The following is a 57,671-nucleotide window of genomic DNA, read 5'->3' as shown; positions in this document are numbered from 1 at the left end:
GTCGGCGTATCGGCGACGAGCCTCTTCCTCGGCAGGCAGAACGGCGGCTGGACGGCGCTCGCCGACACCCCCGTGCCCGGCGGTCTCACCACCGGCGCCTGGTACCACCTCGACGTACGGGTGGCCGGCTGCACCCTGGACGTGACCGGCTCGCCCGCCGACTCCGACGGGCAGACCGTCAGCCTCAGCTACCAGGACCCCGACTGCACCTTCACGCACGGCGCGATCGGCGTGCGTGACCAGTCCACCACGGCGAGCTGGCGGAACATCAGCGTCACCAGCGCGAACTGACGCCCCGTCAACTCTCTGTGCGCGTGCGGGGCCCGGTCCCCCCCCCCCCGCCGGGGCGCCGGGGGGGGGGGGGGGGGCGGCGGCCCCCCCCCCCCCCCGCGACCGGCCGGAATCCGCTTCCCGCTACATCGGGGCCATCTTGTCCACGATGCCGGGGTTCTTGGCCATCCACGCCTTGACGGCGTCCTCCTCGTGCCCCGTGCCGGCCTTCTTGATCTGGCTCTCCAGACCGCCCAGCTCCGCGTCCGACATGTGGAAGTTCTTCAGCCACTTGGTCAGCTGCGGGTACTGCTGGGGGAACTTCTTGCTGGCCACGGTGGTCAGCTTGTCGCCGGTGCCGAAGGCCTTCTGCGGGTCGGCGAGCTTGGTCAGGTGGTACGTGCTGTAGGCCCAGTGCGGCGACCACAGCACGACCGCGACCGGCTTCTTCTGCGCGTAGTCGCGCTTCAGCTCGGACAGCATGCCCGGCGTGGAGCCGTCGACGACCTTGTACTCCTTGTCGACGCCGTACGTCGGCAGCACCTTGTTCTTGAGGAGGTTCATCTCCTCGGTGCCCGGCTCGATCCCGATGATCCGGTTGCCGAACTCCTTGCCCTTGCCCTTGAGGTCGCTGTACGTCTTGACGCCCTTGACGTAGCTGGGCACCGCGACCTCCAGGGAGGTCGGGCCGTACCAGTAGCCGATCTTGGTCAGATCGTTGTGGTACTTGTCCCAGTACGGTTTCTGCGTGTACGGCAGCCACCCGTCGAACTGCACGTCCAACTGGCCTCTGGACAGAGCGGCGTACATCGGGCCCACGTCGAACTGCTTGAGGTTCATCGTGTAGCCGCGCTTGGCGAGGACCTCTTTCCAGAGGTACGTGGCGGCGATGTCCTCGTCCCAGGGGAACCAGGCGACGTTGATCGGGCGCGCGGCCTCTTTGGCGACCGCTGCCTGGACCCCCTTGTTCTGCTTCGGCACGGGGACCCACTTGTCGACGAGGCCCGGATTGGCCTTGAGCCACGTCTTGACCGCCTCCGGCTCGTGGCCGGTGCCGGACTTCTGGATCTGCGCCTCAAGGCTGCTGAGCTGGGTCTCGCTCATCTTGAAGTTCTTCAGCCAGTTCCCGACCGCCGGGTTGTCCTGGGAGAAGCCCTTGCGGGTCAGCATGTGGATGCTGTCGCCCTTGCCCCAGGCGTTCTTGGGGTCGGCGAGCTTGGTGAGCTTGTACGTGCTGTAGGCCCAGTGCGGCGACCACAGCACGACCGCGACCGGCTTCTTCTGCGCGTAGTCGCGCTTCAGCTCGGACAGCATGCTCGGCGTGGAGCCGTCGGTGACCTGGTACTCCTTGTCGAGCCCGTACGCCTTGAGGACCTTGCTCTTGAGCAGGCCCATCTCGCCGGCGCTCGGCTCGATGCCGATGATCCGGCCGCCGAACTCGGAGGCCTTGCCCTTCAGGTCCGCCATGGTCTTGACGCCCTTGACGTAGCTGGGGACGGAGATCTCCAGCGACGTCTGGTCGTACCACTTGCCCATGTCGTCCAGCTGGCTGCCGTACTTTTTCCAGTAGGCGGCGTGCGTGGTGGGCAGCCAGGAGTCGGTCTGCAGGTCGATCTGGCCGTTGGCCTGGCCCTGGTAGAGGGCGCCCGCGTCGTACTGCTTGACGTTGACCTTGTATCCGCGCTCCTGGAGCATCTCCTGCCACAGGTACGTGGTGGCGATGCCCTCGTCCCACGGGATGTAGCCGATGCTCACCGACTTGCCGTGGCCCACGTTCGCGGAGGAGCCCGCCGTGGTCGACGTCGAGTCGGAGCCGGAGCCGCCGAACAGGCCGAGGCCGCCGGCGGCGAGCGCCAGGACCACCACGCCGACGAGTGCCACAACGGGCTGCGGCCGGTGGTTCCAGATCTTCAGGCCCGCCACCCCGCTGGCCATCTCGCGGGCCTTGGCGAGGCTGCGGCGGCCGAGCGGCGAGACCTGCTGGCCGAGCGCGCCGGTCATCCGGTCCAGGTAGATCGCGAGGATCACGATGGAGATGCCGGCCTCGAAGCCGAGGCCGATGTTCACGTTGCCGATGGCCTGGAAGACGTCGCCACCGAGGCCGCCGCCGCCGACCATGCCCGCGATGACCACCATGGACAGGCCGAGCATCACGTTCTGGGTGACACCGGCCATGATCGTCTGCATGGCGAGCGGGAGCTGGACGCGCAGCAGCGTCTGGCGCGGGGGCGTGCCGAACGCGTCGGCCGCCTCGACCAGTTCCTCGTCGACCTGCCGGATGCCCAGCTCGGTCATACGGACGCCGGGCGGCAGCGCGAACACGATCGTCGCGATGATGCCGGGCACGACGCCGACGCCGAAGAAGATGACGCCCGGGATCAGGTAGACCATGGCGGGCATGGTCTGCATGAAGTCGAGGACCGGCCGGAAGATCTGGCTGACGGTCTTGGACCGGGCCGCCCAGATGCCGAGCGGGACGCCGATCACCAGGGTGAGCACCGTGGCCACCAGGACCAGCGAGAGCGTCTGCATCGAGTGGTCCCACAACTCGATGGAGTCGATCAGCGCGAAGCCGATGAAGGCGAGCACACCGGCGGACAGGCTCCGCAGCCACCAGGCGATGACGGCGAAGATGCCCGCGAGCAGCAGCGGCTGGGGGGCCGACAGGACGTCGAATATCCAGCTGTAGAGGTGGTTGACGAGCCAGGAGACAGCGTCGAACAGCCACGAGAGGTTGTTCTGCAGCCAGTTGACCGCGCTGTCGACCCAGTCGCCGAGGTGGAGCCTAGGCACTGGCCACCGCCTTGCCCGAGGCGTCGTCCGCGCCGGTGGCGGTGGTGCCCTCGGCCGGGGACGCGGCGTCCGTCGGCGTCATCGGCTCGCCGAGCACGGCGAGCAGCCGCGCCCTCGGTACGACACCCACGAGCCCGCCGTCCTCGCCGGTGACGGCGACGGCGACGCCGCTGGTGGAGCAGGGGGTGAACAGCTCGATGATCGGCGTGTCCTCGGTGACCGTGGCGGGCGCCGCCGCGAGGACGTCCTCGGCGGTACGGAGCTCCTTGCCGGAGTCCGTACGGGTGCCGTACGCGGTCTCGGGGTCGGCCATGATGGCGCCGGCCGTGAGCACGCGTGAGCGGTCGACGTCCTGCGTGAAGGAGGCGACGTAGTCGTTGGCGGGCGTGACGAGGATGTCCTGTCCCGAACCCTGCTGGACGATCCTGCCGTCGCGCATCACGGCGATCCGGTCGCCGAGGCGCATGGCCTCGTTGAGGTCGTGCGTGATGAACACGATGGTCTTCTTCAGCCGCTTCTGGAGTGTCAGCAGCTGGTCCTGCATGTCGCGCCTGATCAGCGGGTCGAGCGCGCTGAAGGACTCGTCCATGAGGAGCACGTCCGCGTCGGTGGCGAGGGCGCGGGCGAGGCCCACGCGCTGCTGCATGCCGCCGGAGAGCTCGTCGGGCCAGGACTTCTCCCAGCCGCCGAGGCCGGTGAGTTCCAGGGCCTCGCGCGCGTGCTCTTCGCGCTGCTTGCGCGGCATGCCCTGGACTTCGAGGCCGTACGCGGCGTTCTCCAGCACGCTGCGGTGCGGGAAGAGCGCGAAGTGCTGGAACACCATGCTGATCTTGGTGGACCGGATCGCGCGCAGCCCGTCCTTGGACAGGGCTGTCACGTCCTCCCCGTCGAAGAGGACGCGGCCCGCGGTCGGTTCGAGCAGCCCGTTGAGCATGCGCAGCAACGTGGACTTGCCGGAGCCCGACAAGCCCATCACCACGAAGATCTGCCCCGGCTCGACCGTGAAGGATGCGTCGATGACGGCGGCCGTCGTTCCGTCGGCGCGAAGCTCCTCGCGGTCCGCACCGCTCTCGAGCTTCGTCACAGCTTCATCTGGTCGTCTGCCGAAGACTTTGTACAAGTGCTCGGCTTGCAGCCTGGACACATAAACCTCACGAGTTGAACCGAAAAACGGCTCGCCACCCCCGCCGGGCGAGCCGTGGAGCGGCACGGGGTCTGCCCGCTTGCCCGGCCTGATCCGGCAGGGAGAAGCCGGAGGGCTGGTCCGCTCCGGGTGCGCGCCTGCCCCCGCTTATCCAGACCAAACAATTATGTGATCTACATCACGTCAATTTGGCGTGTCGCTCCTGCACGAGGGACATCGGGGGCGTCAACGGATGTCAGTGGCCTACGGCATCATCAGCCACGTGACGCGACGCCTGATGCTCCTCGACACCGCCTCCCTGTACTTCCGCGCGTACTTCGGCGTGCCCGAGTCCGTGCGGGCCCCGGACGGCACCCCGGTCAACGCCGTGCGCGGGCTCCTCGACTTCATCGCCCGCCTGGTCCAGGACCACCGGCCGGACGCGCTGGTGGCCTGCATGGACGCCGACTGGCGTCCCCAGTGGCGCGTCGACCTGATCCCGTCGTACAAGGCCCACCGGGTCGCCGAGGAGCACGAGGAGGGGGCGGACGAGGAGGAGGTGCCCGACACCCTCTCCCCGCAGGTCCCGGTCATCGAGGCGGTCCTGGACGCGCTGGGCATCGCGCGCGTCGGCGTCGCGGGGTACGAGGCGGACGACGTGATCGGCACGTTCACGGCGCGCGCCACGGGCCCCGTCGACATCGTCACCGGCGACCGCGACCTCTACCAGCTGGTGGACGACGGGCGCGGGGTGCGCGTGCTGTACCCGCTCAAGGGGGTCGGCACGCTCCAGCTGACCGACGAGGCGGTGCTGCGCGAGAAGTACGGGGTGTCCGGCGCCGGGTACGTGGACCTGGCGCTGCTGCGCGGCGATCCGAGCGACGGGCTGCCGGGCGTGCCGGGCATCGGCGAGAAGACCGCGGCGAAACTGCTGGACGCGTTCGGCGACCTCGCGGGGATCATGGCGGCCGTGGACGATCCGCACGCCAGGCTCACCCCGTCCCAGCGCAAGCGCCTGACCGAGGCGCGGCCCTATGTGGCCGTCGCCCCCGCCGTCGTGCGCGTCGCCTCCGACGTACCGCTGCCCGAGGTGGACACCGCCCTGCCCGCCACGCCGCGCGACCCGGACGCGCTGGTCGCCCTGGCCGAGCGCTGGGGGCTCGGCGGATCGCTGACCCGGCTGGTCACCGCCCTGGCGGAGGGCGGCGAGGGCTGAGGCGGGCCGCACCCCGCCGGCCGGGCGAGGGCCGGAACCCGTCGGCCGGACGGGGGCCGAACCCGTCGGCCGCACCCCCGACCGCCCGACGAGATGTTAGGTTAGGTAAGCCTAAGCCGAAATCGACCAGGGAGTTCGCCGTGGCGGAGGAACAGCGCCGTAAGGCACCTACGGCCCGCGAGGCGCGCGTCGTGCGCACCGAGCGGATCACCCCGCACATGGTGCGGATCGTGATCGGCGGTGAGGGGCTGGCTCCTGTGGAGTGCGGCGAGTTCACCGACCACTACGTGAAGATGATCTTCCCGGCGCCGGGGGCCGAGTACCCCGAGCCGTTCGACATGGACCGCATCCGCGAGGAGTTCCCGCGCGAGCAGTGGCCCACGACGCGTACGTACACGGTGCGGGCCTGGGACCCGGAGGCGTTGGAGATGACGTTCGACTTCGTCGTCCACGGCGACGAGGGCCTCGCGGGGCCCTGGGCGGCGCGCGCGGTGCCCGGCGAGATCGTGCGGTTCCTCGGCCCCGGCGGGGGGTATGCGCCGGACCCGGAGGCCGACTGGCACCTGCTCGCGGGCGACGAGAGCGCGCTGCCCGCGATCGCGGCGGCCCTGGAGCGGGCCCCCTCCGATGTGCCGGTGCACGCGTTCGTGGAGGTCGGGGACGCGGCCGAGGAGCAGAAGATCATGTGCCCCGACGGCGTCGGGGTGACCTGGCTGCACCGCGGGGAGCGGCCCGTCGGCGAGGCCCTGGTCGCGGCGGTGCGGGAGCTGGACTTCCCGGCCGGCTCGGTGCACGCGTTCGTCCACGGCGAGGCGGGCTTCGTGAAGGAGCTGCGCAAGCACCTCCGCAACGAGCGGGGGGTTCCGCGCGAGCGGCTGTCCGTCTCCGGCTACTGGCGTCAGGGGCACGACGACGAGGCGTGGCGCGCGGTCAAGCGCGAGTGGAACGCCCAGGTGGAGCGGGAGCAGGAGGGCCAGGCCACGGCCTGACACCCCTGCCCCGCTCCCCCGTTCCGCCGCATCACCCCCAGCGCGGCCCGGGCGGGCTCACACCGACTTCTGGTACGAGCGGAAGGTCAGCGTGGACAGCGCCACGGCCACCGCGGTGAGCGCCAGCAGTGCGCCGCCCCTGCTGAGGACGGAGTCCCAGTCGGGGGCGGCCGACATGGCCGAACGCCCTGCGATCATCGCCCAGTTGACGGGGTTCCAGGCGGCGATGTGCGCCATCCACACGGGCATCTGGCCCGGCGCCATGAAGGCCGACGTCAGGAACGTCAGCGGCAGCAGCAGGAAGGTGTTGATGCCGATGATGGACTCGCGCTGGCGCACCAGCATGCCCACCGCGTTGGACAGCGCGCCGAAGACCGTGCCGAGCAGGACGGACGCGAGGACGAGTACCGCGATGCCGCCCGCGCCGCCCGGGTAGCGGGCCCCTCCCGCGAGGCCGAGCAGCACGATCAGTACGGATTGCGCGGCCGTGCTCAGGGCGTTGTGCGCGACGTTCCCGTGGAGCACGGCGCCCCGGCTGACCGGCGTGGACAGGAAGCGGTTGAGCGTGCCGCGCTCGATCTCCTCCAGCATGCCCATCCCCGCCCACATGCTGGAGGACAGGGCGCTCATGACCACGATGCCGGGGATCAGGTAGTCCAGGTACGAGGTGGTGCCGAACCCGCCGAGCTCGACGACCTTCTTGAAGAGGTTGCCGAAGAGGAACAGCCAGATCGCGGGCTGGACCAGCGAGATGGCGAGGAAGACCGGCTGCCGGGCCGTCGCCCTGAGCTGGCGCTGCGTCACGAACCAGGTGTCGGTGAGGGCGTGTGTGCTCATCGGTCGCCCTCCGCCCCGGCCGTACGGGTACCCGGACCCGCAGCGGGGGCCGCGGTCCCCGCTGCGCCCCCTTCCGCTCCCGCCTGCGCGTCCTCGAAGCGCCGCCCCGCGTAGCGCAGGTAGACGTCGTCGAGCGAGGGCCGCGCGACGGTCGCGGCGGCGACCCGCGCGCCGGCCCGCTCCAGCACACCGAGCAGTACCGGTACGGCGGCGGCGCCGTCGGCCGACCGCACGCTGATCCTGCGGCCGTCCGCGGCCACGTCGCGCAGATCCGGCAGGGCGGCCAGCGCGGGCAGCAGCACGGAGGCGTCGGCGGGCTCCCTGAGCTCCAGGTGGACGGCGTCCCCGCGCAGTTCGCCCTTCAGCTCGTCGGGCGTGCCTTCGACCACCACCCGTCCCCGGTCCACGATGGCGATCCGTCCGGCGAGCCGGTCTGCCTCCTCCAGATAGTGCGTGGTCAGCAGGATGGTCAGGCTCTCCTCGGCGGCGAGCCTCGCGATCTCGTCCCACATGGCGGTCCGCGACTCGGGGTCGAGCCCGGTCGTCGGCTCGTCGAGGAACAGCACCTCGGGCCGGTGGATCAGCCCCAGCGCGACGTCCAACCGCCGCTGCATACCGCCCGAGTACCCCTTCACCAGGCGCTTCGCCGCGTCGGCGAGACCGAGGCGGGCGAGCAGTCCGTCGGCCCTGCGGGCGAGTCCGGCGCCGCGCAGACCGTACAGGCGGCCCTGGAGCAGCAGGTTCTCCCGGCCCGTCGCGGCCGGGTCGGCGCCCGAGCGCTGGGCGACGACCCCGATGGCGCGGCGCACCCGGTCGGGGTGGCGCAGTACGTCGTGCCCGGCGACCACGGCCGAGCCGCGGTCGGGCCGGGCCAGCGTAGTGAGGATCTTGACAGTGGTGGACTTGCCCGCGCCATTGGGGCCGAGGAGTCCGAGGACGCCCCCGGCGGGGACGGTGAGGGCGAGTCCGTCCAGCGCGGTGACGGGTCCCGGGTAGGTCTTCACGAGGCCGTGTGCCTCGACGGCGGGCGGCCCCTGCGCCGCGGACGGCGGGGGCGGCGTGGCGCCGGTAAGGATGCCGGTGGTCATGGCAGAGCTCTCCTGTGTGAGCGGTTCGCGGTCGTGTTCCGTCCGTGGTCACGGACGGGTTCGGGCCGCGCCGAGAGCGCCGGGCTTATCCTGGGTGTGCCGCACCTCGATTCGCCCGGTGCGCCTGGCGGCGGACCGGTTCGGGGTTGGAGCCCGACGGGAGCTGCTGCAACAGCGCCCGCCGGGTCTTTCCCCCGGTGCCCCGTTCGGGGCTTGTGCAGTGGTGGTCTCTCCCCCGGTGTCCCTCCCGCTGTTCGTCAGATCTTCTTCCGGACCTCTGTCGGTCCGCTCTTCTTCCGGGCCCCTGTCGGTCCGCTTCCGGCCGGTCCTCTTGGAACCCGGTTTCGAGTCCGGCCGGTCTTCTCCGACCGGTCCTCCTCCGACTCCGGCCGGCTCTTACTCCCGCCCCGGCGCCGCGTCCTGACGCGGCGCCGGACGCCGCGTGAGGACATGGCGTCAGGACGCGGCGTCAGGGCGCGGCGTCACGGCCGCCGCGGTGACGGGGCCCGCTTTCTCCCCCGCCCTCCGGCGATCCGCCGGGTGCCGCCGGGGGCTCCCCGGACACCGCCTGCCACTCGGGGGGCGCCTGCCCGCTCTCGTGCAGGCTCCGCCAGCCCTCGACACCGCTCAGCGTCTCCTCGTCGATCTCGCGCACGAAGCCGCGGACCCACGCGGCCTGCGCCTCGGCCATGTGGAGCTTGTACTCGATCTCCACCAGGAAGAGCCGGGGCAGTGTCTCGTAGAGCTTGCCCAGTACTCCGTGCAACGAGGCGGCGAGCACGTCGAGTTCGGCGAGCCGGTCCCGGAGCCGGGAGACGGCCTCGTCCGGGGGCAGGTAGCCGATCAGCGAGAGCGCCGTCTCGAAGAGCGGGAACTCCTCCGCCGGAACGGCCACCAGGTCGGACAGCCACTCCGTCACCTCCTCGCGCCCGGCGTCCGTCAGCCCGTAGAGCGTGCGCTCGGGCCTGTTGCCCTCCCGCTGCACCTCGGTGACCTCCACGAACCCGTGCTTCTCCAGGTTCTGCACGACGGTGTAGAGCGAGCCGTAGTTGATCTTCACGCTCGCTTCCTTGCCGCGCTGCCGCAGCGTCCTTGCGATCTCGTAGGGATGCATGGGCCGCTCACCGAGCAGTCCCATCACCGCGAGGGCCAGCGGATTGCTCAGCTTGCGCCGCTTCCCGCCGCTCATCGCGCCCACCTCCCCCCGCACGTCGTCGAGGAACTCGCCCGGCCCCGGCACGCCGAGTGGCCGAACGCCATCCGCTTCCTCATATCCGGGGCCGAATATATCGCGAATTTCGAGAGACCGTCAACGCACGAGATATATCGCGTTCGTTCTCGCCGTGCGCTAGCCGTCCCGCGGCGGACCGAGCTGCGGCGAACCGAGCCGCGTCGGACGACCGCAACCCCCGCGCCCCCGCCCGCGTGTGCGGCGCTCGCCGCGACCCCGGCACGGGCAGGATGCGGAGCATGACCGTTGCCGTGGCTCTCTTCACCTCCGACCTGCGCGTCCACGACCAGCCCGTGCTGCGGGCCGCGCTCGGGGCGGCGGACCGGGTCGTCCCGCTGTTCGTGCACGACGAGGGCATCAGGCGGGCCGGGTTCGCGTCGCCCAACCGCGAGGCGTTCCTCGCCGACTGCCTCGCCTCGCTCGACGCCGCGCTGCGCGACCGCGGCGGCCGGCTGGTCCTGCGTACGGGCGAACCGGCCGAGCAGGTGTGCCGCGTCGTCCAGGAGACCGGTGCCCGTGAGGTGCATGTCGCCGCCGGGGTCAGCCGGTACGCGCTGAGGCGCGAGGAGCGGCTGCGCGACGCGCTGTCCGCCGCGCGGTGCGCCCTGCACGTGCACGACGCCGTGGTCACGGCGCTCCCGCCGGGGCGCGTCACCCCGTCGTCCGGCGACCACTTCGCCGTCTTCACCCCGTACTTCCGCCGCTGGCGCGAGGCCGGTGTACGCGAGGCCTCCGGCGCGCCCCGTACCGTCCGGGTACCGCGCGTGGAGAGCGAGGCGCTGCCCCGCCGGGCGGACGTCAGCGGCGTCTCGCCCGGAGTCGCCGAGGGCGGCGAGGCCGTGGCGCGCAAGCGGCTCACCGCCTGGCTGCGCGACGGCGTCGAGGCGTACGAGGACCGCCACGACGACCTCGCGGGGGACGGCACGTCACGGCTCTCCCCGTACCTGCACTTCGGGTGCCTGTCCCCGGCAGAGCTGGTGCACCGGGCGGAGCGCAAGGGCGGCGCGGGCGCCGACGCGTTCGTACGGCAGCTGGCCTGGCGGGACTTCCACCACCAGGTCCTCGCGGCCAGGCCCGCGGCCTCCTGGTCCGACTACCGCGACCGGGGCGACCGCTGGTCGACAGGCCGGGAGGCCGAGGCGGCGGTCGAGGCCTGGCGGCGGGGGCGTACGGGCTACCCCGTCGTGGACGCGGCGATGCGCCAGCTGCTCCACGAGGGCTGGATGCACAACAGGGGCCGGCTCCTGGTCGCCTCCTTCCTCACCAAGACGCTGTACGCCGACTGGCGGACCGGCGCACGGCACTTCCTCCACCTGCTGGTGGACGGCGACCTGGCGAACAACCAGCTCAACTGGCAGTGGGCGGCCGGCACCGGTACGGACACCCGCCCCAACCGGGTGCTCAACCCGCTCACCCAGGCGAAGCGCTTCGACCCGAAAGGCACCTACGTACGCCGCTGGGTGCCGGAGCTCGCGACCGTGGAGGGCGCCGCGGTCCACCAGCCGTGGCGGCTGCCCGAGCGGGAGCGCGCGGACCTGGACTACCCGCCTCCGGTGGTGGACCTGGCGCAGGGGCGCGACCGGTTCCTGCGGGCGCGCGGAGCCTGAAGCGGCGCGGTGGTAAGGCGCGCCCCAAGTCCCCTGGCCGGGGCTGCGGCAGGGCGCGCGCCGGGGCGCCGGGGCACGGCGTCTACGCTGGCCGGATGAGTCACGTGGAGCCGCATCCGGACGACCGCGGGGACCGGGCGGCGGGCGCCGTCGTCGGGTCCGCCGTCGGCGACGCGCTCGGCGCGCCGTTCGAATTCGGGCCTCCGGGCGCGTACACGGAGCGCTTCCACGGCGGCCCGGGACAGATGTGGGCGGGCGGCGGCTGGGAGAGCGGCGAGGCCACGGACGACACCCAGATGGCGGTGCTCGTGGGCGAGTCCCTGCTGGACCGCGGCGGGCTCGACCTGCCGGACATCTTCGAGCGCTTCAAGCGCTGGGCCGCAGGTGAGCCCAAGGACATGGGCATCCAGACGGAGGTGGTCCTCACCAGCGGCCGGCCCTGGGACACGGCGGCGTCCGTGCACTTCCAGCAGACACGGCGGGCGGCGGGCAACGGCTCGCTGATGCGGGCGGCCACCTCCGCGGTGTACTTCGCGCCCGCGGGCCGCGACGCCACCATGGAGGCCGCGCGGCGCATCGCCGCGCTGACCCACGGGGACCGCGCGGCGTGGGAGGGCACGGCGGTCTTCCACGAGCTGGTACGGGTCGCGCTCGGCGGCGGCGACCCGCTGGAGGCGCTGGAGGCGACGCTGGACGGCGTGCACGAGGCGCACCGCGAGCGGTGGGCGGCGGTGCTGTCCCCGGGCTGGGACCCGTCCATGGCCACGGAGTTCAACGGCGCCGTCTGGCCCTGCCTGGCGTCCGCGGTCTGGGCCCTGCGCACGACGGGGTCCTTCGAACGGGCCGTCGGCGCGGCCATCGACCTGGGCGGGGACACGGACACGGTCGCGGCGGTCACGGGCGGGCTCGCCGGAGCGGTCTACGGAGCCGCCGCGATCCCGGCCCGCTGGACGGCCCCGCTCCACGTCCCGCTGCCCGGCTTCGGCCGCACGCTCGACGCGCAGGCGCTGACGTCCCTGGCCGGCTCCCTGGCCCGGGCGAGCCGCTGAGCGCGGCGCGCTCCTCGCGGAACCCCGCCTGCCACGGCGGTATCGGCGCCGAACTGGCGGTGCTTCGCGCGGCGCGCGCCCCCGGCCTCCTCAGCCCACCGAGCTGTACGCCACCACCCCGCGGCGTATGCCCTCGATCGCCCGGCGCGCGTTCCGGGTGACCGTGCTGCCGTCGGACCCGGGGGCCGCCGCGATCTGGCCCAGGACGTCGATCACCTGCTTGCACCAGCGCACGAAGTCACCCGCCGGCATCTCCGCCTCGCGCAGCACGTCGTCGAGGCCCCTGCCGGAGGCCCACATGTAGGCCGCCCAGGCGAAGCCGAGGTCGGGTTCGCGCTGGCCGACGCCCTCGGCCTGGTTGATCCCGAGATCCTCCTCCAGGGCGTCGAGGCGGCCCCAGATCCGGACCATCTCGGCGAGCGCCGTCTTGGCCGGTCCTGACGGCGTCTTGGGCACCACCGCGTCCTCGCTCTGGCGGGACTCGAAGACGAGGGCGGAGACGCAGGCCGCGAGCTCCGCGGGACCGAGCCCCTCCCACACGCCGTCGCGCAGGCATTCGCTGGCGAGCAGGTCGAGCTCCCCGTAGAGCCGGGCGAGCCGCTTGCCGTGCTCGGTGACCTCGTCACCGCGCAGGTAGTCCAGTTCGCTCAGCAGGGCGACGATCCGGTCGAAGGTCCGCGCGATCGTGTTCGTGCGCCCTTCGATGCGGCGCTCGAGCTGGCGTGTGTCACGCGTCAGCCGGTGGTAGCGCTCGGCCCATCGGGCGTGGTCCTCGCGCTCGCTGCACCCGTGGCACGGGTGGGCGCGCAGCTCCGTGCGGAGCCGGGTGATCTCCCGGTCGTCGGCCGCTGCGGCCCGCTGCTTGCGGTGGCGCTCCGGCGCGATGTGCCCGGCCTTGGAGCGCAGTGCCGACGCCAGGTCGCGCCGCGACTGCGGGGAGCGCGCGTTGAACGTCTTCGGGACCCGCATCCGCTCCAGCGGCTCGACCGGCACCGGGAAGTCGATCATGCCGAGCCGTTTGACCTGCCGCTCCACGGTCAGCACCAGCGGCCTGGGCCCTTCGTGGTACTCCACCCCCGCGTGCCCGCGGTGCCCGTTCGCCCGGCCCCCGGGCACGCCCGGGTCCAGCACCAGCGCGAGCCCTGCGAACTTCCCCGTCGGCACATGGATCACATCGCCGGGCCTGAGCTTCTCCAGGGACGCCGCAGCGGCCGCGCGGCGCTGTGCGGCGCCCTGCTTGGCCAGCTCGTTCTCCCGGTCCTTGAGTTCGCGGCGCAGCCGCGCGTACTCCTCGAAGTCCCCGAGGTGGCAGGTCATGCCCTCGCGGTAGCCGTCGAGGCCCTCCTCGTTGCGCTGGACCTGCCGGGAGATCCCGACGACCGAGCGGTCGGCCTGGAACTGCGCGAAGGAGGTCTCCAGCAGCTCGCGCGAGCGGTGCCGGCCGAACTGCTGCACCAGGTTGACCGCCATGTTGTACGAGGGGCGGAAGCTGGAGCGCAGCGGATACGTGCGGGTGCCCGCGAGCCCCGCGAGGGCGCCCGGGTCCATGCCGCGCTGCCACAGCACCACCGCGTGGCCCTCGACGTCGATGCCGCGCCGTCCCGCGCGCCCGGTGAGCTGTGTGTACTCACCGGGGGTGATGTCGGCGTGCTGCTCGCCGTTCCACTTGACGAGCTTCTCCAGGATCACCGTGCGCGCGGGCATGTTGATGCCGAGCGCCAGCGTCTCCGTGGCGAAGACCGCCTTCACCAGGCCGCGGACGAACAGCTCCTCCACGACCTCCTTGAACGTCGGCAGCATGCCCGCGTGGTGGGCCGCGATACCCCGCTCAAGGCCCTCCAGCCACTCGTAGTAGCCGAGGACGTGCAGATCCTCCGTCGGGATCGACGCCGTGCGCTCCTCGACGATCTCGCGGACCGTTGCACGCGCCTCATCGCCGTTGAGTCTCAGCCCCGCGTACATGCACTGCTGGACGGCGGCCTCGCAGCCCGCGCGGCTGAAGATGAACGTGATCGCCGGGAGCAGTCCCTCGGTGTCGAGCCGGTCGATGACCTCGGGCCTGGACGGCGTCCAGATGCGGCTGCGCTGCCTGCGCTCACGTTCGCGGTCGGCCTCGCGGGCCATCTTGCCGCGTCTGCGGTCGCGCGGGTTGTACGTGCGCTGGTTCTCCATCCGGGCCATCCGGACCAGGTCGGGGTTGACCTCCCGCTTGGCCGCGCCGCGGCCGCCGTGGTCGGTCTCCTCCTCGAAGAGGTCGTACATCCGCCGTCCCGCGAGGACGTGCTGCCACAGCGGCACGGGCCGGTGCTCGGAGACGATGACGGCGGTGTCGCCGCGCACGGTGTCCAGCCAGTCGCCGAACTCCTCGGCGTTGGAGACCGTCGCGGACAGGGAGACCAGGGTGACCGACTCGGGCAGGTGGATGATCACCTCTTCCCAGACGGCGCCGCGGAACCGGTCGGAGAGGTAGTGCACCTCGTCCATGACCACGTAGCCGAGGCCGACGAGGGCCTGGGAGCCCGCGTACAGCATGTTGCGCAGGACCTCGGTGGTCATGACGACCACCGGCGCGTCCGCGTTGACGCTGTTGTCACCGGTCAGCAGGCCGACCTTGTCGTTCCCGTACCGGCTCGCGAGGTCCGCGTACTTCTGGTTGGACAGCGCCTTGATGGGCGTGGTGTAGAAGCACTTGCGGCCCTCCCTGAGAGCCAGGTGCACCGCGAACTCGCCGACGATGGTCTTGCCGGAGCCCGTGGGCGCCGCGACGAGCACCCCCTTTCCTGCCTCCAGGGCCTCGCACGCCTCGATCTGGAAGGGGTCGAGGCCGAACTCGTACATCTCGCGGAAGGGGGCGAGCGCGGTGGCCTGCAAGGCGTTGCGGATACGGGCGGCCGCGTAGCGCTCGGCGGGCGAAAGGTCCTCTGTCATCTCGTTGACGAGCCTACCCGCCACCTCCGACAGTCACCGCGATCTTTTACGGGACGCGGGTCCCCCGCTGCGGTACCGGGGCCCCCGTCGGGCGCGCCGGGCGGCTCGCCCCGGATTCGGGATCTCCCCGCGCGCGGGCCGCGTCGCGGCGGTTCACACCGGCGGTGCCAGCAGTCGCAGCGCGCCCGGTACGCACCGGGCCGTCAGCGGCAGCGCGCCGAGCGGTTCGCCGTCGGCATACGCGGTGGCCGCGGTGGTCGCGGCCGGGGCGGCGAGCCGGACCGCCGCGGCCCTGTGCACCGTGACGACGCGGTGGCCGGTGTGGCTGCCCCGGTACACGCGCGGGAACACGCGGAGCAGGGTGGTGCGGGAGCAGGCGCCCACGACGGTCACGTCGAACAGCCCGTCGCCGCAGTCGGCACCGGGACAGATCCGCAGGCCACCGCCGTACGAGGAGGTGTTGCCTACGGCCACGAGCACCGCCTCGACCTCCCGTTCCGCGCCGTCGTCCAGCGTCAGCCGGTAGGGGACGGGCGCGAGCGCGGCCAGCTCCGCCAGCATCGCGATCTCGTAGCGGAACCGGCCCGCCGTCCGCCGCATGCGGTTGCCCCGGTCGTTGACCTTCGAGTCGAAACCGGACGCGAGGACGGTGGCGAACCACTTCCCGCCGGCCCGGCCCAGGTCGACGGGGCGGGGCCCCGGGCCCTTGAGGACGTCGGCCGCGAGCCGGGCCGCAGCCGCCGGGGCGCGGAGCGGCAGGCCGAGGGAGCGCGCGTAGTCGTTGCCGCTGCCCGCCGCGACGATGCCCAGCGGGGTCGCGGTCCCCGCCACGGCCTGGAGGGCGAGCGAGACCATGCCGTCGCCGCCCACGGCGACCAGTGCTCCGGTACCGGCCTCGACGGCCGCTGCGGCCCGGAGCAGCGCGGCGGGGGCGTCGCGGGTGACGACCGTACGGACGGCGAGGCCCGCGTCCCGCAGGGCGGCGGCGGCCGGGGCCGCGGCGCGCGCCCCGCGCCCGCGTCCCGACGAGGGGTTGACGACCAGGGTGACTCCGGCGCCGGCCCCGCTCGTGATCTCACTGGTCACGAGCGGACCCTAGCGGTGATCACGGCCCGCGAGGAGCCCCGCGGCAGGAACCCCGGCCGCCTTCTGCTCGGTCGCGTTCCGGCCGGGGCGCGTCAGGCCGGGTACTCGGGCCGGATCAGGTCACGTCGTCGTAGCCGTTGACCCGGTGTGCGTCGGCCTGCTCCGGCAGCGCGGGCGGTGTCGTCACGCGCTCCACGGTCTCCACGCGCTCCGGTTCGAGGTCCAGGTCGGACGCCTCGTCGTCGGCGGGCCCGCCCTCGTCGCGCAGGCGCTTGCGCCGGTCGTTCAGGAGTGCGACGACACACGCGCCGAAGTACAGGACCCAGATCGGCACGGCGAGCGCGAGCATCGACATCGGGTCGGTACTGGGCGTCGCCACCGCCGCGAACACGGTGATACCCATGATCATCAGCCGCCACCAGCCGAGCATGCGCTTGCCCGTGAGGATGCCGACGAAGTTCAGCATCACCAGGAGCAGCGGCATCTCGAAGGAGAGGCCGAAGACGAGCACCATGCGCAGGACGAGATCGAGCAGGTCGTCGAGGGGCAGCAGGTTGGCGACGTTCTTCGGGGTGAACTGGAGCAGCACCTTCGCCGTGGTCGGCAGCACCTCGTAGGCGAAGAACGCGCCGAAGAAGAAGAGCGGCGCGCCGGTGCCGACGAAGATCATGGCGTACTTCTTCTCGTGCCGGTGCAGTCCCGGCGCGATGAAGGCCCACAGCTGGTACAGCCAGATGGGCGAGGCGCCCACGACGCCGGCCATCAGGGTGATCTTGAGGGCGAGCGAGAACGGGCCCAGCAGACCGTTCATCGTGATGTTCGCGCACTGGTCGCCCTTCTGGCGGGCCAGCGACGTGAAGTCGCCCTTGCACCCGACCGACTCAAGGACGGGGTGGGTGAAGAAGTTGATGATGTCGTTGTAGAAAAACCCGGCGACGCAGGCGACGATGATGATCGCCAGGATGCCCTTCGCCAACCTGTTGCGCAGCTCTCTCAGATGGTCGATGAGCGGCATCCGCCCATCGGGATCTTTCGGCTGCTTGCGGGCAGAGCTGGCCAACCCACTTCCTCATCTCGTGCGGCGGACGCACGCCGGCAGGCGTGGCCGCTCCGGGCCCTGGTGCGGCTGGATCAGCGCTGGGTGGAGTCCGAAGGCTCGGACACCGGGCGCGCGGTCGTCACATCGCCGGGGGCGGCCTTGATGGTGCGCTGGACATCCTGCGTCTCGTGCGGCGGGTCGGCGGGGGCGCTCTGGCCCTGGTCCGTCTTCATCGCCTTCGCCTCGCTCTTGAGGATGCGGGCGGACTTGCCGAGGGAACGCGCCATGTCCGGCAGCTTCTTCGCCCCGAACAGCAGGACGATCACGACGAGGATGAGAATGATCTCGGGGGCGCCGAGCCTTCCGAACATAACTGGTTACCTTCTCACCGAGGCGGCATGGGGGGCCTGCGTCACACAGGGCGGACGGGTGCCCGACCGGTGTCCTTGAGCAAGGATCGTAACTCCCGGGAGTGAACCCCGGGCAATCCCTGTGCGTACTTCCGCGTGCGACCCAATGCCTCGCTCGCTGGGTCACGTCCGTCAGAGTACCCGCCGAACGTACATTCCAGGAGGGGGCGGAGGAGATGTGACCGTAAGGGACGCTTCCCGGCCGCCGGTCTACCTCAGCGTTTCACCCGAGGTGGCGAGCCGTCCCGCGGCCCTCTCCAGATCCTCGGCGGCCCGGTTGACGCGGTCCGTGGTATGGGCCACTTGGCGGCCGAGGCGCTGGGTTTCGAGGAAGACGCGGACGGCGAGCACACCGAGCACGGCGATCCCGCAGAACCCCAGGGCGATCGCGAGCATGGGCCAGAACATGGGCTGAGCCTAGCGCCTTTCACCCGGCTGCCCGGCTCGTGGTTGGCCCGCCTCGCGGCGCCCGGGCTCACCCGGCTGAGGCGGGGCCGCCGCCCCGCCGGGCACCGGCGCCGCCGGCTACCGAGTGCAGGCGCAGTGTCCTGACACCGCCCTGGACGAGCAGCTCGACGATGCGCTCGCCCGCGGGTTTGCGGACGGAGGTGTCGCAGTCGGGGCAGGTGAAGGAGTACGACGTGGTGCGCCGGCTCGCCCCGATGGCCAGGAGGAACGCGTCGGCGGGCAGTTCGAAGCGGGCCCGGCAGTCGGGGCAGGCGGCCTTGAAGAGTACGGGGGCCTCCGCGGTGAACCCGTAGACCGGCGCTTCGTCCGCCTGCGCTTCGCCGGACGGACCCGGCGCGTCGGACGGGTCGGGCGTGGGGGGCATGGTTCCCGGGTCTCCTTCTACTCTCGGCCGTCGCCGGCGCCGCCGGGGGGGGGGGCGGCGGGCGGGGCGAAGGCGGCGGGGGTGTCGAAGGCGGCGAGCGCCTCGCAGGCGGCCCGGCGGGCGCTGTCCGCGAGATCGGGCGGTGAGACGATGCGGCCCTCGGCGCCGAGCCGCTGCGCGAGGCGGTGCAGCGAGGCGGGCGCGGGGGTGCGCAGCGTGATGCGCAGGCCGCCGTCGGGCAGTTCCTCGGCACTGTCGTGCGGGTAGTACTCGGCGACCCAGCGGCCGCCCGGCCCGACCTCGACCACCACCTCGGGGTCGTCTGCGGACGGCTGGACGAGGCCTTCCGACAGGTCGCGGGGTTCGATCGCGGGCGGTGCGGCGGGCGCGTCGAGCAGCTTGATCTCGGCGACGCGGTCGAGCCGGAAGGTACGGCGCGCCTCGGAGAGGTGGCACCAGCCCTCCAGGTAGGTGTGGCCGACGGCGAACAGCCGGATCGGGTCCACCTCCCGCTCGGTCAGTTCGTCGCGCGCGGGCGAGTAATAGCGCAGCCAGAGCCGGCGCCGCTCCGAGATGGCCCGGTCGACGTCGGCGAAGACGCCGCCCTCGGACTCGAAGGTCACGGAGAGGCGGGAGCTGGCGCCCGCCGCCTCGCCGGCCGCCGCCTCCAGCTTGGCGGTGGCGCGCAGCAGCGCCTGCCGGTCGCCCTCGCGCAGCCCCGGCAGGGTGGCGACGGCGCGGGCGGCGACGAGGAGCGCGGTGGCCTCGTCGGCGGCCAGGCGCAGCGGCTCGGCCACGTCGTCCGGGTTGTGCCACCAGATGCGGTCGCCGTCGGTGTCGATGTCGAGGAGGTCGCCGCCGCGGAAGCTGGTCCCGCACATGGGCAGCACGTCCAGGTCGGCGATGAGCTCGTCCTCGGTGATGCCGAAAGCCCTGGCGACGTCGGAGACATGGGCGCCGGGCCGCTCCCGGAGGTAGGTGACGAGCGACAGCATCCGTCTGGTGCGGTCGATGGCGTTGGCACTGGTGGTGGCCATGTGACGTGTCCCTCTCAGCCCTTGGCCACGGCGCGCAGCCGGTCCACGACATCCGCCCGCAGGTCGGCGGGTTCCCGTACGACCACGTCGGGCCCGAACTCCACGAGCCAGGCGTCGAGGCCGTGCCCGTAGGGGATCTCCAGCTCGTCCCAGCCGTCGCCGAGTTCCCGCGACGAGAGCGCCTTGGCGCGCAGCGGGTAGCCGGAGCCGGCCCGCAGCCGGATCAGCGCGGACCGCGTCGCGGTCTCGCCCGCCCAGGTCTCGACGGTCTCGCGCACGGTGGAGACGTCGGGTACGGGCGCGGTGAAGGACCCGGTCCTCGAGCGCACCCGGCCGCTGATGCGGGAGAGCCGGAAGACGCGTTCCGCGCCCCGGTCCCGGTCGTACCCCGCCAGGTACCAGTGGCCGCGCCAGCACTCCAGCGTCCAGGGCTCGACCTGGCGCTGCTCGGGGCGCGCGGCGCTGGCCTTGCGGTAGTCGAAGGCGACGGGGCGGCGGTCGCGGCAGGCGAGCATCAGCGGCTCGAAGGCGGCCTCGTGCGCGGGGATGCGGGGTTCGAGGGCGCTGTGGTGTGCCTCGTAGCTGTCCTCGGCCTCGGGCATGCCGGCGGCCCGGAGCTTCTGGAGGGCTCCGCTCGCGGCGCCCGCGAGGCGGGCCTGCTGCCAGACCCGGGCGGCGACGCCGAGCGCGGCGGCCTCCTCGGCGTCCAGGGTGATCGCGGGGAGCCGGTTGCTGTCCCGGCGTGCCAGGTAGCCGGTGTCGCCGTCGAGGCCCTCCACCGTCTCGATGACCAGGCCGAGTTCACGCAGGTCGTCCTTGTCCCGCTCGAACATGCGGTTGAAGCTGTCGTCGGAGCCGGCTTCCAGGTACGCCTCGATGGAGCCGCGCAACTCGCGCTTGCTGAGGGGGCGTCGGGTCCCGAGCAGACACAGGGCCAGGTTCATCAGCCGCTCTGCCTTGGCAATGGCCATCGACGCCCTTTCGTGTGGTGTCTGTGCTGCTCGACGGTACCGCCACGGGGTGGACCGGGAAAAGCTGAGGGCCCGCGCCGACCGGCACGGGCCCTCAGCTGATCAGAAATGATCAGACCGCGACCAGGTCGCAGACGAAGATCAGCGTCTCGCCGGGAGCGATGCGGCCGCCGGCGCCCTGGTCTCCGTAGGCCAGGTGCGCCGGGATGGTCAGCTGGCGGCGCCCGCCGACCTTCATGCCCTGCACGCCCTTGTCCCAGCCGGAGATGACCTGGCCGACACCGAGCTGGAACTTCAGCGGGGTGCCGCGGTTCCAGGAGGAGTCGAACTCCTCACCGGTGGAGAACGCCACGCCCACGTAGTGGACGGAGACCGTGTCGCCGGCCTTCGCCTCGGCCCCGTCGCCCTCCCAGAGGTCCTTGATCTCCAGGTCGGCGGGCGGCTCGCCGCCGGGGAAGTCGACCTCGGGCTTCTCGTTCGTCACTGAACTGCTCCTCGCACGTTGTACGCGTTCCTAGGTCGTGTCGTCTCTCCCTAGGTGAACCGCCCAAGTCTTACATTGCGCCGAGGATGTCCACGACGAAGACCAGGGTCGAGTTGGCGGGCAGGTCCGCGCTGGGCGACTGGCTGCCGTAGCCGAGGCTCGGCGGGATGACCAGCATGACGCGGCTGCCGACCTTCTGGCCGACGATGCCCTGGTCCCAGCCCTTGATGACGGCGCCGGTGCCGATGGTCGTGGACAGCGGGATGCCGGTGTTCCAGGAGCTGTCGAAGGCCTTCCCCGGGGACTTGCCCTCGTTGGCCTTCCACGCGACGCCGGTGTACTGCATCACGACGGACTGGCCGCTCTTGATCGTGGCGCCCTTGCCCTGGATCAGGACCTTCTTGACCAGGCTCTTCGGCGGGTCGCTCTTCGGCACGTCGATAGTGGCCGGAGCCGCCGCGTCCGCCTTGATCTGCGGCAGGTCCTTCGGGATGGACGACTGCGTGCCCTTGACCTGCTTGGGCAGGATCTTCTGGATGTCCAGGGCGAAGACCAGCGTGTCGGTGCCCTTCACACCGAGCTGCTGGTTGCCCTGGCTGCCGAAGCCCGCGGACGGCGGGGCGACCACCAGGACGCGGCTGCCGACCTTCTGCCCCTGGACCGCCTGGGAGAACGCCGGGATGATCTGGGGCGAACCGGCCGGAATGACCTGCGGGGCCGCGCCCTTGTCGTACGAGCTGCCGATGCTCTTGCCGCCCCAGATCTTCGCCGTGAAGTTGGCCACGACCAACTGGTCCTTCTTGATCGCGGGGCCGCTGCCCTGCGACAACGGGTGCACGACGAACTTGCCCGAGGGCTTGCCCTTCGGGACGGTGATGTCGGCCGCCTTGCCGGAGGCGCCGCTGACGGTCGGCATCGGGTCCGCCGACGCGACGGGCGGGGGCGCCTTCGGTGCGGACGCGCTCGGACTCGGTGCAGCCGATGACGCCGCGTCGTCCTTCTTGTTGTCGCCACCGCCGCAAGCGGCGGTCAGCACCAAGGCCGGCACGATGAGCAAGGCTGCAAGACTGCGTCGCACAGTGGGGTCCTCGTGGGGTAGGCGTTAGATCAGTGGGCGCCACTCTACGACTCTTCCCCCACACGTCACCCTCGTCGCAGACGCGTGGGCCCCGTACGCACTCGTACGGGGCCCACGCGTGAAGAGGCGCTGACGCGCCCGCCGTCACATCCCGGCGATGAGCTTCTCCACCCGGTCGTCCACGGACCGGAACGGGTCCTTGCACAGCACCGTGCGCTGCGCCTGGTCGTTCAGCTTGAGATGCACCCAGTCGACGGTGAAGTCCCGCCGCTGCTCCTGCGCCCGGCGGATGAAGTCGCCGCGCAGCCGCGCCCGGGTGGTCTGGGGCGGGACCGACTTGCCTTCGAAGATCTTCAGGTCGTTCGCGACGCGGGCGGCCTGACCCTTCTTCTCCAGCAGGTAGTAGAGCCCGCGGCGGCGGTGGATGTCGTGGTACGCGAGGTCTATCTGAGCGACCCTCGGGTGCGACATGGTCATGTTGTGCTTGGCCCGGTAGCGCTCGATGAGCTTGTACTTCATGACCCAGTCGATCTCCGTGGCGATCTTGTCCAGGTCCTCGCTCTCGATCGCGTCGAGGGCACGGCCCCAGAGCTCCAGGACCTGGTCCACCGTGCCCGTACGGATGTCGCGGCGCTCGACGAAGTCGACGGCCTTCTCGTAGTACTCGCGCTGGACCTCCAGGGCGGAGGCCTCCCGCCCGCTGGCGAGGCGCACCTTGCGCCGGCCCGTGATGTCGTGGCTGACCTCGCGGATCGCCCTGATCGGGTTCTCCAGGGTGAGGTCGCGCATGACGGTGCCCGCCTCGATCATCCGCAGCACCAGGTCGGTGGCGCCGACCTTGAGCAGGGTCGTGGTCTCCGACATGTTGGAGTCGCCGACGATGACGTGCAGCCTGCGGTAGCGCTCGGCGTCGGCGTGCGGCTCGTCGCGCGTGTTGATGATCGGCCGGGACCGGGTCGTCGCGGAGCTGACCCCTTCCCAGATGTGCTCGGCGCGCTGGCTCACGCAGAAGACGGCGCCCCGGGGGGTCTGGAGCACTTTGCCCGCCCCGCACAACAGCTGGCGCGTGACGAGGAACGGAATGAGGATGTCGGCGAGACGGGAGAACTCGCCGTGGCGAGCCACCAGATAGTTCTCGTGGCAGCCGTAGGAGTTTCCCGCTGAATCCGTGTTGTTCTTGAACAGATAGACGTCGCCCGCGATTCCCTCCTCGTGCAGGCGGCGTTCCGCGTCGACGAGCAGGCCCTCCAGAATCCGCTCACCGGCCTTGTCGTGCGTGACCAGCTCGGTCACGTTGTCGCATTCCGGGGTGGCGTATTCCGGATGCGAACCCACGTCGAGGTAGAGGCGGGCGCCGTTGCGCAGGAAGACATTGCTGCTACGGCCCCATGACACGACACGGCGGAAGAGGTAGCGCGCCACTTCGTCAGGTGACAGTCGGCGCTGTCCCCTGAACGTGCACGTGACGCCGTACTCGTTCTCCAGCCCGAAAATGCGGCGGTCCATGTCTGAACATTACGCCTGATGGCCTGAGCTGAAACCGTGTTCGGGCGCGTCACTTGGATCATTTTCCGCGGCGGCCGCCGTATGCCCGCCGGCTCCCCCCGCGACCAGAGCGCGGCCGGTCACGGCCAGGACGGCCAGCGCGCAGAGCCCGGAGGCACCGGCCACCGCGAACCCGGCCGAGGCGCCCCCGTGCTGGGCCACAGGCCCCGCCACGGCCGTGCCGAGCGCGGAGCCCACACCGAACGTCGTCACGAGCCACGAGAAGGCCTCCGTGACCGTGCCGGGCGGCGCCTGCCGGTCCACCACGACGAAGCCGCAGGCGAGTGCGGGAGCCAGGAACACACCGGCGAGCACCGACAGCAGTGTCATCACCACCGGGCCCGGGGTGAGCGCGAGCGGCAGGTAGCACACCGCGAGCAGCGCGAGGATCACCAGCAGCCTGCGCTCCGGCGCCCCCGGCCAGTTCCGCGCCCCGTACACGATGCCGCCCAGCAGCGCGCCGAGGCCCAGGGCGGCCATCAGCCAGCCGTACACCGACGCGCGCCCGGTCGTGTCGCCGTACGCGACGCCCGCGACGGTGATGGAGCCGAGCGCGACACCGACGAACAGGAAGGCGCCGAGCAGCACGAGCAGGCCCGGCGAGCGCAGCGCGCCCAGCCAGTGCGCCTCGCGGTCCGCGGACCGCCAGGCCCTGGACGGCTTCGACACCACGACGGACAGCGCCCCGAGCACGCCCACCGCGTTGAGCACGAGCAGCGCCGCGGCCGGCGAGCGGAGCGCGACGAGGGCGGTGACCAGCAGCGGCCCGACGGTGAACATGACCTCCTGGGCGACGGCGTCCAGCGCGTACGCCCGGTGCACCCGGTCCTCCCGCCCCAGCACGCTCGGCCACAGCGCCCGCAGCCCGCCCTCCAGCGGCGGGGTGCACAGCCCCGCGAGGGCGACGGCGGCGAACGCCGCGACGTGCGCCCCGGTGCCCGCGGCGACGAGCAGGACCATGCCGAGGGCGGAGACCAGGGCCGCCGGGAGCTGCACGCGGGGCTGTCCGCGCAGGTCCACGGCGCGGCCGAGCAGCGGCTGGCCCGCCGCGTTGGCGAGCCCGTACACCGCGGTGAGCGCCCCGGCCAGGCTGTAGCTCGCGCCGTCGGAGCGGGCGAACAGCACGACGGCGATCGGCGCGGTGGCGTTGGGCAGCCTGCCCACCAGCGTGCCGGTGAGCAGCCGTGCGGCGTGCGGTGCCCTCAGCAGCTCCAGATATCCGGTGGCTCCCACGGCCTCGGTCCTCCCCCTGGTCGGGTCCCGCCCGACCGTACGTTTTACGTATAACCTCGGGGCCCATACGTACCATGAGCGCGAGCGCCGGGTCCACCGGCGGCAGCGGGAGGGAGCCCCATGACCCGGTCGGCCACGCGCCCCACCAGCAGGGACGTCGCGCGCACCGCCGGTGTCTCGCAGGCCACGGTCTCCCTCGTGCTCGGCGGCAAGTGGCGCGGCCGCGTCTCCGAGCGCACCGCGGACGAGGTGCGGGACGCCGCCCGCGCCCTCGGCTACCGCCCGAACCTCGCCGCGCGGAACCTGCGCCTGGGCTCGACCCGGACGGCCCTGCTCGTGGTGCCCGCGCTCACCAGCGAGTTCTTCGCCCGCGTGTACACCGGGGCGGCCGCCGTGGCCGCGGAGCACGGCTTCGGCCTGGTGCTCTACCCCTCCCCCGCGGGCGTCGGGCCCGCGCCCAGCCCCTTCGACCCGGCGCGCGCCGCGCTCGACGGCGTCATCGCGTCGTCCATGGCCGTGGACGCGCCCGCCGCCATCCACGGCAGCCACCTGCCGCTGGTGATGCTCGACAGCGACCCGGAGGCGCCCGGGTCCGCCGCGTGCGTCAACCCGGACATCGCCGAGGGCATGCGGCGGGTCGCCGCGCGCGTGCTGGGCCTCGGCCACCGCTCGCTCCTGCACCTCGGCTCGGCCGTCGCGTCCTGGACGTTCGACGTACGGGCCGCCGCGCTCGCCGAGGCGGTGCGCGAGACGCCCGGGGCCGGCCTGCGCACGGCGCGCTCGCCACTCGACGTGACGGCCGCCTGCGACGCGCTCGTGGCCGCGCTCGCCGGGCCGGGCCCGCGGCCCACGGCGATCGTCTGCGACGACGACATTCTGGCCGCGGGGGCGTGCAAGGCGCTGCGCCGGCTCGGACTGCGCGTACCGGACGACGTCTCCGTGACGGGCTTCGACGACCTGGCGCTCGCCACCGCCGTCGAGCCCGAGCTCACCACCGTCCGGCTCCCGGCCGAGCAGGTCGGCGAACGCGGCATGACGGCGCTCCTCGCCGTCCTCGAAGGGCGGGAGCCCGCCTCGGAGGCCCTGCCCGTGCGGCTCGTGGTGCGCGGCTCGACGGCGCCCCCGCCGCGCTGAGGCAGCAGCCCCGCCCGTGCGGCCCGCACCTTGCCCGTGCTTCCTCGCGCCTTCCCCGCGCCTTCGCCGCGCCGGACACGGCTGTGGGCCGGCCGCGGGGGCGGCCGGGGCACACAGGAGCGAAAAGCGGGTCCGCCGTCGAGCGGGTCGAGCGCGGGGTCAGGCGTCGTCGTCCGACGTGCCCTCGCTCCCGGAGGCGTCCGCCTCCGCGTCGTCGCCCGGGGCGTCGGTCGGTTCCACCGCGGCACCCTCGGTCTCCAGCAGGCGCGAGAGCTGCGCGCCGACGATCCGCCTGAACTTGCGCTGCTGCGGGCGGGTACGGTCCAGTACCGCCACCTCCAGGCGCTCCGCGGGGATCTCCCGCTCGCCGCCGTTGGTGTCACGCGAGAGCGCCTGCACGGCGAGCCTGAGCGCCTCCGCGAGCGTCATGCCGTCGCGGTGCCGCTGGTCGAGATAGGTGCTGATCTGCTCGGAGCTGCCGCCGACCGCGACCGAGCCGTGCTCGTCCACGATCGACCCGTCGTGCGGCAGCCGGTAGATCTGGTCGCCGTCGGGCGTCGCCCCGACCTCGGCGACCACCAGCTCGACCTCGTACGGCTTCTCACCGGCGCTGGAGAAGATCGTGCCGAGCGTCTGGGCGTAGACGTTCGCGAGGCCGCGGGCCGTCACGTCGTCGCGGTCGTAGGTGTATCCGCGCAGGTCCGCGTAGCGCACCCCGCCGATGCGCAGGTTCTCGTACTCGTTGTACTTGCCGGCGGCGGCGAAGCCGATCCGGTCGTAGATCTCGCTGAACTTGTGCAGGGCGCGGGACGGGTTCTCGCCGACGAAGACGATGCCGTCGGCGTACTGGAGCACGACCAGGCTGCGACCGCGGGCGATGCCCTTGCGGGCGTACTCGGCCCGGTCGGCCATGGCCTGCTGGGGTGAGACATAGAACGGCGTCGACACCGGCTATCCGTCCCTTTCTGTCAGTGGGTGGATCACTCTCACAGCGATGCCGTCACAGAAGCTCGGCGCGGGGCCCGTCGGGCCGTCCGAGCCGGTGCTCGATGATGGCCTGGGCGATGCCGGCGGACTCCTCGTCCGTGAGCCGGCGGAAGCCGTCCTCCGTGATCACCGTGACGATCGGGTAGATCTTGCGGGCCACGTCGGGGCCGCCGGTCGCCGAGTCGTCGTCGGCCGCGTCGTACAGGGCCTGGACGACCAGCGTGGTGGCCTGCTCCTCCGTCAGGTCCTCGCGGTACAGCTTCTTCATGGAGCCGCGCGCGAAGACGGAGCCGGACCCTGTGGCGGAGTAGCCGGTCTCCTCCGACCGGCCGCCCGTCACGTCGTAGGAGAAGATGCGGCCCTTGCCGCGGTCCACGTCGTATCCGGCGAAGACCGGCACCACGGCGAGGCCCTGCATCGCCATGGCGAGGTTGGACCTGATCATCGTGGAGAGCCGGTTGGCCTTGCCCTCCAGCGAGAGCTGCGCGCCCTCGACCTTCTCGAAGTGCTCCAGCTCCAGCTGGAAGAGCTTGACCATCTCCACGGCGAGGCCCGCCGTGCCCGCGATGCCCACCGCCGAGTACTCGTCCGCGGGGAAGACCTTCTCGATGTCCCGCTGGGCGATCATGTTGCCCATGGTCGCCCGCCGGTCACCCGCGAGCACCACACCGCCGGGGAACGTGACGGCGACGATCGTCGTGCCGTGCGGTGCCTCGACGGCTCCCTTGAGCGGGGGCAGCGACCGGTTGCCCGGCAGGACCTCGGGCGAGTGGTCGGAGAGGAAGTCCATGAAGGAAGAAGATCCGGGCGTCAGGAAGGCAGCCGGCAGACGCCCGGTGTCACGAGTGTGGGGTTCCACGCGTTTCCCTCCAGATATGCGACGGCACGACGCGAAGTGTCGGGATCGACTCCCAACTTGCCGATGGCCGAATTGCAGTTGAAGTACGGTACGCCACGGACCCTACCCGCCCCGGGGCGGTGATCCACATACGCTTCGGGGAAGCGCTTCGGGGAAATGAGGGGTGCTCCCGCAAGCGGAAGCACCCCTCATCACGCGTTCACCCGCGTGACTACTGTCCACCCTTTTGTACGAAGCTCCGTACGAAGTCCTCGGCGTTCTCTTCCAGTACGTCGTCGATCTCGTCCAGGACGGAGTCCACGTCGTCCGAGAGCTTCTCCTGCCGCTCCTTGAGGTCTTCCGAGCCCTGCGCGTCCTGCGCCTGCTCCTCGGCCTCCTCCGTGGACCGTGCCGCCTTCTGCTGGCCGCCGCCGCTGTCCTTGGTCGCCATATCCCTCACCCCGCTCGGTTCGCCCCGCTCGATGTGACTTTGGTTGCCCTCAAGATCAGACCCTAACCGCAGAGTCCGGCAAAGGCCCCGTTGGTGTGCAACTCGGGGGCCCGTCTCCATGATTCCCTGCGGTGGGCCTTTTCAGCCCCTTCAGTGACCGGACAGCACCCGGACCAGGTCCTCCGCCGTGCGGCAGCGGTCCAGCAGGTCCTTCACGTGCTCACGGGTGCCGCGCAGCGGTTCCAGGGTCGGCACCCGCTGCAGCGAGTCCCGGCCCGGGAGGTCGAAGATGACCGAATCCCACGAGGCCGCCGCGACGTCCTCCGCGTACTGGTCGAGGCACCGGCCCCGGAAGTAGGCCCTGGTGTCCTCGGGCGGATGGGTCCTGGCCCGCTCCACGTCGCGGTCGTCCAGCAGCCGCTTCATCCGCCCGCGCGCCGCCAGACGGTTGTACAGGCCCTTGTCGGGCCGTACGTCCGCGTACTGGAGGTCCACCAGGTGCAGCCGCGCCGCGTCCCAGTCGAGGGAGTCCCGCCGCCGGTAGCCCTCGAGGAGCTCCCGCTTGGCCACCCAGTCCAGCTCGCCCGACAGGCTCATCGGGTCCCGTTCCAGCCGGTTGAGCGTGTCCTCCCAGCGGCCGAGCACGTCCCTGGTCTGCTCGTCCGCGTCCACGCCGTACTTCTCCTCGACGTACTTCCTGGCCAGCTCGAAGTACTCCATCTGGAGCTGGACGGCGGTCAGCCTGCGGCCGCTGCGGAGGGTGACCAGATGCTTCAGCTCCGGGTCGTGGGAGACCTCGTGCAGGGTGCGCACGGGCTGGTCCACCGCGAGGTCCACGTTGATGAAGCCGTCCTCGATCATGGCCAGGACCAGGGACGTCGTGCCGAGCTTCAGGTACGTCGAGATCTCGGAGAGGTTCGCGTCGCCGATGATCACATGCAGGCGGCGGTACTTCTCCGCGTCGGAGTGCGGTTCGTCGCGGGTGTTGATGATGGGCCGCTTGAGCGTCGTCTCCAGGCCGACCTCGACCTCGAAGTAGTCGGCGCGCTGGCTCAGCTGGAAGCCGTGGTCGCGGCCGTCCTGGCCGATGCCGACCCGCCCCGCGCCGGTGACGACCTGGCGGGAGACGAAGAACGGCGTCAGATGGCGCACGATGTCCGCGAAGGCGGTCTCGCGCCGCATCAGGTAGTTCTCGTGGGTGCCGTAGGAGGCGCCCTTGTTGTCGGTGTTGTTCTTGTACAGGTGGATGGGCTGCGCGCCGGGCAGCTGGGCCGCCCGCTCGGCGGCCTCCGCCATGATGCGCTCGCCGGCCTTGTCCCACAGCACGGCGTCGCGCGGACTGGTGATCTCCGGCGAGCTGTACTCGGGGTGCGCGTGGTCGACGTAGAGGCGTGCGCCGTTGGTGAGGATGACGTTGGCCAGGCCGATGTCCTCGTCCGTGAGCTGCGTGGAGTCGGCGGTCTCGCGGGCGAGATCGAAGCCGCGGGCGTCCCGCAACGGGTTCTCCTCCTCGAAGTCCCACCGCGCGCGCCGCGCCCTGTGCATCGCCGCCGCGTACGCGTTGACGATCTGGGACGAGGTGAGCATGGCATTGGCGTTCGGGTGACCGGGCACGGAGATCCCGTACTCCGTCTCGATGCCCATTACTCGCCGTACGGTCATGCGGCCCTCCTTGCCCGGCGGCGGCGCCCCCTGGGACACAGCGTTCCATTATCGAGCCTAGAACGCCGTGGCGCCCGCGGGGAGATCATTCAACACGTCGGCCTGGTGTGATGGTACGTCCGGGTAACGCAACCGGCTGCGGATACCCCTGGCAGGGGTATCCGCAGCCGCTCCGCTGCTTACAGGTACTGACCGGTGTTCGCCACCGTGTCGATGGAGCGCCCGGTGTCCGCGCCCTGCTTTCCGGTGACGAGCGTGCGGATGTAGACGATCCGCTCGCCCTTCTTGCCGGAGATGCGGGCCCAGTCGTCCGGGTTGGTGGTGTTCGGAAGGTCCTCGTTCTCCTTGAACTCGTCCACGCACGCCTGGAGGAGGTGGGAGACGCGGATGCCCTTCTGGTCGTGGTCGAGGAAGTCCTTGATGGCCATCTTCTTGGCCCGGCCGACGATGTTCTCGATCATCGCGCCGGAGTTGAAGTCCTTGAAGTACAGGACCTCCTTGTCGCCGTTGGCGTACGTCACCTCGAGGAAGCGGTTCTCCTCGGATTCGGCGTACATCTGCTCCACGACGGTCTGGATCATGGCGTGGACCGCCTGGTCGGGCGACTCGCGGTGTTCCGAGAGGTCGTCCGCGTGCAGCGGCAGCGAAGCCGTGAGGTACTTGGCGAAGATGTCCTTGGCGGAGTCCGCGTCGGGACGCTCGATCTTGATCTTCACATCGAGGCGGCCAGGACGGAGGATCGCCGGGTCGATCATGTCCTCGCGGTTGGAGGCGCCGATGACGATGACGTTCTCCAGGCCCTCCACACCGTCGATCTCGGCGAGCAGCTGGGGGACGATGGTGTTCTCCACGTCCGAGCTGACACCGGAGCCACGCGTGCGGAAGAGGGATTCCATCTCGTCGAAGAAGACGATGACGGGGGTGCCTTCGCTCGCCTTCTCCCTGGCGCGCTGGAAGACCAGGCGGATGTGCCGCTCGGTCTCGCCCACGTACTTGTTGAGGAGCTCCGGGCCCTTGATGTTCAGGAAGTAGCTCTTGCCCGCGGGCCGCCCGGTCACTTCGCCGACCTTCTTGGCGAGCGAGTTGGCGACGGCCTTGGCGATGAGCGTCTTGCCGCATCCGGGGGGACCGTAGAGCAGGATGCCCTTCGGCGGCCGGAGCTCGTGCTCCTTGAACAGGTCCGGGTAGAGGTAGGGAAGCTCGACAGCGTCGCGGATCAGTTCGATCTGTCCGCCGAGGCCGCCGATCTTCGTGTAGTCGACGTCGGGGACCTCTTCGAGGACGAGCTCCTCGACCTCGCTCTTGGGCACGACCTCGTAGACGTACCCCGAGCGGGGTTCGAGCAGCAGGGCGTCGCCCGGCCTGATGGTGAGGTCCATCAAGGGCTCGGCGAGCCGTACCACGCGCTCCTCGTCGGTGTGCCCGATGACCAGCGCGCGCTCGCCGTCCTCCAGGATCTCCTTGAGGGTCACGATGTCGCCCGCGCGCTCGAACTCCATGGCCTCGACCACATTGAGCGCCTCGTTGAGCATGACCTCCTGGCCGCGCCTGAGCTCGTCGAGCTCCACGCTGGGGCTGACGTTCACACGGAGCTTGCGGCCGCCGGTGAAGATGTCAGCCGTCTCGTCGTCGTTCGCCTGCAGGAAGACGCCGAAGCCGGCGGGCGGCTGCGCCAGCCGGTCGACCTCCTCCTTGAGGGCCACGATCTGGTCGCGGGCCTCACGCAGCGTATTGGCGAGCCGCTCGTTCTGCGCGGACACGCCCGCCAGGTTCGTCTGGAGCTCGACGATCCGCTCTTCGAGAATTCTCGTGTGCCGCGGAGAGTCGGCGAGCTTGCGGCGCAGGACGGCGATTTCCTGCTCAAGATAGGCAACCTGGCCTGCGGGGTCCTCGGACCCCCGCCCGGGCCGGATGCCGCGGTTGATGTCGTCGTCGTGGGCTGCCACGGTCCTCACCTCCTCCAAGGGGAGCTGGACGCTTCCTGACCCTACCTGGGTGGGTGATGATTGAAACCCCTAGATCACAAACACGTAAGGGGTCTGTCCGATCTTCACCCTTGCGCTCTCCCTCACGCCAGGCAAATACCCACCCAGCACCATCGGAAAGCAGCCGGTTGTATCGTCGAGTTGTTCAACACCCGTCATGGCTGGCGCGACTTGTTCCCCAGGGTTGCACGCCGGACCGGCCCGACGCAGAAAACGGCAGGAGATATGACCGTGCAGCAGGACCCCCCGACCGATGACCTCGCGGCCCACGGCCCGCTGGAGGTCTGGATCGATCAGGATCTGTGCACGGGTGACGGCATCTGCGCCCAGTACGCGCGCGATGTCTTCGAGCTGGACATCGACGGCCTCGCCTACGTCAAGAGCGCGGACGACGAGCTGCTCCAGGCGCCCGGCGCGACCACCCGCGTGCCTCTGCCGCTGCTGCGGGAGGTGGTGGACTCCGCGAAGGAGTGCCCCGGCGAGTGCATCCACGTGCGTCGCGTCTCGGACGGCACCGAGGTCGTCGGGCCCGACGCGGAGTAATCGCACAGTAATCACCCGGTGACGCAACGGTGACCAACCCGTAATCCCCGCAGGTCCGGCGCCGGAGGCCGCACAGGGTCTCCGCGGGGGTCTCCGCGGCCGGGCGCGGTTTTTCAGACGCTCTTGTTGTCTCCCTGTTCGCTGCGGACGAACACGCCATTGCGCCAGACCCAGGAAACCTTCTGCTGGACGTCCGGGCAGCAGCTCGGCACATTCTGGCTGGAATAGCCGATGAGTGTGGCGTACACGGTTCGGTTCTCGACCGAGAAGCCCTTGCCGACGGTCTCCCTCGCGTCGACGCCCAGAAGGGTGGCGACGACCCTCGGCGTTCCCGCACGGTCCCTGTTGAGGACGTAGATGGCGTTCGGCGGTGCGCCGGAGCCCAGGTCGCAGCGGATGGCCGCGACCGTCTCGGGGCTCCCGTCGCCGTCCAGGTCGCCGCTGGCCTTCGCGGTCACGACGGTGCCGGCCGATCCGCACTCCAGCGGGAAGCGGAACGTGGCCGCGTCGGGCGCGGGCAGGTGCGCGGCTCTCGACGGGGCGGAGCCGCTGATCGAGGGCGCTCGCCGGGAGGACGTGGCGGAGGCGGTGGTGTCCGGCTGCTGGACGAGGCCCGCGACGGCGACGACGCCGGCCATCGCGGTCGCCGTGGCGAGCCAGTGCATGGGAGTGGGCCTGGTGTGCGCGAGGTCCGGGAGCTCGGCGAGCTGCACGCCTAGTGTCTCCTGTTGCGGTGGTGCTGGAGAAACCAACTATGGGCGGGAGACAGCATCGTGCCACACGTCACACGCGCGCGAAACGCTGGGGGCGGCCGGTTCCGGAGACCCCGTGTCCGCTGATCCGCGTTTACCGGGCGCCAACGGCGAACCGCCGCCGCCCCGTTGCGCGCCGTGGGCGGAACGGGGCGGCGGCGGTGGGATGTTGCGTGCCGGGCCCGGCGGTCAGCGCGAGCCGCTGCCGGGTCCTTCGTAGTCCTCGCCGTACGCGCCCTTGGCGGGGCGCCTGCGGCGCAGCGGCGGTTCAACGCCGTCGGCGAGGCGGCGGGCGGTCACCAGGAAGCCGGTGTGCCCGATCATGCGGTGGTCGGGGCGGACGGCGAGACCCTCGACGTGCCAGTTGCGGATCATGGACTCCCACGCGGCCGGCTCGTTGAACGTGCCGAACTCTCGGAGCGTCTCCACCGTGCGGGCGAGCTGGGTGGTGGTCGCGACGTACGCGATGAGGATGCCGCCGGGCACGAGGGCCTTGGAGACGGCCTCCACGCACTCCCACGGAGCGAGCATGTCCAGGATGACGCGGTCGACGTCGGTGTCCGAGAGGTTGTCCTGGAGGTCGCCCACGGTCAGCTCCCACGCGGGGTGCGGACCGCCGAAGTAGCGCTCGACGTTCCCCCTGGCGACGTCCGCGAAGTCCTGCCGGCGCTCGTAGGAGTGCAGCATGCCCTCGTCGCCGATGACCCGCAGCAGGAAGCTGCTGAGCGAGCCGGAGCCGACGCCCGCCTCGACGACGCGGGCGCCCGGGAAGATGTCGCCGAAGGCCAGGATCTGGCCCGCGTCCTTCGGGTAGACCACGGCGGCACCGCGGGGCATGGACAGGACGTAGTCGGGGAGCAGGGGGCGCAGCGCGAGGTAGGCGACGTTTCCCGTGGTTCGGACAACACTGCCCTCGGGAGCACCGATCAGCTCGTCGTGCGGGAAGGAACCCTTGTGGGTGTGGAAGTTCTTCCCGGCTTCGAGCGTGAACGTGTAGTGGCGTCCCTTGGGGTCGGTGAGCTGGACCTGGTCCCCGACCTTGAAGGGCCCGCGACGGCGGGCGGCACCGGTCGGTTCGGACATGTGCCCAGCCTATCCGCTTCCCGCGGTCCCCCGGTCCGCCGCCCGCCCGCCGCCGCCCTGGGGCGAACCGGGCCCCGGCGGGCGGCGGGCGTCACTGCGGGCGGGCCATCGCGGCGACGAAAGCCTTCTCGACGTCGGCCGTGGACAGGACGCCGTAGATCGACCCGGTCTCCTCGACGACCAGGTACTCGGTGGCCGGGTTGGCGCGCAGCCGGTCGAGCAGTATCTCCCCGCCCAGTTCCGCGGGGACCCTCATGCCGTCCGTGAGGTCCTGGGTGAGGGTGCTGACCGCGACCCAGGGGCGCCGGTGCTGCGGTACGCCCACGATGGACGTCTCCCGCACGATGCCGGTGGGATCGCCCTGGCCGTCCACCACGACGAGGGCGCGCGCGCCGGACTCGTTGGCCCGGCGCAGGGCCTCGGAGAGGGGGGTGTGCGACTCGACGGGCACGGCCCGCCGGGTCAGCGTGCGGGCCTGGAGCTGCGGCAGGTGCTCGCGCAGGCGCGCCATGCGCAGGCTGTTGCCCGCGCCGGTCCAGATGATCGCGGCGAGGATCGCGGCGATCAGGGCGTCCGTGACGGTCTCGACGCCGTCGATGCCGCCGTCTCCGCGCAGCCCGCCGTGGCCGAGCAGCGGCAGTCCGATGAGGACGACGAGGACGGCGACCGCGAGCGCCCTGCCGACCCAGACCGCGGCGACGGTGCCGCTCATGGGCTTGCCTGTGATCTTCCAGACGACGGCGCGCAGCATGCGGCCGCCGTCGAGCGGGAGCCCGGGCAGGAAGTTGAAGATCGCCACGATCAGGTTGGAGACCATGAGCCCGGCGAGCAGCACGCCGGGGACGGAGCCCGCGTCGACCGCGTACATCAAGGCGTAGAAGATCCCGGAGAGGACCAGGGACAGGAGCGGGCCGACGAACGCGAGGATGAACTCCCGCCCGGGCGTCTCGGACTCCTTCTCGATCTCGGAGACCCCGCCGAAGAACTGGAGCTGGATGCGGCGCACCGGCAGGTTGAAGCGGAGGGCGGCGACGGTGTGGGCGAGCTCGTGCACGAACACCGAGGCGTAGAAGGCGACGGCGAAGAACAGCGCCACGAGGTAGCGGGCGTTGCCGATGTCCGGCAGGATGCCGCCGAGCTGGCCGCCGAAGAGCCAGGTGATCAGCGCGGCGACCAGGAACCAGCTGGGCCCCACGTAGACGGGCACGCCGAAGGGGCGGCCCACGAGGATGCCGCCTCCGGGGTCGGCCGGGCGCGCGGGCTTGCCGCCGGGCTGTGGTGCGCCGCTCTTGTCCCGCGCTCCGCCCGTGCCGTGTTCGCCCGACTCGTTGTTTTCCGGCGGTTCCGGGGGTTTCGGGGGTTTCACGGGTTCCTTCCGTCGTCGGCCCTGTCGTCTGCTTGATCATGCAGTGCGAGAGGCCCTGTAGTCGATGGTATGCGGATCGCTGTCGGTGGCGGGTCGTAGGGTCTTCGGCATGAGTACGAGCGTGCCTCCCGCCTCTCTGTCGCCGTCCCGGGCGAACGACTTCATGCAGTGCCCCCTGCTCTACCGCTTCCGGGTGATCGACAAACTGCCGGAGAAGCCGAGCGAGGCGGCCACCCGGGGCACGCTGGTGCACGCCGTCCTGGAGCGCCTCTTCGACGATCCGGCCGGTGAGCGCACGGCGCCTCGGGCGAAGGCGATGGTGCCGCACCAGTGGGACAGGCTGGTGGCGGCGCGCCCCGAGTTGGCCGGGCTGTTCGCGGGGGACGAGGCGGGCGAGCGGCTCGCGGCCTGGCTCGCGCAGGCGGAGGCGCTGGTGGAGCGGTGGTTCGCGCTGGAGGACCCGACCCGGCTCGAACCCGCGGAGCGCGAGATGTTCGTGGAGACGGAGCTCGACTCGGGGCTGCGGCTGCGCGGCGTGATCGACCGGGTGGACGTGGCGCCGACGGGCGAGGTGCGGATCGTCGACTACAAGACGGGCAAGGCGCCGCGGCCCCAGTACGCCGAGAGCGCGCACTTCCAGATGGCGTTCTACGCCCTGGTGGTGTGGCGGCTGAAGGGTGTGGTGCCGCGCCGCCTCCAGCTCGTGTACCTGGGCAGCGGGGACGTGCTGACGTACGACCCGGTGCTCGCGGACCTGGAGCGGGTGGAGCGCAAGCTGCTCGCGCTGTGGGACGCGATCCGGCGGGCGACGGAGACGGGCGAGTTCCCGCCGCGGCCGACGAAGCTGTGCGGATGGTGCGACCACCAGGCGTTCTGCCCGGAATTCGGGGGCACTCCCCCGGTCTACCCGCTGACGACGTCGGCGCAGGACGGGCAGGGCATGATGGGCGTGGTCCATTGAGAGGGGTACCCGTGAGCGTGGGCACCGGCACTGTTCGAGTCCTGCTGGTCGACGACCAACCGCTGCTTCGCACCGGTTTCCGGATGATCCTGGAGGTGGAGCAGGACATCGCGGTCGTCGGCGAGGCCGGGGACGGCCTCCAGGCCATCGAGCAGGTGCGCGCCCTCCAGCCCGACGTGGTGCTGATGGACATCCGCATGCCGCGGATGGACGGCGTCGAGGCCACGCGGCAGATCACGGGTCCCGGCCGGGACGGCCCGGCCAAGGTGCTGGTCCTGACGACGTTCGACCTCGACGAGTACGTGGTGGAGGCGCTGCGGGCCGGTGCCAGCGGCTTCCTCCTGAAGGACGCCCCCGCGATCGAGCTGGTGCAGGCGATCCGGGTGGTGGCGGCGGGCGAGGCGATGCTCGCCCCGAGCATCACACGGCGGCTGCTGGACAAGTACGCGGACCACCTGCCCTCGGGCGAGGAGCCCGTGCCGCACGCGCTGAACACGCTGACGGAGCGGGAGGTCGAGGTGCTCAAGCTGGTGGCCCGCGGCCTGTCGAACGCGGAGATCGCGGCGGACCTGTTCGTCAGCGAGACGACGGTCAAGACGCACGTGGGGCATGTCCTGACGAAGCTGGGCCTGCGGGACCGGGTCCAGGCGGCGGTGTACGCGTACGAGAGCGGGCTGGTGCGGCCGGGCGCCCAGTAGGCGCGCGCCCGCCTTCCGTACGCCCCGCGGGTCCCCGCGCGCCCGTGCCCCCTGTGCGCCTCCGTGCGTCCGTGCCCCGTGCCTTCGTGCGTCCGTGCCTCCGTGGAGGGCTTCTCGTCCCGTGTCCGCGGGGCGGGCTCCTTCGGTCCGGCCCGGGCCACCGCGGGGGCCGGCCGCCGCGGCGCCCGGGCCCCCCCCCCGGGGCCGGCGGGGGGGGGGGGGCGCGGGGGGGCGCGGGGGGGGGGGGGGGGGGGGGGGCGGGCGGCGGGGGCGGGGGGCCCGGGCCCGCGGGCCGCCCGGGGGGGGGGGGGGGGCCCGGGGGCGGACGGCGTGTGTCCTGGTGGCGCGTCAGTCGGTCGTGGTGCCCTTGCCGAGCTCCCACAGCGAGTAGTTGGCCGACGAGTCGACCGCCCACTCCACACCCGTGATGTCGGTGCGCGCCGCCACGTACTGCTTGCCCTGCCAGAGCGGCAGGATCGGCACGTCGTCGGCCACGATGTCCTGGATCTGGCCGAAGGTGTCCGACGCCGCGCCCCGGTCGGCCTCGCGGCGCGACTTCGGGATCAGCTGGCCCCGGATCTGCGGGTTGTTGTACGGGCTGCCGAGGAAGTTGTCCTTGTCGAAGAACGGCGCCACGTAGCTGTCGGGGTCCGGGAAGTCGGGGAACCAGCCCATGCCGTAGACCGCGTACTTGCCGCTGGTCTCGGCGGGCCTGAACTCCTTCCAAGGCGTGCCCTTGATGGTGACGTCGAACAGCTTGCTGTCGTTGAACTGGCTCTGGAGGACCTGGAACTCCTTGGCGGTGGCGGCGCCGTAGTGGTCCGTCGTGTAGTTCATGGTCAGCTTCACCGGCGTGTGGATACCGGCGCTCTGGAGCACCTGCGCCGCCTTCGACAGCGACGGCTGGGCGCCGTACTGGTTGAAGAAGGAGTTGGTGTGGCCCGTGATGCCGGCCGGGATGTTCGAGTAGAGCGGCGACGCCGTCGTGCCGTAGACCTGGTTGATCAGCTTGTCGCGGTCGACCACGTACGCCATGGCCTGGCGTATGGCCTTCTCCTTGCCGATCGGCGCCGAGGTGTTGAAGCCGATGTAGCGGATTTCGAGTCCGGGCATCTCGGTGAGGTTGATGTCCTTGCGCGGTTTGTCCGTGAGGGACTTGATCTGATCCGGCGTCATCGACCGGAGCATCACGTCGATGTCGTCCTTGTCGAGTGCCGTGCCCATGGCGGGGGCGTCCGGGTACACCCGCATCTCGACCTTGTTGTTCTGCACCTTCAAGTCGCCCTTGTACGTGGGGTTCTTGGTGAAGGTCCCCTTGACCAGGGTGTTGTCCTTCACCTCGGCCTTGAAGGTGTACGGCCCCGAGCCGTCGACCTCGAAGCCGTCGCGGAGCTTCTTCGGCGCGTACTGCTTGGGGTTGACGATGCCCGCGATCGGAGTCGCGAGCTTGTAGGGGAACGTGGCGTCGGGCGACTTGAGGTGGAAGACGATGTCCCGGCCGCTGGTGTCCATGTCGGCGATGTTGGTCAGCAGGCCGACCGCGCCGTTGAGGTCGTGGATGGACAGGACCCGCTGGAGCGAGTACTTGACGTCGGCCGCCGTGAGCGTGTCGCCGTTGGCGAACTTCAGGCCCGCCCGCAGGGTGCAGCTGTAGGTCAGGTTCCCGTTGCTGAAGGCGCAGTGGCTCGCCGCCTCCGGCACCGGCACGCCGCCGCCGCGCGGCACGTGCGTCAGGGTCTGGAGGGTCTGCCGCAGGACGTTCCAGGAACCCGTGTCGTAGGCGAACGCCGGATCGAAGGGCGCCGGGTTCGGCTTGGTCGCGGTGAAGTGGTCGGTGGTGCCCACGACGATGGCACTGCCGCTGTCCGAACCGTCGCCCGAATCGCCGCAGCCTGCCATGACGGGTGCGAGCAGGCCGACGGCTGCCGACAGCACCAGGGTCTTGTGCTTCATCGTGGGCTAACTCCTTGTGGGGGAAACCTGGACGCGGCGGTCCCAGGCGCCGGACACCCACGCGGGTGGCAGCGGCGCCGAACTCGCCCCGACACTAGCCGCCGTGGGTCCGGCTCCCCGAACGGGCTTCCCGGGACGGGGCATCACTCAGTGATGGCCCTTAACGGCCTGTGAAGACAAGGGTGTCGCATGTTTCGTACAGGCCTTCACCAACCGGGACACATGGGCATCGCGAACCGGCCTGCGGAGCGGCCCCGACGGTTCAGGATGCCGACGCTGAGTGATGAAAGTCACCCGGCAGGACGCCCTGGCCACGGGCATGGACGCCCCCCGTGCCGGCCACCTCCAACGCACGGTTCGTACCTGCTCCTTCGGGGGAGCTCCGGTCAGCGGGCGCGCCCGGCCAGGCCCCGCAGCAGGGCGAGGTCGATCTCCTCCAGCGAGGTCGCGATGTGGCGGCCCGGCGCGGGCGCGATCGGCGCGACGGACGGCACGGCGACGACGTGGCAGCCCGCCGCCTCGGCCGAGGCCACCCCCGTGGCGGTGTCCTCGATCACCGCGCACCGGCCGGGCTCCGCGCCGAGGCCGCGCGCGGCGACCAGGTAGGGGTCCGGGTGCGGCTTCGTGCGTGCCACCTCGTCACCCGCGACGGTGAGCGCGAAGTGCTCGGGGCCGAGGGAGAGCAGGACCTGGTCGATGATGCGCCGGTGGGAGGCGGAGACGAGGGCGGTGGGTACCTGGTGGGCGGTGAGTTCGGCCAGCAGCCCGGCCGCCCCCGGCATCAGGGGCACCCCCTGTCTGATGCGGTTCTCGAAGGCGTCGTTGAGCAGGACCACCAGGGCGTCGAGGGTGACGTCGGCCCCGGTCGCCTCGATGAGGAACCCCGCGCTGCGCGTCATCGGCCCGCCCACGACGATGTCGCGCCAGCCCTCGTCCAGGACGTGCCCGAGCTCCTTGAAGACGTCGCTCTCCGCCTCCCACCAGATGCCCTCGCTGTCCACCAGGGTGCCGTCCATGTCGAGCAGCACGGCCTGCAGGGCGAAGCCCTCGGCCGTTCGGGTCAAGGACGCGGGGACCGTACTGGTCATCCGGCACACCTCCATGGGGACGAGAAGGCCGGCCGCCTGCCCGTACGGGTTCCCCCGCCAGGGCAGGCGGCCGGCCCGCGCTGGACCGACCAGTGTACGTCCCGCCGCCGCGTGACGCCCGGCGTGCCGGTGCGCCGGGGATGACGATCCGGTTACCGCGCGTTGAAGTACTTCGCCTCGGGGTGGTGGATGACGATGGCGTCGGTGGACTGCTCCGGGTGGAGCTGGAACTCCTCCGAGAGGTGCACGCCGATCCGCTCGGGCTCCAGCAGCGCGGCGATCTTCGCCCGGTCCTCCAGGTCGGGGCAGGCCCCGTAGCCCAGGGAGAAGCGGGCACCGCGGTACTTCAGGGAGAACATGTCCTCGACGTCGGACGGGTCCTCGCCCGCGAAGCCGAGCTCGGAGCGCACGCGTGCGTGCCAGTACTCGGCGAGCGCCTCGGCGAGTTGCACGGACAGGCCGTGCAACTCCAGGTAGTCGCGGTAGGAGTTGGCCTCGAACAGTTCGGCCGTGCGCTCGCCGATCTTCGAGCCGACCGTGACGACCTGGAGGCCGACGACGTCCGTCTCGCCGGATTCCTCCGGGCGGAAGAAGTCCGCGAGGCAGAGGTGGCGGCCCCTGCGCTGGCGCGGGAAGGTGAAGCGGGTGCGCTCGGAGCCGTCCTCGTTCAGGAGGATCAGGTCGTCGCCCTTGGAGACGCAGGGGAAGTAGCCGTAGACGACGGCCGCTTCGAGGAGGTTCTGCGTGTGCATCTGGTCGAGCCAGCCGCGCAGGTGCGGGCGGCCTTCGTTCTCCACCAGCTCCTGGTAGGAGGGGCCGTCGCCGGCGCGGGTCTCCTTGAGGCCCCACTGCCCCTTGAAGAGGGCGCCCTCGTCGAGCCAGGACGCGTACTCCGCGAGCCGGATGCCCTTGACGACGCGGCTGCCCCAGAACGGCGGGGCGGGCACCGGGTTGTCGGTGGCGACGTCGGAGCGGGTGACGGTCTCCTCGGGCCGCTCCAGTACGGCGGTGGTGGCCGCGGACTTGACCCTGCGCTGCTTGAGCTCGGGCAGGGCGGCGCCGGGGACGCCGCGCTTGACGGCGATGAGGGCGTCCATCAGCCGCAGGCCCTCGAAGGCGTCGCGGGCGTAGCGGACCTCGCCCTCGTAGATCTCGTGGAGGTCCTGTTCGACGTAGGCGCGGGTGAGCGCGGCGCCGCCGAGGATGACCGGGAAGTCGGCGGCCAGTTGGCGCTGGTTCAGCTCCTCCAGGTTCTCCTTCATGATCACGGTGGACTTGACGAGGAGTCCCGACATGCCGATGACATCGGCCTTGTGCTCCTCGGCGGCCTCCAGGATCGCGGAGACGGGCTGCTTGATGCCCAGGTTGACGACGGTGTAGCCGTTGTTGGAGAGGATGATGTCCACGAGGTTCTTGCCGATGTCGTGGACGTCGCCGCGGACGGTCGCGAGGACGATGGTGCCCTTGCCCTCGTCGTCGGACTTCTCCATGTGCGGTTCCAGGTACGCCACCGCGGTCTTCATGACCTCGGCGGACTGGAGCACGAAGGGCAGCTGCATCTTGCCGGAGCCGAACAGCTCGCCGACGACCTTCATGCCGTTCAGCAGCGTCTCGTTGACGATCTCCAGCGCGGGGCGCTCGGCGAGGGCCGCGTCGAGGTCGGCCTCCAGGCCGTTCTTCTCGCCGTCGATGATGCGGCGCTCCAGGCGCTCGCTCAGGGGCAGGGCGAGCAGTTCCTCGGCCCTGCTGTCCTTCATCGACTTGGTGTTGACGCCCTCGAACAGCTCCATCAGCTTCTGGAGCGGGTCGTAGCCTTCGGAGCGCCGGTCGTAGATCAGGTCCATGGCGGCCTTGACCTGCTCCTCGTCGAGGCGCGCGATGGGCAGGATCTTGGACGCGTGCACGATGGCCGAGTCCAGGCCCGCCTTGACGCACTCGTCGAGGAAGACGGAGTTGAGGACGGTGCGGGCGGCCGGGTTGAGGCCGAAGGAGATGTTGGACAGGCCGAGCGTGGTCTGGACGTCGGGGTGCCTGCGCTTGAGTTCGCGGATCGCCTCGATGGTGGCGACGCCGTCACCGCGCGACTCCTCCTGGCCGGTGCAGATGGTGAAGGTGAGGCAGTCGATCAGGATGTCGGACTCGTGGATGCCCCAGGTGCCGGTCAGGTCCTCGATCAGGCGCTCCGCGATGGCCACCTTGTTCTCGACGGTGCGGGCCTGGCCCTGTTCGTCGATGGTCAGCGCGATCAGCGCGGCGCCGTGCTCGGCGGCCAGCTCGGTGACCTTGTGGAAGCGGGACTCGGGGCCGTCGCCGTCCTCGTAGTTGACCGAGTTGATGACGGCGCGGCCGCCGAGCTTCTCCAGCCCGGCCCGCAGCACGTTCAGCTCGGTGGAGTCGAGCACGATCGGCAGGGTGGAGGCGGTGGCGAAGCGCCCCGCGAGCTCGTCCATGTCGGCGACGCCGTCGCGGCCGACGTAGTCGACGCACAGGTCGAGCATGTGGGCACCCTCGCGGATCTGGTCCCGTGCCATCTCCACGCAGTCGTCCCAGCGGCCCTCCAGCATGGCCTCGCGGAACTTCTTGGACCCGTTGGCGTTGGTGCGCTCGCCGATCGCGAGGTACGAGGTGTCCTGCCGGAACGGCACGGTCTGGTAGAGCGAGGCGGCGCCGGGCTCGGGCTGCGGCACGCGCTCGCCGCGCTCGGCGCCCCGCACCCGCTCGACGACCTGGCGCAGGTGCTCGGGCGTGGTGCCGCAGCAGCCGCCGACCAGGGAGAGGCCGTACTCGCCGACGAAGGTCTCCTGGGCGTCGGCGAGCTCGGCGGGCTGGAGCGGGTAGTGGGCGCCGTCCTTGCCGAGGACGGGCAGGCCCGCGTTGGGCATGCAGGACAGCGGGACGCGGGAGTGCTTGGCCAGGTAGCGGAGGTGCTCGCTCATCTCGGACGGGCCGGTGGCGCAGTTGAGGCCGATCATGTCGATGCCGAGGGGCTCGAGCGCGGTCAGCGCGGCGCCGATCTCCGAGCCGAGCAGCATCGTCCCGGTGGTCTCCACGGTGACGGAGCAGATGACCGGCAGGTTCGCGCCGGTGGCCGCCAGGGCGCGGCGCGCGCCGAGGATGGCGGCCTTCGTCTGGAGGAGGTCCTGGGTGGTCTCGACGAGGAGGGCGTCGGCGCCGCCCGCGATCATGCCTTCGGCGTTGCTCTGGTAGGCGTCGCGGAGCTTGGTGTACGGGGCGTGGCCGAGCGTGGGCAGCTTGGTGCCGGGGCCCATCGAGCCGAGCACCCAGCGCTGCTGCCCGGTGGACGCGGTGAACTCGTCGGCGACCTCGCGGGCGATGCGCGCGCCCGCCTCGGAGAGCTCGAAGACGCGCTCGGGGATGTCGTACTCGCCCAGCGCGGCGAAGTTGGCGCCGAAGGTGTTGGTCTCGACGCAGTCGACTCCGACGGAGAAGTACTCCTGGTGGACGGAGCGGACGATGTCGGGGCGGGTCACGTTCAGGATCTCGTTGCAGCCTTCGAGGTCCTGGAAGTCCGCGAGGGTGGGGTCCTGCGCCTGGAGCATGGTCCCCATGGCGCCGTCCGCGACCACCACCCGGGTGGCGAACGCGTCGCGCAGGGCGTCGACGCGGGTACGGCTGTCACTGGAGGGGGATGGGGTCGGCGACGAGGCCATGGATTCACTCCCGTAGATGCGACGGCTGTCGGCTTTGCCCCGGTGCGGTGCGCGGGGCACGCGGCCAGCCTAGCCGGGACCGCCGCGATGGGGGGCGGGCGTCCACGGCGTGGTCCTTCGGGGCCGCGTTCGGCAGACTGATTCGGCATGGACCGATAGTGTTCAGCATTGTCGAATAGCGAACGGAGTCCGTGGATGGCGAAGAACATTCAGTCGCTTGAGCGGGCTGCGGCCGTGCTGCGCCTGCTGGCGGGCGGCGAGCGCCGGCTCGGCCTGTCCGACATCGCCTCCTCGCTGGGGCTGGCCAAGGGAACGGCGCACGGAATCCTGCGGACCCTCCAGGCGGAGGGGTTCGTCGAGCAGGACGCGACCTCGGGCCGCTACCAGCTGGGGGCTGAGCTGCTGCGGCTCGGCAACAGCTATCTGGACGTGCACGAGCTGCGGGCGCGCGCCCTCGTCTGGACGGACGACCTGGCGCGCTCCAGCGGGGAGAGCGTCCACCTCGGCGTGCTCCACCAGGGGGGCGTCCTGATCGTGCACCACGTCTTCCGGCCCGACGACAGCCGCCAGGTGCTGGAGGTCGGCGCCATGCAGCCGCTGCACTCCACGGCGCTCGGGAAGGTGCTGTGCGCCTTCGACCCGGTCGCGCACAACGACGCGCTGGAGGGGCAGCGGCGCCCCTTCACCGCGCGGACGGTCACGCTGCCCGAATCCTTCGAGTCCGAGCTCGCCACCGTCAGGGAACGGGGCTGGGCCCTCGACGTCGAGGAGACGTGGGAGGGCGTGGCGGCGGTGGCCGCGCCGATCCGCGACCGGCACGGGATGGCGGTCGGGGCGATCGCGGTCACCGGCGCGACCGAGCGGCTGTGCCCACCGGACGATCTCGGTGAAGACTCAGGTCAAGGGGGTGCGACAGGCCCGCAGGTCCGGAGCGATCTGGTGGCCGCCGTCCGTGTCTGCGCGCGTTCCGTGTCCCGGGATATCGGCAACGGGCGGTTTTGACCCGAATAGCGCATGATCGGAACTGCGAGAGGTTCGGATTGCGGAACTCTTGACGGCTCTTGCTCTCAGGACGAGACTGCCGTACAGCGGTCGACAATGTCGAACAGTTGCCGCAAGGGACGGGCGACAATAAGACAACTCGACTGGCAGCAAGTGCCCCCCAGGAGGGCGCGGACCGCCGGCACCCCCGGAGATCCGCCTTCCCAGGACGAAGGAGTCTCGGGTGTCCAATCTCGACATATTCGTGGGTGAAACGTCCGGTACCGCCATGCTGATCCTGCTCGGCGGTGGCGTGGTAGCCGGCGTGGTACTCAAACGGTCGAAAGCGTTCGGCGCGGGCTGGGTGGCCATCAGCTTCGGCTGGGGCTTCGCCGTCATGGCCGGCGCCTACCTCTCCGCACCGAAGTCGGCGGCGTCGCTCAACCCGGCGCTGACGCTGGCCCTGGCCATCCAGGGCGGCATCAAATGGGGTGACGTCCCGCTCTACATGGGTTCGGAGCTGCTGGGCGCCATGATCGGCGCCTTCCTGGTGTGGGTCGCCTACCTGGGCCAGTTCAAGGCCTTCCTGAGCGATCCCGAAGTGATCGCGGCGCAGCCCGCCGAGGAGGGCCTCGTCGACCAGAGGACCGCGCCCAAGGCCGGCCCCGTGCTCGGCATCTTCTCCACAGGACCTGAGATACGCCACTACGTGCAGAACTTCCTGACGGAGGTCATCGGCACATTCGTGCTGGTCATCGCGATCCTGACGCAGGGCCTCAACCAGAAGGGCAACGGCCTCGGCGCCATCGGCATCCTGATCACCGCCTTCGTCGTGGTGTCCGTCGGCCTCTCCCTCGGCGGGCCGACCGGATACGCCATCAACCCGGCCCGTGACCTCGGCCCGCGCATCGTCCACGCGCTGCTGCCGCTCAAGAACAAGGGCGGCTCCGACTGGACGTACGCCTGGGTCCCGGTGTTCGGACCACTGGCGGGCGCGGCGCTCGCCGCCGGCTTCTACGAGCTGGCGTTCGCGTGAGCGCTCCGGCCGCAGCCGGTTACCTCCCCCTTCCACTTCTCCGACGCAGCAGGAGTTGATCACCGTGACCGAGAACACCACCGGGACCTCGTCCCACGGAACGGGCCCGTTCATCGCGGCCATCGACCAGGGCACGACATCGAGCCGCTGCATCGTCTTCGACCGGGACGGCCGCATCGTGGCCGTGGACCAGAAGGAGCACGAGCAGATCTTCCCCAGGCCGGGCTGGGTGGAGCACGACGCGGCCGAGATCTGGGTGAACGTCCAGGAAGTGGTGGCGGGCGCCATCAGCAAGGCCGGCATCACCAAGAACGACGTCAAGGCCATCGGCATCACCAACCAGCGCGAGACGACGCTGCTGTGGGACAAGAACACCGGCGAGCCGGTGCACAACGCGATCGTCTGGCAGGACACCCGCACCGACGCGCTCACCCGCGAGCTGGGCCGCAACGTCGGCGCGGACCGCTGGCGCAGGGAGACCGGCCTGCCGCTGTCCACGTACTTCGCGGGCCCGAAGGCGCGCTGGCTGCTGGACAACGTCGAGGGGCTGCGCGAGCGCGCGGAGCGCGGCGAGATCCTGTTCGGCACGATGGACACCTGGGTCATCTGGAACCTCACCGGCGGTACGAACGGCGGGGCGCACGTCACCGACGTGACCAACGCCTCCCGCACCATGCTCATGAACCTGCACAACCTCCAGTGGGACGAGCGGATCTGCGAGTCGATGGGCGTGCCGTCCGTCATGCTGCCGAAGATCAAGTCCTCCTCCGAGGTGTACGGGACGGCCAAGGGCGGCGTGCTGGACGGCATCCCGGTCGCGTCGGCGCTCGGCGACCAGCAGGCCGCGCTGTTCGGCCAGTGCTGCTTCAGCGAGGGCGACGCGAAGTCCACGTACGGCACCGGCACGTTCATGCTGATGAACACCTCCACCAAGCCGGTGAACTCGTACGCGGGCCTGCTCACCACGGTCGGCTACCGCATCGGCGACCAGCCCACCGTGTACGCGCTGGAGGGCTCCATCGCGGTGACGGGCGCTCTCGTGCAGTGGATGCGCGACCAGATGGGTCTGATCAAGACGGCGCCGGAGATCGAGACGCTGGCCTCGTCCGTCGAGGACAACGGCGGCGCCTACTTCGTACCCGCGTTCTCCGGCCTCTTCGCGCCGCACTGGAATCCGGACGCGCGCGGAGTGATCGCCGGGCTCACCGGCTACGTCACCAAGGCGCACATCGCCCGTGCCGTCCTGGAGGCCACGGCCTGGCAGACCCGCGAGATCAGCGACGCCATGACGAAGGACTCCGGCGTCGAACTGACCACGCTGAAGGTCGACGGCGGCATGACCGCCAACAACCTGCTGATGCAGACGCTCGCCGACGTCCTCGACGCCCCGGTCGTGCGCCCCCTGGTCGCGGAGACCACGGCGCTCGGCGCGGCGTACGCGGCGGGCCTCGCGGTGGGCTTCTGGCCGGACACCGAGGCGCTGCGCGCGAACTGGCGCAGGGCGGCCGAGTGGACCCCGCACATGGAGGCGGAGGTCCGCGACCGCGAGTACAAGAACTGGCTCAAGGCCGTCGAACGGACCAAGGGCTGGCTGGAGGACAGCGACGTCTGACCCCGGGCGCCGCAACCGGCCGCCGGCACCCCGGCGCCCGGCCGAGCGACACCGCTGACACGGTTACACGAAACGCAGCTGCACGACGGCTGACGAGGAGTACGTATGAACACCGCCCTGCGCAGCGCCCCGGCACTCGGGACGCACCTGGCCGGCGGCTCACTGCCGAGCCGCGCCGAGATCCGCGACCAGATGGACCACGCGGCCTTCGACCTCCTGGTGATCGGCGGCGGCATCCTGGGCATCTCCACCGCCTGGCATGCCTCGCAGTCGGGGCTCAGGGTGGCCCTGGTGGACAGCGGCGACTTCGCCGGGGCCACCTCCTCGGCCTCGTCGAAGCTGCTGCACGGCGGGCTGCGCTACCTCCAGACCGGCGCCGTGAAGCTGGTCGCGGAGAACCACTTCGAGCGCAGGGCCGTCGCCCACCAGGTGGCGCCGCACCTCGCCAACCCGCTCACCTTCTACCTGCCGGTCTACCGGGGCGGGCCGCACGGCGCGGCCAAGCTGGGCGCCGGCGTGTTCGCCTACTCCGCGCTGTCCGCGTTCGGCGACGGCGTCGGGCACGTCATCTCGCCGGAGAAGGCGCGGCGCGCGGTGCCCGAGCTGCGCACGGAGAACCTGCGGGCCGTCGCCGTGTACGGGGACGACCAGATGAACGACGCGCGGATGGCGCTCATGACCGTACGCGCCGCCGTCGACTCCGGGGCCGCCGTGCTCAACCACGCGGAGGTGACGGGACTCCGGTTCACCGGGGGCCGGGTGACCGGCGCCGATCTCAGGGACCGTACGGACGGCAGCGAGTTCGGCGTCGACGCGCGCCTGGTGCTCAACGCGACCGGCCCCTGGGTCGACCACCTCAGGAAGATGGAGGACCCGGGCGCCGCTCCGTCCATCCGGCTGTCCAAGGGCGCGCACCTGGTGCTGCGCAGGACCGCTCCGTGGCGCGCCGCGCTCGCCACGCCCATCGACAAGTACCGCATCACGTTCGCGCTGCCGTGGGAGGACATGCTCGTCCTCGGCACCACGGACGAGGAGTACGAGGGCGACCCTGCGGACGTGGCGGTCAACGAGAAGGACATCCGGCAGATCCTCGACGAGGCCTCGCTGTCCGTGACGGACCAGCAGCTCTCCCGGGACCTGATCGCCTACTCGTACGCGGGCCTTCGGGTGCTGCCCGGCGGTCCCGGCGGTACGTCCACGGCGAAGCGGGAGACCGTGGTGACCGAGGGCACGGGCGGCATGCTGTCGGTGGCGGGCGGCAAGTGGACCACCTTCCGGCACATCGGCCGCATGGTGCTGACGAAGCTGGAGACTCTGCCGGGACACCCGCTCGGGCAGGGCGCGGAGCCGGTCTCCGAGCTGCCGAAGAAGATGCCGCTGCCGGGCATCGCGAACCCGCACGCCGTCGCGCACCGGCTGCTCATCGACGAGGGCGTCCCGAACGCCGGGATCGCCCCGGACACGGCCAAGCACCTGGCGACGCACTACGGCACGCTCGCGTACGACATCGCGCGCCTGACGTACGAGAAGCCGGAGCTGGCCGAGCGCATCCACCCGGAGGCACCGGAGATCTGGGCGCAGGTCGTCTATGCCAGGGACCACGAGTGGGCGCAGACCGCAGAGGACGTGCTGCGGCGCCGCACCACGCTCACCATCCGGGGCCTGGACACCGACGCGATCAAGACGAAGGTGGAGGAAGTGCTCGCCCGGCGCCACTGACGGCGGCCGCGGCGGGTGACCGGACCGAAGACGGACAACCGCGTATCTGTCCCTGAGGACTCTCCGTCCGACGCATAATGGGGGCAGATACATCGGATGTCTGGAGGTCACCCGTGGCTGTCACCGACGAGGCCATAGAGAAGATCAAGGGGATGATCGTCTCCGGGGCCCTTCGCCCGGGTGACCGCCTCCCCAAGGAGAGTGAACTGGCGGCCGACCTCGGCCTGTCCAGGAACTCCCTGCGGGAGGCGGTACGCGCGCTCGCCCTGATGCGCATCCTCGATGTGCGGCAGGGCGACGGCACGTATGTCACGAGCCTGGACCCGCAGTTGCTGCTGGAGGCGCTGAGCTTCGTGGTGGACTTCCACCGCGACGACACGGTGCTCGAGTTCCTCGCGGTCCGCCGCATCCTGGAGCCCGCGGCGACGGCGATGGCGAGTGCGCGGATCACCGGGGACGAGCTGACGGCCCTCGACCGCCAGCTCGACGCGCTGGGCGCTGATCCGTCGGTGGAGGAACTGGTCGCGTCCGACCTGGAGTTCCACCGGGGGATCGTGCGGTGCTCCGGCAACTCGGTGCTGGTGTCCCTGCTGGACGGCCTCTCCGGGCCGACGACACGGGCGCGGATATGGCGCGGCCTCACACAGCAGGACGCGGTCAGCCGCACCCTGCACGAGCACCGGGCGATCCTCGCCGCGCTGCGGGACCGGGACGCCGAGGCGGCCAGGTCGTGGGCGACGGTGCACATCGCGAGCGTGGAGATGTGGCTGCGCTCGACGCTGTGAGGCGCCCCCGGGGCCATGACGGAGAAGGGGCTCGCGGCCGGCACCGGTCGGTGCCGGGCACGAGCCCCTTCGCGAGGGCCCCGCGGCCCGGGTCAGTCCTGTTTCTCGCCGCTCGCGAACCGGGAGACGATCAGCGCGACGATGATGATCGCGCCGTTGAGGAACTGGTCCCACTCCGGCGGCACACCGGCGAGCGTCATCACGTTCACCACCAGCTGGAGCGTGAGGACACCGGTGAGCGCGCCGAAGATGGTGCCGCGCCCGCCCTTGAGGCTGACCCCGCCGATGACGGCGGCGGCGAACACGTTGAAGATCCACCCGTTGCCCTGGTCGGCGGCGACCGAGCCGTAGTGGCCCGTGTAGAGGATGCCGGCGAACGCCGCGAGCAGGCTGGCGATGCCGAGCACGATCCAGGTGACCCGGTCGACCCGGATGCCGGCGGCGCGCGCCGCCTCCGGATTGCCGCCGATCGCGTAGAGCGACCTGCCGTGCCGGAACCAGGCGAGCGCCACCCCGCCGAGCGCGAACAGGATCAGGCACAGCCACACGGCCGCGGGCAGCCCGATCCACTCGGTCTTGCCGAGGTAGCGGAAGGAGTCCGGGACGTCGGAGATGGACTTGCCGCCGGTGATGCCGATCTGGAGCCCGCGCAGCATCGTCAGCATGCCGAGGGTGGCGATGAAGCCGTTGACGCGGAGCCTCAGGATCAGGAAGGCGTTGAACGCCCCGATGGCCAGGCCGACGAGCAGGTCGAACGGGATGGCCGTCCAGGTCGGCAGGCCCAGCCCGTCGAACCGGCCGCCGTGCGTCGGCAGCACCAGCCACATCGCGATCGCGGGCGCGACGCCGATGGTCGACTCGAGCGACAGGTCCATCCGGCCCGTGATCAGCACCAGCGCCTCGCCCAGCACCAGCAGGCTGAGCTCGGACGCCGACTGGAGCACGCCCGTCAGGTTGTTGGCGGTCAGGAAGGCCGGCGAGACGATGAACCCGATCACCATCAGCACGACGATCACGGGCACGAGCGAGAAGTCGCTCCATCTGATCAGCCGGAGCCTGCCGCGCGGGCTGAGGCTCTCGGTACGGTCCGCCACCGGCGGACGCATGGTCTCGGTCATTCCCGCTCCCCCACACCTTCCATGGCGGCGACCAGTTCCCGGTCCTTCCACCCGCTGCCGAACGTGGCCACCACGCGCCCGTGGAACAGGGCGAGGACGCGGTCGCACACCCGCAGGTCGTCCAGCTCGTCCGAGATGATCACGGCCGCGCTGCCTTCGTCGGCCACCCGGCGCACCACGCCGAGCAGCGAGTCCTTCGATTTGATGTCGACGCCGGCCGTGGGGCGCACGGCCACCAGCGCCCTGGGGTCGCGCGCGAGGGCGCGCGCCACCACGACCTTCTGCTGGTTGCCGCCCGACAGGCCGGAGACCGGCTGCTCCGGCCCCGTCGTCTTGATGTCGAGCGCCTCGATCATCGACCGGGCGAACGCCCTGGTCCTGGACGGCATCACGGTGCCCCAGCGGCCGAGCTGGTCGGCGACCGTGAGCGTCGCGTTCTCCGCGATGCTGCGGCCGACGACCAGGCCCTGCTGGTGGCGGTCTTCGGGGATGTAGCCGATGCCCGCCTTCAGCGCGTCGGGCACACTGCCGGGCCTGACCGGCCTGCCGCCCACCGCGACCGCGCCGGAGGTCGGCGCCCGCATACCGACGAGGATCTCGCCGAGCGCCACGGTGCCGCTGGCCGCCGCGCCCGCGACGCCGAGCACCTCGCCGGGCCGCACCTGGAGGTCGAGCGGCTCGAACACCCCGTCCAGGGCGAGGCGTTCGGTCACCAGGACGGGCTCGGCGCGGTCCAGGGCCGCGGAGTTCTCGCCCGCGTGCCAGGCGCCGGCCGAGCGGGCCGCGTCGCCGGTCATGGCGGCCACCAGGTCGTCCTTCGGCAGGTCGGCCACCTGTGCGCTGAGTACGTGCTTCGCGTCGCGGTACACGGTGACCGCGGTGCACAGCTCGTACACCTCCTGGAGGTGGTGCGAGATGAACAGGAACGCGACGCCCTGGTCCTGGAGTTCGCGCAGCTTCGTGAACAGCCGCTGGATTCCCCGCGCGTCGAGCTGCGCGGTCGGCTCGTCCAGGATGATCAGACGGGCACCGAAGGACAGCGCCCGCGCGATCTCCACGAACTGCCGCTGCTCCACGGTCAGATCCTTGGCGCGGGTCGTCGGGTCGACGTCCACGCCGTATCCGGCGAGGAGTTCGGCGGCGCGCCTGCGCAGTGCACCCCAGCCGATGAGCCGTTTCGCACCCGCGTCCCGCGCGGCGAAGTTGTTGAGGAAGAGGTTCTCGGCGACCGTCAGGTCCGGAACCACCATGGACTTCTGGTAGACGCAGGCGACCCGGGACTGCCAGGCCGCCGTGTCCCCGTAGGCGGGGGCGGGCTCGCCGCTGAAGCTGACCCGGCCCTCGTCCGGCCGGTGCAGGCCGGTGAGGACGCTGACGAGTGTGGACTTTCCCGCGCCGTTGCGGCCGACGAGCGCGTGCGACTCGCCGGGCCGCACCGTCAGCCGGACGCCGTCCAGCGCGACGGTCGATCCGAAGCGCTTGACGACGCCCTCCGCGTGCACCGCGGCGGGTGTCCGATGCGTTGCCTGTTCCATCGCCGCTACTTCTTGTCCAGCTGGTTGGCCCACAGCTTCGGGTCGTCCACGTTCTTCTTGGTCACCAGGGGCGCGGGCAGCTGGTCCTCGTACCCGTTGGGGATCTTGACGATCTTGGAGTCGTGGTCGGTGGGGCCCACCTTCTGCTTCTTGCCCTCGACGGCCTCCTTGGCGTACTGGAGCGCGTACTTGGCGTACAGGTCCGCGGGCTGGGAGATCGTGGCGTCGATCTGTCCCTTGCGGATCGCGTCGAACTCCTGCGGGATGCCGTCGTTGGAGATGATGGTGATGTGGCCCTTGGTGCCGGCCGGCTTCAGCAGGTGCTTCTGCTGGAGCAGCGCCAGGGTGGGCGCCAGGAACACGCCGCCGGCCTGCATGTAGAGGCCGTTGAGGTCCGGGTTGGCGGCCAGCGTCGACTGGAGCTTCGACGAGGCGACGTTGCCCTCCCAGTTGGTGGCCAGCTCGATCACCTTGACGGCCGGGAAGTTCTTGGTCATGCAGGACTTGAACGCCTGCGAGCGGTCACGGCCGTTGATGGAGGACAGGTCGCCCTCGAACTCCGCGACCTTGCCCTTGCCCTTGAGCTGCTGGCCGAGGAACATGCACGCCTTGGTGCCGTACGCGACGTTGTCGGCGCGCACCACCATGTAGACCTTGCCCTTGTCGGGCCGGGTGTCGACGCTGACCACGGGTATCTTCTTGTCGCTCAGCGTCTGGAGCGTCTGGGCCACGGCGCCGGTGTCCTGCGGGGCCATCACGATGGCCTTCGCGCCCTGGTCGGTCAGCGCCTGCACGTTGGACGCCAGCTTGCCGATGTCGTTCTGCGAGTTGGTCAGCGGCAGCGCGCTCACCGCGCCGCCCTTGATGTCCTTCTGGATGTACTGCTGGTACGAGTTCCAGAAGTCGGTGTCGCTGCGCGGCAGGTCGACGCCGACCTTGCCGCCGTCCGAGGCGCTGTCGCTCCCCCGGTTGCAGCCCGCGAGGACCGTCACCGACAGCAGTACGGCGCAGGCCGCGGCACCCGTCGTCCGCAGCCTGCCGAGTGGGCTTCGCCCCATGGTGTCTCGGAGCATGGTTGTCCCGTCCTTAGATGTATGTGTCGGCTCAGGTGGCGGGGCGCAGGCGCAGGCCCTGCATTCCGCCGTCGACCGCGAGCGCCGTCCCGGTGACGGCGGACGCGGCGGGGCTGGCGAGATGGACGACGGCCGCCGCGACCTCGTCGGCCGTCACCAGCCGTCCGGTGGGCTGGCGGGCGTTCAGGGCCGCTCGCTCGGCCTCGGGGTCGGGTGCCTCGTCGAGCAGGCGTCCCACCCAAGGGGTGTCCGCCGTCCCGGGGTTGACGCAGTTGACGCGGATGCCCTCGCGCACATGGTCGGCCGCCATGGCGAGGGTCAGGGAGAGCACCGCGCCCTTGCTCGCGCTGTACAGGGCCCGTTGGGGCAGCCCCGCGGTGGCGGCGATCGAGCAGGTCTGGGTGATCGAGACAGCCCCGGGGGCGCCGGGCGCGGCCCGGCGCAGGTGCGGGACGGCATGGCGGGCCGTCCGTACCATGCCCATGACATTGACGTCCAGTACGCGGCGCCACTCGTCGTCCGCGTTGTCGAGGACGGTGCCCGCGGCGCCGATACCGGCGTTGGACACCACCGTGTGCAGCGCGCCGAACTCGCCCGCCGCCGTGTCCACGGCCCGGTGCACGGCGTCGTCGTCGGTGACGTCCGCGGCGAGCGCGAGCGTCCCCTCGGGGGCGCCGGCGATCTCGCGGTCCAGCACCGCGACGCGGGCGCCGCGCGCGAGCAGCAGCGCCGCGACGGCGGCACCGATCCCCGACGCGCCGCCGGTGACGAGCGCGGCCAGGCCTTCGAAGTCCCGCAGCACCGGCGCGGCGGGCGCCTCCGGTGTGCTCCGGACGGTCGGCGGGGTCATGAAGCTGCTTCCTCCTCGGTGCGGCGGGCCCGCCACACGGGCCCTTCGGGAAAGCTGTACGCGGCGATCGACTCCGGCAGCATGCGCGCGGAGAAGCCCGGTGCGGTAGGGGCCGCGTAGTTCCCCGAGACGATGCGCACCGGGTCGGCGAAGTGCTCGTGCAGGTGGTCCACGTATTCGATGACGCGGCCCTCCTTGCTGCCGGAGACCGCGACGTAGTCGAACATCGAGAGGTGCTGCACCAGTTCGCACAGGCCGACCCCGCCGGCGTGCGGGCACACCGGCAGGCCGTACTTGGCGGCGAGCAGCAGGATCGCCACGTTCTCGTTCACACCGGCCACCCGCGCCGCGTCGATCTGCACGAAGTCGACGGCCTCCGCCTGGAGCAGCTGCTTGAACACGACCCGGTTCGCCACGTGTTCGCCGGTGGCGACCTTCACCGGCTGGCCGGATCTGATGGCGGCGTGGCCGAGCACGTCGTCCGGGCTGGTGGGCTCCTCGATCCAGTGCGGGTCGTACGGCGCGAGCGCGGACATCCAGCGCACCGCGTCGGCCACGTCCCAGCGCTGGTTGGCGTCGACGGCGATCCGGACGCCGGGGCCCACCGCGTCGCGGGCCAGCCTCATCCGCCGTACGTCGTCCGCGAGGTCGCCGCCGACCTTCAGCTTGATCTGCCCGAACCCGTCCGCCACCGCCTGCTTGGCGAGCATCACCAGCTTGCTGTCGGAGTAGCCGATCCACCCCGGCGACGTGGTGTACGCGGGATAGCCCTCCGCGCGCAGGGCGGCGGCACGCTCGGCGCGGCCGGGCCGCGCGGCCCGGAGGATCTCCAGCGCTTCCGAGGGGGTGAGCACATCCGTCAGATAGCGGAAGTCCACCAGCGAGACGATCTCCTCCGGCGACATGCCGGAGAGGAACTCCCAGAGGGGCAGGCCCGCCTGAGTGGCCGCCAGGTCCCAGGCCGCGTTGACGACGGCGCCCGCGGCCATGTGCATCACGCCCTTCTCGGGCCCGAGCCAGCGCAGTTGGGAGTCGTGCGTCAGATCGTGGTAGAGGGAGGCGAGTTGGGCCGCCGTACGCGGGGTGGGCCGGCCGACGACATAGCCGCGCAGCGCCTCGATGGCGGCGGCCGTCACGTCGTTGCCGCGGCCGATGGTGAAGCTGAAACCGTGCCCTTCCGCGCCGTCCGTGGTACGCAGGACGACGTAGGCCGCCGAGTAGTCGGGGTCCGGATTCATGGCGTCCGAGCCGTCGAGCTGTTCCGAGGTGGGAAAACGGATGTCGTGAACCTCGAACCCCGTGACGGTCGGACTCATGCACGCACTCCCTCGCGAGAACGGAAGAACATCGGACCTCTTTGGTCATCCGATGTATAGCGCCGTCCGAGGCGAAACGTCCAGGGGTCGTGCGCAAATTGAGATCACAGATCGGATGACTGCGGCCCACATCGGCTTCGCGCCGTGAGTACGGCCGGAAGCACGTACGGCACAGGCGCGGGACGCCCGCGCGAGGTGCGTACGGCATGCCCCGCGCGAGGCGCGTACACGGCACCGCTCCGGGCGGACCGCCTGCTCGGGCCCGTTCCCGCCGGGTGCTCCGGCACGCTCCTGGCGTACGCGGGACTGCGGACGGGCAGCTGTGAAGCCGTAAGGTTGGTCCGTACGACAGAGAACTTCGGAAGGAGGCCTGGGTGATCGAGCTCGAGGGGGTTCCCGAGCTGATCGACCCGGTCATGGTGGCCGCGTTCGAGGGCTGGAACGACGCCGGAGACGCGGCGTCCACGGCGGTCGCCCACTTGGACCGGGAGTGGAAGGGGGAGGTGTTCGCGGCGCTCGACGCCGAGGACTACTACGACTTCCAGGTCAACCGGCCCACGGTGTTCATGGAGGGCGGCGCGCGCAAGGTCACGTGGCCCACGACACGGCTCTCGGTGGTGCGGGTGGCCGGTGACACCCCGCGGGACCTGGTGCTGGTGCGTGGCATCGAGCCGTCGATGCGGTGGCGTTCCTTCTGCAACGAGATCCTGGGCTTCGCCCACGAGCTGGGCGTGGAGCTGGTGGTCATCCTGGGGGCGCTGCTCGGCGACACCCCGCACACCAGGCCGGTACCGGTCAGCGGCGTCACCTCGGATCCGGCGCTGGCGCGGACCATGGACCTGGAGGAGACCCGGTATGAGGGGCCCACGGGCATCGTCGGCATCCTCCAGGAGGCGTGCACGCACGCCGGTGTGCCCGCGGTGAGCCTGTGGGCCGCCGTCCCGCACTACGTGTCGCAGCCCCCGAACCCGAAGGCGACGCTCGCGCTCCTCAACCGGCTCGAAGACCTGATCGGGGTCCGCATCCCGCTCGGCGAGCTGAACGAGGACGCGCGCGCCTGGCAGCTCGGTGTCGACCAACTCGCGTCGGAGGACAGCGAGGTCGCGGAGTACGTGCAGTCGCTTGAGGAGGCGCGCGACACCGCGGAGCTGCCGGAGGCGTCGGGCGAGGCGATCGCCCGCGAGTTCGAGCGGTACCTCAGACGGCGCGACGGCGAACCGGGCCGCGGCGGGCCGGCGGGAAGCACGGGCCGCGCGACCGAGGGGGGCGTGGGCCGCACCTGGCCGAAGCCGTCCCGCGGTACGCACGACCAGGAGCACGACCTGCCCGCGGCGGACACCGGCGAGGGGCGCGGGGACGACGACGCCGGGGAGAGCACCGCGGACGGCGACGCCGGTGAGCCCGGCAAGGGCAAGCCCGATGCCCCCGATGACACTGACACCGGCACCGACAGTGGCAAGCGCGAGGGGAACGGCAGCGGCAGCGGCGATTCGTCGGAGGACTGATCTCCGGTACAGAGGACGGAACTCCGGTACCTACCGAAGGGGGGCCCGGGGGGCGCGCCCCCGCCGCGGGGGGGGGGGCCCGGGCGGGGCGGGGCGGGGGGGGGCGCCCCGCGCCCCCCCCGG

General features: G+C 71.2%; 49 protein-coding genes (1 of these 49 running past the window's edge). 15 read left to right on the top strand and 34 right to left on the bottom strand.

Annotated features, from left to right (window positions below):
* A protein-coding gene (locus tag LCE31_RS01945; RefSeq protein WP_225012168.1) for an exo-alpha-sialidase crosses the window boundary here: on the top strand, window positions 1–291 show its 3' end. Its footprint begins 1,485 nt before the window's first position; the window shows 291 of its 1,776 coding nt (coding positions 1,486–1,776); its start codon lies off the left edge, out of view; the stop codon is at window positions 289–291.
* A 123-nt stretch (window positions 292–414) separates the two neighbouring features.
* Here the strand turns inward: LCE31_RS01945 and LCE31_RS01940 are convergent, their stop codons facing one another.
* Both LCE31_RS01940 and LCE31_RS01935 read right to left on the bottom strand, forming a co-directional pair.
* Window positions 415–3,063 (bottom strand): ABC transporter permease/substrate binding protein, encoded by a 2,649-nt coding sequence (locus tag LCE31_RS01940; RefSeq protein WP_225012167.1) that lies wholly within the window; start codon window positions 3,061–3,063, stop codon window positions 415–417.
* The gene (locus tag LCE31_RS01935) at window positions 3,056–4,207 is read right to left on the bottom strand and encodes a quaternary amine ABC transporter ATP-binding protein (protein ID WP_225012166.1); all 1,152 of its coding nucleotides are present in this window, start codon (window positions 4,205–4,207) and stop codon (window positions 3,056–3,058) included. The genes LCE31_RS01940 and LCE31_RS01935 overlap by 8 nt, the downstream gene beginning before the upstream one ends.
* A 232-nt stretch (window positions 4,208–4,439) precedes the next feature.
* Here LCE31_RS01935 and LCE31_RS01930 point away from each other — a divergent pair, with 232 nt between their 5' ends.
* Both LCE31_RS01930 and LCE31_RS01925 read left to right on the top strand, forming a co-directional pair.
* Window positions 4,440–5,402: a 5'-3' exonuclease gene (locus LCE31_RS01930; protein ID WP_225012165.1), complete on the top strand. Its 963-nt coding sequence runs from the start codon at window positions 4,440–4,442 to the stop codon at window positions 5,400–5,402.
* A gap of 140 nt (window positions 5,403–5,542) precedes the next feature.
* Window positions 5,543–6,391: a siderophore-interacting protein gene (locus LCE31_RS01925; RefSeq protein WP_225012164.1), complete on the top strand. Its 849-nt coding sequence runs from the start codon at window positions 5,543–5,545 to the stop codon at window positions 6,389–6,391.
* A 57-nt stretch (window positions 6,392–6,448) separates the two neighbouring features.
* Here LCE31_RS01925 and LCE31_RS01920 read toward each other — a convergent pair whose 3' ends face one another.
* The 3 genes from LCE31_RS01920 to LCE31_RS01910 all read right to left on the bottom strand — a co-directional run bounded on the left by LCE31_RS01920 (window position 6,449) and on the right by LCE31_RS01910 (window position 9,505).
* Window positions 6,449–7,228 (bottom strand): ABC transporter permease, encoded by a 780-nt coding sequence (locus LCE31_RS01920; protein ID WP_225012163.1) that lies wholly within the window; start codon window positions 7,226–7,228, stop codon window positions 6,449–6,451.
* On the bottom strand, window positions 7,225–8,316 hold the full coding sequence (locus LCE31_RS01915) for an ATP-binding cassette domain-containing protein (protein ID WP_225012162.1): 1,092 nt from the start codon (window positions 8,314–8,316) through the stop codon (window positions 7,225–7,227). Before LCE31_RS01915 ends, LCE31_RS01920 begins: the two co-directional genes overlap by 4 nt.
* 469 nt (window positions 8,317–8,785) lie before the next feature.
* Complete coding sequence (locus LCE31_RS01910; RefSeq protein WP_225012161.1) at window positions 8,786–9,505, bottom strand: PadR family transcriptional regulator; 720 nt, start codon at window positions 9,503–9,505, stop codon at window positions 8,786–8,788.
* Between the two features lie 281 nt (window positions 9,506–9,786).
* Between LCE31_RS01910 and LCE31_RS01905 the strand changes: the two genes are divergently transcribed.
* Window positions 9,787–11,154, top strand: coding sequence for a cryptochrome/photolyase family protein (locus LCE31_RS01905; protein ID WP_225012160.1), 1,368 nt, complete (start codon window positions 9,787–9,789; stop codon window positions 11,152–11,154).
* Window positions 11,155–11,249: 95 nt separating this feature from the next.
* The gene (locus LCE31_RS01900) at window positions 11,250–12,203 is read left to right on the top strand and encodes an ADP-ribosylglycohydrolase family protein (protein ID WP_225012159.1); all 954 of its coding nucleotides are present in this window, start codon (window positions 11,250–11,252) and stop codon (window positions 12,201–12,203) included.
* Window positions 12,204–12,293: 90 nt separating this feature from the next.
* Here LCE31_RS01900 and LCE31_RS01895 read toward each other — a convergent pair whose 3' ends face one another.
* From LCE31_RS01895 to LCE31_RS01840, 12 genes are all read right to left on the bottom strand, one after another.
* The gene (locus tag LCE31_RS01895) at window positions 12,294–15,131 is read right to left on the bottom strand and encodes a DEAD/DEAH box helicase (RefSeq protein ID WP_225012158.1); all 2,838 of its coding nucleotides are present in this window, start codon (window positions 15,129–15,131) and stop codon (window positions 12,294–12,296) included.
* 153 nt (window positions 15,132–15,284) lie between these two features.
* The gene (locus tag LCE31_RS01890; protein WP_225012157.1) at window positions 15,285–16,217 is read right to left on the bottom strand and encodes a diacylglycerol kinase family protein; all 933 of its coding nucleotides are present in this window, start codon (window positions 16,215–16,217) and stop codon (window positions 15,285–15,287) included.
* Between the two features lie 115 nt (window positions 16,218–16,332).
* Window positions 16,333–17,277, bottom strand: a complete 945-nt coding sequence (gene tatC / locus LCE31_RS01885; RefSeq protein WP_225012156.1) for a twin-arginine translocase subunit TatC — start codon at window positions 17,275–17,277, stop codon at window positions 16,333–16,335.
* 71 nt (window positions 17,278–17,348) lie between these two features.
* Window positions 17,349–17,627, bottom strand: a complete 279-nt coding sequence (gene tatA / locus LCE31_RS01880) for a Sec-independent protein translocase subunit TatA (protein WP_225012155.1) — start codon at window positions 17,625–17,627, stop codon at window positions 17,349–17,351.
* A gap of 249 nt (window positions 17,628–17,876) precedes the next feature.
* Entirely contained in the window at window positions 17,877–18,074 is a 198-nt protein-coding gene (locus tag LCE31_RS01875) for a hypothetical protein (RefSeq protein WP_225012154.1), read from the bottom strand.
* Window positions 18,075–18,141: 67 nt separating this feature from the next.
* Window positions 18,142–18,498, bottom strand: a complete 357-nt coding sequence (locus LCE31_RS01870; protein WP_225012153.1) for a hypothetical protein — start codon at window positions 18,496–18,498, stop codon at window positions 18,142–18,144.
* A gap of 17 nt (window positions 18,499–18,515) precedes the next feature.
* Window positions 18,516–19,535: a helix-turn-helix transcriptional regulator gene (locus LCE31_RS01865; RefSeq protein ID WP_225012152.1), complete on the bottom strand. Its 1,020-nt coding sequence runs from the start codon at window positions 19,533–19,535 to the stop codon at window positions 18,516–18,518.
* 14 nt (window positions 19,536–19,549) lie between these two features.
* On the bottom strand, window positions 19,550–20,506 hold the full coding sequence (locus LCE31_RS01860) for a helix-turn-helix transcriptional regulator (RefSeq protein ID WP_225012151.1): 957 nt from the start codon (window positions 20,504–20,506) through the stop codon (window positions 19,550–19,552).
* 112 nt (window positions 20,507–20,618) lie between these two features.
* Window positions 20,619–20,990 (bottom strand): FKBP-type peptidyl-prolyl cis-trans isomerase, encoded by a 372-nt coding sequence (locus LCE31_RS01855; RefSeq protein WP_225012150.1) that lies wholly within the window; start codon window positions 20,988–20,990, stop codon window positions 20,619–20,621.
* 70 nt (window positions 20,991–21,060) lie between these two features.
* Entirely contained in the window at window positions 21,061–22,068 is a 1,008-nt protein-coding gene (locus tag LCE31_RS01850; protein WP_225012149.1) for an FKBP-type peptidyl-prolyl cis-trans isomerase, read from the bottom strand.
* A 144-nt stretch (window positions 22,069–22,212) separates the two neighbouring features.
* Window positions 22,213–23,574: a Pup--protein ligase gene (pafA, locus tag LCE31_RS01845; RefSeq protein ID WP_225012148.1), complete on the bottom strand. Its 1,362-nt coding sequence runs from the start codon at window positions 23,572–23,574 to the stop codon at window positions 22,213–22,215.
* 9 nt (window positions 23,575–23,583) lie between these two features.
* On the bottom strand, window positions 23,584–24,846 hold the full coding sequence (locus LCE31_RS01840) for an MFS transporter (RefSeq protein ID WP_225012147.1): 1,263 nt from the start codon (window positions 24,844–24,846) through the stop codon (window positions 23,584–23,586).
* Between the two features lie 120 nt (window positions 24,847–24,966).
* On the opposite strand from LCE31_RS01840, the gene LCE31_RS01835 reads away from it, so the two are divergent.
* Complete coding sequence (locus tag LCE31_RS01835; protein ID WP_225012146.1) at window positions 24,967–25,980, top strand: LacI family DNA-binding transcriptional regulator; 1,014 nt, start codon at window positions 24,967–24,969, stop codon at window positions 25,978–25,980.
* A gap of 159 nt (window positions 25,981–26,139) precedes the next feature.
* Here LCE31_RS01835 and prcA read toward each other — a convergent pair whose 3' ends face one another.
* From prcA to arc, 6 genes are all read right to left on the bottom strand, one after another.
* Window positions 26,140–26,928, bottom strand: coding sequence for a proteasome subunit alpha (gene prcA, locus LCE31_RS01830; RefSeq protein ID WP_225012145.1), 789 nt, complete (start codon window positions 26,926–26,928; stop codon window positions 26,140–26,142).
* Between the two features lie 52 nt (window positions 26,929–26,980).
* A complete protein-coding gene (gene prcB, locus LCE31_RS01825; RefSeq protein WP_225012144.1) occupies window positions 26,981–27,826 on the bottom strand; it encodes a proteasome subunit beta in 846 nt (281 codons plus the stop codon).
* A complete protein-coding gene (locus LCE31_RS01820) occupies window positions 27,778–28,011 on the bottom strand; it encodes an endonuclease domain-containing protein (RefSeq protein ID WP_308042168.1) in 234 nt (77 codons plus the stop codon). The genes prcB and LCE31_RS01820 overlap by 49 nt, the downstream gene beginning before the upstream one ends.
* Before the next feature lie 26 nt (window positions 28,012–28,037).
* Entirely contained in the window at window positions 28,038–28,256 is a 219-nt protein-coding gene (locus LCE31_RS01815; RefSeq protein WP_225012143.1) for a ubiquitin-like protein Pup, read from the bottom strand.
* Window positions 28,257–28,406: 150 nt separating this feature from the next.
* Window positions 28,407–29,918, bottom strand: a complete 1,512-nt coding sequence (dop, locus tag LCE31_RS01810) for a depupylase/deamidase Dop (protein ID WP_374118373.1) — start codon at window positions 29,916–29,918, stop codon at window positions 28,407–28,409.
* 179 nt (window positions 29,919–30,097) lie between these two features.
* Complete coding sequence (gene arc, locus LCE31_RS01805) at window positions 30,098–31,864, bottom strand: proteasome ATPase (RefSeq protein WP_225012142.1); 1,767 nt, start codon at window positions 31,862–31,864, stop codon at window positions 30,098–30,100.
* 264 nt (window positions 31,865–32,128) lie between these two features.
* On the opposite strand from arc, the gene LCE31_RS01800 reads away from it, so the two are divergent.
* Window positions 32,129–32,446, top strand: a complete 318-nt coding sequence (locus LCE31_RS01800; RefSeq protein ID WP_225012141.1) for a ferredoxin — start codon at window positions 32,129–32,131, stop codon at window positions 32,444–32,446.
* Window positions 32,447–32,559: 113 nt separating this feature from the next.
* Here LCE31_RS01800 and LCE31_RS01795 read toward each other — a convergent pair whose 3' ends face one another.
* The 3 genes from LCE31_RS01795 to LCE31_RS01785 form a co-directional block, all read right to left on the bottom strand.
* Complete coding sequence (locus tag LCE31_RS01795; RefSeq protein WP_225012140.1) at window positions 32,560–33,159, bottom strand: hypothetical protein; 600 nt, start codon at window positions 33,157–33,159, stop codon at window positions 32,560–32,562.
* 228 nt (window positions 33,160–33,387) lie between these two features.
* Complete coding sequence (locus tag LCE31_RS01790) at window positions 33,388–34,281, bottom strand: tRNA (adenine-N1)-methyltransferase (protein WP_225012139.1); 894 nt, start codon at window positions 34,279–34,281, stop codon at window positions 33,388–33,390.
* A 91-nt stretch (window positions 34,282–34,372) separates the two neighbouring features.
* A complete protein-coding gene (locus LCE31_RS01785; RefSeq protein WP_225012138.1) occupies window positions 34,373–35,647 on the bottom strand; it encodes a site-2 protease family protein in 1,275 nt (424 codons plus the stop codon).
* A 64-nt stretch (window positions 35,648–35,711) separates the two neighbouring features.
* Here LCE31_RS01785 and LCE31_RS01780 point away from each other — a divergent pair, with 64 nt between their 5' ends.
* Entirely contained in the window at window positions 35,712–36,608 is an 897-nt protein-coding gene (locus LCE31_RS01780; protein WP_225012137.1) for a RecB family exonuclease, read from the top strand.
* 83 nt (window positions 36,609–36,691) lie between these two features.
* On the top strand, window positions 36,692–37,306 hold the full coding sequence (locus LCE31_RS01775; protein ID WP_374118374.1) for a response regulator: 615 nt from the start codon (window positions 36,692–36,694) through the stop codon (window positions 37,304–37,306).
* Window positions 37,307–37,654: 348 nt separating this feature from the next.
* Here LCE31_RS01775 and LCE31_RS01770 read toward each other — a convergent pair whose 3' ends face one another.
* From LCE31_RS01770 to metH, 3 genes are all read right to left on the bottom strand, one after another.
* Window positions 37,655–39,259, bottom strand: coding sequence for an ABC transporter substrate-binding protein (locus LCE31_RS01770; protein WP_225012135.1), 1,605 nt, complete (start codon window positions 39,257–39,259; stop codon window positions 37,655–37,657).
* A 386-nt stretch (window positions 39,260–39,645) separates the two neighbouring features.
* Window positions 39,646–40,347, bottom strand: coding sequence for an HAD family hydrolase (locus tag LCE31_RS01765; RefSeq protein ID WP_225012134.1), 702 nt, complete (start codon window positions 40,345–40,347; stop codon window positions 39,646–39,648).
* A 152-nt stretch (window positions 40,348–40,499) separates the two neighbouring features.
* Window positions 40,500–44,018: a methionine synthase gene (metH, locus tag LCE31_RS01760; protein WP_225012133.1), complete on the bottom strand. Its 3,519-nt coding sequence runs from the start codon at window positions 44,016–44,018 to the stop codon at window positions 40,500–40,502.
* Window positions 44,019–44,213: 195 nt separating this feature from the next.
* Between metH and LCE31_RS01755 the strand changes: the two genes are divergently transcribed.
* The 5 genes from LCE31_RS01755 to LCE31_RS01735 all read left to right on the top strand — a co-directional run bounded on the left by LCE31_RS01755 (window position 44,214) and on the right by LCE31_RS01735 (window position 50,151).
* Window positions 44,214–45,020 (top strand): IclR family transcriptional regulator, encoded by an 807-nt coding sequence (locus LCE31_RS01755; RefSeq protein ID WP_225012132.1) that lies wholly within the window; start codon window positions 44,214–44,216, stop codon window positions 45,018–45,020.
* A 223-nt stretch (window positions 45,021–45,243) separates the two neighbouring features.
* On the top strand, window positions 45,244–46,035 hold the full coding sequence (locus LCE31_RS01750; RefSeq protein ID WP_225012131.1) for an MIP/aquaporin family protein: 792 nt from the start codon (window positions 45,244–45,246) through the stop codon (window positions 46,033–46,035).
* Between the two features lie 64 nt (window positions 46,036–46,099).
* A complete protein-coding gene (gene glpK / locus LCE31_RS01745) occupies window positions 46,100–47,647 on the top strand; it encodes a glycerol kinase GlpK (protein ID WP_225012130.1) in 1,548 nt (515 codons plus the stop codon).
* Between the two features lie 105 nt (window positions 47,648–47,752).
* Complete coding sequence (locus tag LCE31_RS01740; protein WP_225012129.1) at window positions 47,753–49,366, top strand: glycerol-3-phosphate dehydrogenase/oxidase; 1,614 nt, start codon at window positions 47,753–47,755, stop codon at window positions 49,364–49,366.
* A 113-nt stretch (window positions 49,367–49,479) separates the two neighbouring features.
* Window positions 49,480–50,151, top strand: a complete 672-nt coding sequence (locus LCE31_RS01735) for a FadR/GntR family transcriptional regulator (RefSeq protein WP_225012128.1) — start codon at window positions 49,480–49,482, stop codon at window positions 50,149–50,151.
* A 92-nt stretch (window positions 50,152–50,243) separates the two neighbouring features.
* Here LCE31_RS01735 and LCE31_RS01730 read toward each other — a convergent pair whose 3' ends face one another.
* Genes LCE31_RS01730 through LCE31_RS01710 form a run of 5 tightly spaced genes read right to left on the bottom strand, consistent with a single transcriptional unit; the run spans window position 50,244 to window position 56,043 of the window.
* Window positions 50,244–51,269, bottom strand: coding sequence for an ABC transporter permease (locus LCE31_RS01730; RefSeq protein WP_225012127.1), 1,026 nt, complete (start codon window positions 51,267–51,269; stop codon window positions 50,244–50,246).
* Window positions 51,266–52,804 carry a sugar ABC transporter ATP-binding protein gene (locus tag LCE31_RS01725; RefSeq protein WP_225012126.1) on the bottom strand — a complete coding sequence of 513 codons (1,539 nt, stop codon included), beginning with the start codon at window positions 52,802–52,804 and terminating at the stop codon, window positions 51,266–51,268. Before LCE31_RS01725 ends, LCE31_RS01730 begins: the two co-directional genes overlap by 4 nt.
* A gap of 5 nt (window positions 52,805–52,809) precedes the next feature.
* The gene (locus tag LCE31_RS01720; RefSeq protein WP_225012125.1) at window positions 52,810–53,877 is read right to left on the bottom strand and encodes a sugar ABC transporter substrate-binding protein; all 1,068 of its coding nucleotides are present in this window, start codon (window positions 53,875–53,877) and stop codon (window positions 52,810–52,812) included.
* A gap of 31 nt (window positions 53,878–53,908) precedes the next feature.
* Entirely contained in the window at window positions 53,909–54,727 is an 819-nt protein-coding gene (locus tag LCE31_RS01715) for an SDR family NAD(P)-dependent oxidoreductase (RefSeq protein WP_225012124.1), read from the bottom strand.
* Window positions 54,724–56,043 (bottom strand): enolase C-terminal domain-like protein, encoded by a 1,320-nt coding sequence (locus LCE31_RS01710; protein ID WP_225012123.1) that lies wholly within the window; start codon window positions 56,041–56,043, stop codon window positions 54,724–54,726. The genes LCE31_RS01715 and LCE31_RS01710 overlap by 4 nt, the downstream gene beginning before the upstream one ends.
* A 374-nt stretch (window positions 56,044–56,417) precedes the next feature.
* Between LCE31_RS01710 and LCE31_RS01705 the strand changes: the two genes are divergently transcribed.
* Window positions 56,418–57,548: a PAC2 family protein gene (locus tag LCE31_RS01705; protein ID WP_225012122.1), complete on the top strand. Its 1,131-nt coding sequence runs from the start codon at window positions 56,418–56,420 to the stop codon at window positions 57,546–57,548.
* The last annotated feature ends 123 nt before the right edge of the window (window positions 57,549–57,671 follow it).

It is taken from the genome of Streptomyces sp. 8L (assembly GCF_020176795.1).
Classification (GTDB): Bacteria; Actinomycetota; Actinomycetes; order Streptomycetales; family Streptomycetaceae; genus Streptomyces.
This window is presented reverse-complemented; position numbering and strand designations above follow the sequence as displayed.

Excerpts from the sequence above, each read along its gene's own strand:
- LCE31_RS01780 (WP_225012137.1), top strand. The coding sequence starts at position 35,712 with ATGGTATGCGGATCGCTGTCGGTGGCGGGTCGTAGGGTCTTCGGCATG.
- metH (WP_225012133.1), bottom strand. The coding sequence starts at position 44,018 with ATGGCCTCGTCGCCGACCCCATCCCCCTCCAGTGACAGCCGTACCCGC.
- LCE31_RS01775 (WP_374118374.1), top strand. The coding sequence starts at position 36,692 with ATGATCCTGGAGGTGGAGCAGGACATCGCGGTCGTCGGCGAGGCCGGG.
- LCE31_RS01915 (WP_225012162.1), bottom strand. The coding sequence starts at position 8,316 with ATGACCACCGGCATCCTTACCGGCGCCACGCCGCCCCCGCCGTCCGCG.
- LCE31_RS01790 (WP_225012139.1), bottom strand. The coding sequence starts at position 34,281 with ATGTCCGAACCGACCGGTGCCGCCCGCCGTCGCGGGCCCTTCAAGGTC.
- LCE31_RS01930 (WP_225012165.1), top strand. The coding sequence starts at position 4,440 with ATGTCAGTGGCCTACGGCATCATCAGCCACGTGACGCGACGCCTGATG.
- LCE31_RS01900 (WP_225012159.1), top strand. The coding sequence starts at position 11,250 with ATGAGTCACGTGGAGCCGCATCCGGACGACCGCGGGGACCGGGCGGCG.
- LCE31_RS01905 (WP_225012160.1), top strand. The coding sequence starts at position 9,787 with ATGACCGTTGCCGTGGCTCTCTTCACCTCCGACCTGCGCGTCCACGAC.
- LCE31_RS01860 (WP_225012151.1), bottom strand. The coding sequence starts at position 20,506 with ATGGCCATTGCCAAGGCAGAGCGGCTGATGAACCTGGCCCTGTGTCTG.
- tatA (WP_225012155.1), bottom strand. The coding sequence starts at position 17,627 with ATGTTCGGAAGGCTCGGCGCCCCCGAGATCATTCTCATCCTCGTCGTG.
- LCE31_RS01920 (WP_225012163.1), bottom strand. The coding sequence starts at position 7,228 with ATGAGCACACACGCCCTCACCGACACCTGGTTCGTGACGCAGCGCCAG.
- LCE31_RS01870 (WP_225012153.1), bottom strand. The coding sequence starts at position 18,498 with ATGCCCCCCACGCCCGACCCGTCCGACGCGCCGGGTCCGTCCGGCGAA.
- LCE31_RS01710 (WP_225012123.1), bottom strand. The coding sequence starts at position 56,043 with ATGAGTCCGACCGTCACGGGGTTCGAGGTTCACGACATCCGTTTTCCC.
- LCE31_RS01835 (WP_225012146.1), top strand. The coding sequence starts at position 24,967 with ATGACCCGGTCGGCCACGCGCCCCACCAGCAGGGACGTCGCGCGCACC.
- LCE31_RS01755 (WP_225012132.1), top strand. The coding sequence starts at position 44,214 with ATGGCGAAGAACATTCAGTCGCTTGAGCGGGCTGCGGCCGTGCTGCGC.
- LCE31_RS01895 (WP_225012158.1), bottom strand. The coding sequence starts at position 15,131 with ATGACAGAGGACCTTTCGCCCGCCGAGCGCTACGCGGCCGCCCGTATC.
- LCE31_RS01720 (WP_225012125.1), bottom strand. The coding sequence starts at position 53,877 with ATGCTCCGAGACACCATGGGGCGAAGCCCACTCGGCAGGCTGCGGACG.
- LCE31_RS01765 (WP_225012134.1), bottom strand. The coding sequence starts at position 40,347 with ATGACCAGTACGGTCCCCGCGTCCTTGACCCGAACGGCCGAGGGCTTC.
- LCE31_RS01725 (WP_225012126.1), bottom strand. The coding sequence starts at position 52,804 with ATGGAACAGGCAACGCATCGGACACCCGCCGCGGTGCACGCGGAGGGC.
- LCE31_RS01800 (WP_225012141.1), top strand. The coding sequence starts at position 32,129 with ATGACCGTGCAGCAGGACCCCCCGACCGATGACCTCGCGGCCCACGGC.
- LCE31_RS01715 (WP_225012124.1), bottom strand. The coding sequence starts at position 54,727 with ATGACCCCGCCGACCGTCCGGAGCACACCGGAGGCGCCCGCCGCGCCG.
- LCE31_RS01910 (WP_225012161.1), bottom strand. The coding sequence starts at position 9,505 with ATGAGCGGCGGGAAGCGGCGCAAGCTGAGCAATCCGCTGGCCCTCGCG.
- LCE31_RS01740 (WP_225012129.1), top strand. The coding sequence starts at position 47,753 with ATGAACACCGCCCTGCGCAGCGCCCCGGCACTCGGGACGCACCTGGCC.
- pafA (WP_225012148.1), bottom strand. The coding sequence starts at position 23,574 with ATGGACCGCCGCATTTTCGGGCTGGAGAACGAGTACGGCGTCACGTGC.
- dop (WP_374118373.1), bottom strand. The coding sequence starts at position 29,918 with ATGACCGTACGGCGAGTAATGGGCATCGAGACGGAGTACGGGATCTCC.
- LCE31_RS01730 (WP_225012127.1), bottom strand. The coding sequence starts at position 51,269 with ATGACCGAGACCATGCGTCCGCCGGTGGCGGACCGTACCGAGAGCCTC.
- LCE31_RS01865 (WP_225012152.1), bottom strand. The coding sequence starts at position 19,535 with ATGGCCACCACCAGTGCCAACGCCATCGACCGCACCAGACGGATGCTG.
- LCE31_RS01815 (WP_225012143.1), bottom strand. The coding sequence starts at position 28,256 with ATGGCGACCAAGGACAGCGGCGGCGGCCAGCAGAAGGCGGCACGGTCC.
- LCE31_RS01770 (WP_225012135.1), bottom strand. The coding sequence starts at position 39,259 with ATGAAGCACAAGACCCTGGTGCTGTCGGCAGCCGTCGGCCTGCTCGCA.
- LCE31_RS01875 (WP_225012154.1), bottom strand. The coding sequence starts at position 18,074 with ATGTTCTGGCCCATGCTCGCGATCGCCCTGGGGTTCTGCGGGATCGCC.